This is a genomic window from Odoribacter sp. Z80 (genome assembly GCF_009935865.1).
Taxonomy (GTDB): domain Bacteria; phylum Bacteroidota; class Bacteroidia; order Bacteroidales; family Marinifilaceae; genus Odoribacter.
The window spans coordinates 1-57671 of record NZ_QWEL01000006.1 but is presented as its reverse complement, the minus strand read 5'-3'; the positions used below and the strand labels follow the sequence as shown (position 1 = coordinate 57671).

Here is a 57671-nt window from a genome sequence, read left to right as displayed (position 1 = left end):
AATCGTAGCCTACCTGTTTTAAAATATCCTCTGTCAGCAAACGCCCCAACTCTTTCCGTTCTTTATAAATATCACAATCACTTCCCCTGGAAAAGTAAATCCGCTCAAAAGAACAAGGCATCACGTTTAAAGCCGGATGAATCTGACTGAGTTTCCAGCTTCCGTTTCTTTTTACAACAATGCTCTGCCCCGGCAAAAGTTCACACACATCCTCCACTTTCAAATCAAAAACAGTCTGAATCACAGGACGTTCAGAAGCAACTACAATAACTTCTTCACTGACATAATAAAAAGCAGGCCGAATTCCCTGCGGATCACGAAAAGCAAACATATCACCGCTTCCCGTCAGACCCGTAATCACATATCCGCCATCCCATAAAGCCGAGGCCTCCCGAAGAATATGTTCTATATCAATATTATTTTCTATAGCCTCATTGATGTCCTGCCCATTAAGCCCTTCTTCCTTGAATCGGCGATACAACCGTTCCACCTCATCATCCAACAGATAGCCCAATTGCTCCAATATGATAAATGTATCCGCATTATGCCTCGGATGCTGACCGCGCTCCACAATATAAGACATAATCTCATCCACATTGGTCAGGTTAAAATTTCCCGCCAAAGATAAATTCCGGCTTCTCCAGTTATTCCGGCGCAAAAAAGGATGTAAATAAGAAATTCCGGAACGTCCCGTAGTACTGTAACGCAAATGCCCCATATACATCTCCCCCGCAAAAGGCAAACTTTCCGGCACCGCTTCCGGCTCAACCTTACGGTAGTCTGTTATAGCCCGGCCGATAGTAGAAAATATTTCCTGGATAGCACCCGTTCCTTCAGCTCTTTCCCGGAAAATATACTCTTCACCCGGACAGGCATTCAACTTGACTGTTGCCATACCGGCCCCTTCCTGTCCCCGGTTGTGCTGTTTCTCCATCAAAAGATAAAGCTTATTCAATCCCCACAAAGCATCTCCGTATTTCTGGTGGTAGTACTCCAAAGGCTTCAACAACCGCACCATGGCTATACCACATTCATGTTTTATTGCATCACTCATATTAAAAATTACTTGGAATCAAAGTTACAAAATTTCCCGTTACTTATACGTCATAACCTCTCTCTGTATAATTCAATCAGACGGGATACGGCATATTTCTCCACTTCCTGATGACCCACTTGTAAATAATCCTGCATCCCTACTGAAAAACAACTGACTTCCAATTCATAAAAACGCGCATAGATAATGCGATGGGAAAGTACATGCTTCGGCATTTCAACCATACGCAACACCTGGATTTCCTCCACCCCCTCCATTAAAGTGGTATACGCCGCCGTTCTTTGTAAATCAGCAAAATCCATAGCTTCTACCGTTTCTATCAAAGGATATTCATAAAGATTCTGCCAGATATCTTTCTCATTCCGACGAGCCAGTAAAGTCACTCCCTGGCAATGAATATGAAGATAATTGAAATAACGGACTTTCACAGCAGTTTTCCCGGCTTTCACAGGCAATTCATTTATCCTGCCGGAAGAAAACGCCGCACAACGCTCCCGCAAAGGACAATACAGACATTGAGGTGCTTTCGGCGTACACTGTACTGCGCCAAAATCCATAATAGCCTGATTATAAAGTTCCGGACAAACCTTATCCAGTAACACCTGCGCCAATTCCGCGAACTCTTTCTTTCCTTCACAACTATCTATGGGAGTATCTATGCCAAACACCCGTCCCAATACCCGGTACACATTCCCATCCACCACGGCATAAGGCTGTTTCCAGGCAAATGAACAAATGGCAGCAGCCGTATACTCTCCGATACCCTTCAAAGAAAGTACGTCTTCATACTTCCGGGGAAATTCTCCGCCAAAGCGGGACATAATAGCTTTTGCAGCAGCATGCAAATTACGGGCACGGCTGTAATAGCCCAACCCCTGCCAATATTTCATGACCTCATCCTCTTCCGCCTCTGCCAATGCCCGCACATCCGGAAAACGCTCCATGAAACGATTGAAATATTGCAGTCCCTGGACTACCCGTGTCTGCTGTAAAATAATCTCTGAAATCCAAATCCGGTACGGATCTGTCGTCTCCCGCCAAGGCAACTGCCGCTTATTCTCCGTATACCAACGAATCAAAACCTTTCCGATATCCATCGCTAAACCACAATTTTAGACCGTAAAAACACGGCTTGACAACCAGCTTATAACTACTCCTGAATGAGTACCGTCACCACTGCTCCCACAAAATCCACCAAATCTCCCGGAGCCATCCGCACCTGTAATCCCCGCACTCCTGCACTGATATATATATAATCGAAATCCATACAAGAAGTATGGATAAAAGTAGGTAAAGTTTTTTTCATTCCGATGGGCGAACACCCACCTCGGATATATCCTGTTGCCGGCAGCAATTCCTTCATGTGGAGCAATTCCGCACTTTTATTACCGGAAGCCCTGGCAGCCTTTTTTAAATCAACCTCTGCGTCTCCCGGAACAACACATACGAATAACCCGCTCCTGTCTCCCCGCAGTACCAAGGTCTTAAATACCTGTGCAATATCCTCCCCCAATTGTTCCGCCACATGGGTTGCCGCCAGATTCTCTTCGTCCACTTGATAAGGCACCAGTTCATAGCTGATTTTCGCCTTATCCAGCAAACGCACTGCATTCGTTTTATTGATTTTTAATGCCATCGGTCCTTCGTCCAGTTCCTGCAAAATACATCCCTACTTATGCAGTCCGCACTCCTTGTGGTCCGCATCTTCCCACCACCAACGCCCGGCACGAATATCTTCACCGGATTTTATAGCCCGGGTACAAGGTTGGCACCCAATACTGGGAAATCCTTGGTCATGCAATTTATTATAAGGAACTCCGTGGGTCCGGATATATTCCCAAACCTGCTCTTCACTCCAGGTAATCAAAGGATTCAGTTTCAACAAACCGTTTCCGGCATCCCACTCCACCAAATGATTATCCGTACGGGTAACGGACTGAGCATGACGCAAACCGCATATCCACACCTTTAACCCACAAAATGCCCGCTTCAACGGCTCAAGCTTCCTCACATGGCAACACAGCCTCCTTTTCTCTATACTTTCATAAAACAAATTCACCCCATTCGCATTTACCATCTGCTCCAAATCATGATAATCCGGAAAAAACAACTGTATCTTGATTCCATAAGTCAGGTTTGTACGCTCAATCAAACTATAAGTCTCCGGAAACAAACGGCCTGTATCTAAGGTAAAGATACGGGTTCCCTTGTCAATCCGGCAAATCATATCCGTCAACACCTGATCCTCTACCCCCAGGCTGGAAGCCAAAGCAATATCTCCTTTATACTCATTCAGACAATAAGCCAGCACCTCCTGTGGCTCCCGTCCGGCAAAGCGCTCATTCAAATAATCGGCTATTTTTTGCATCTTAAAAGATTAGATTACCGGGTTCACAACCCTTGTTTAACTAAAAACGCCGGACAGATATTTTTGGGTGAGTTCCTTCTGGGGATTCTTAAATATCTGCTCCGCAGGACCGGCCTCCACAATCTCTCCCATATACATGAAAATCACATAATCAGCAATTCTCAGAGCCTGCCGTAAAGTATGCGTTACCAAAACAATCGCATACTCTTCCTTCAGCTTCAAAAAGAGATCTTCAATGGTCTTGCTGGAAATAGGGTCTAATGCAGAAGTCGCCTCATCAGCCAGAATAAATTGAGGTTCAACCGCTAATCCCCGGGCCAGGCACAAACGTTGTTGTTGCCCGATAGACATCCGTCCTGCCGGAGAATGCAAACGGTCTTTCACCTCCTCCCACAACCCGACAGCCTGTAAATAATGCCGGACCACCATATTCAGCTTCTTCCGGTTCCGTAAACCATGAATGCGGCACCCATACGCAATATTGTCATAAATAGACATAGGCAGCGGACAAGGACGCTGGGACAGTAACCCCATTTTACGCCGGATATGAGTAATCTCCACCCCCGGAGCATACAATTCCTCTCCGTCAACCAATACTTTCCCGCTAATTTTCACATCCTCATTATTGTCCAATAAACGATTCAGGCTTTTCAATAAAGTAGACTTACCACAACCGGAAGGCCCGATAATACAAGTAATCTTTCGGTCAGGAATCTCAGTCGAAACATCTTTCAAAATATGATTATGCTGGATAGTCACATTCAGATTTTCCACAATCATATTCGAACGCCTCGATTCATTAGTACAAAATTTCTGATAAGGACGAAAGAAACCTTTCTTCAACTCAGTTTCGTTCAAATCCTGCATATACCATTTAATCTTCTTACCCAAAAAAGGAATATTCATATCTTTCAGTTACAAAGTTACAACACTTGGCAGGTTAAACCGGATTTATATCTTATTTCTGGAAAAACGATTCGTAATAATCCGTCCCAGTATACTCAAAATCAAAACAATAAAAGTTAAAATCAGGGCTGCCGCATAAGCCCGTTCCTGAACTGCCGGAATAGGGCTGCTCAATTGAAAAAATACCGCCAAAGGCAAAGTCGCCGCCGGTTGCCCCAAAGAAACCGGAATATTATCTGTATATCCGGCCGTAAACAACACCGCAGCCGCATCTCCGATAGCCCGCCCGACAGACAACAAAGTAGCAGTTGCAATACCGGGGGCAATCTGCCGTACCACCACTTTGATCGTTTCATAGCGCGTAGCTCCCAAAGAATAAGAAGCATTCAATATATCCTGCGGCAATTCACGGGCTATTTCATCCATAGAACGGATGAAAATAGGAATGATTAACAAAGTAATCACGATAATACCACCACCCAGAGAAGTCTTTAATCCCAAATAAATCATTATGGTAAAAGCAAAAGCCCCATACACAATGGAAGGTATTCCGAACAAGACATCATAAGCCAAACGGGCAAAAGCCCCCCGCTTTGAATTTTTCTTCAAATAAACATTCAGATAAAAAACAACCGGAATGCTGACAACAAGCCCCAATACGGTAGAAGCCCCCACGATATACAAAGAACCCACTATAGCATTAAGCAAACCACCCTCTTTCCCAATATAAAACCCGCCACCGGGCAAAGAAGAAATCATATCCCAACTCATTGCATTCCAGCCATTCCTGACTATAGTATACAAAATACTCCCGACAAACAGAAATACCAGTAAAGTGGTTATCCACATCACTGCCTTCATGGCTTTTTCCTCTATAAACTTTATCTTCATAGTAGCAATCTCCTAAAATCAAACCAATTTCTGTTCCAGTTTTCTCAGAATCAAACGGGACATAATATTAAACACAAACACAACACAGAAAAGAATCAAAGCCGCCAGCATCAGGGCCGATTCATACAACGGCAAAGACAACATTTCTCCATAGTTATTGGCAATCAAAGCCGGCAACGGATAACAGCCGTCAAACAGCGATGAGGGCAACTGCACAATATTTCCACACACCATCAACACTGCAATGGTCTCCCCCATAGCCCTTGATATTGCCAACGTCACGGAAGCAATTATTCCCGGAAAAGTCTTTTTCAACAACACATACTTCGTCGTTTGCCAGCGGGTAGCCCCCAAAGAAAGCGAAGCTTCCCGGTATTCCCGGGGCACTGACGAAAATAACTCCACAAACAAACTGATCAGCAAAGGCAATACCATAATTCCCAACACAATCCCCGCAGCCAAAGTTGAGTACCCCGTAGAATATTCTACAAAATGAGGTGCCAAAGTATCGGAAATCCAGGGAACTATCACTAAAATCCCCCAAACGCCATAAACCACCGAAGGAAGGCCGGCCAATATATCCAAAGCAGGAAAAACCACTTTCTTCACCCAAGCCTTCGAATTCTCAGTTAAGAAAATAGCTGTAAACAAAGCCACAGGCAAAGTCCAAAGTACAGCAATCGCTGTCACCCAAAGCGTCCCCATCACAAAGGGCAAAAAGCCGAAATCACCCCGCATGGGTTTCCATTTCGACGTACAAAGCAACTCCCACAACGACTTCTCATGCAAAATAGGCATCGATTTTATCAATAAGCCGATACCTATCAGTACCACCAACAAAACCGATACCATGGTAAAAGTAAGCATGACAGAACCTGCCATCTTATCCTTCATAAGCCGGAACTTCGAAGTAAACCGGATGATTTGACCTGCTTGTTCTGAATTCATTTTGACTGCAATTTCAGTAATTCCTCTTCTAAAAGCTCAGTTGAAAGACTGATATACCCTACCTCCGAAGCATATTGTTGTCCGTCTGTCAGAATAAATTCAAGGAAAGCCAGCACTTCCGGTTTTTCTGGAATACCGTTTGCTACCAAAAACAAATTCCGGGCCGGAGGACTGGGATATTTTCCCTCGGCAATCGCTGCATTCAACTGCGTACTTGTTTCATAAAAATCCTCTTCCGGGTCTATCCGTCCGTTTCCATTCAGGTCCAGAGGACAAACCGTTATATGACGATAAGGTTTCTTGGTATTTATGTCATAAGCATAGGCAATATTATTAAAACCGATTCCTATCTTATCCCGCTGGACGACAGAAGTGACTCCGGGATCTCCGAAAACGGCAGTCCCTTCCAAATCTTCCTGCTGAGCCTCCAACCAGGCAGCAAAAGTCTCGGCAGCTCCGCAAGCGTCAGAACGGGTATATACATGCACCGGTATCGTACTCTCCGTTCCCAATACATCTCCCCAGGTCTTTGCTGTCGTATGAAGCCATAAATCCTGCGCAACCTCCCGTTTTAAACCGATGGCCAAAATCTGCTGAATCAAGGGATTCTCAGAATTGATAGTCGGAACTACCGCATCTTTTACCACCGCTATAGGAAAAGCCCCTTTAGCTATCTCCTGAGGATAAATATCCCTGGACACCATCCCCAAATCCACAACTTTAGCCAATGCATCCGTAATCCCCTTTCCGGCACCTCCGGCCGAAATATCAATACGCACTTTAGGATGTATTTTCCGAAACTCCTCAGCCCATTTCACAGCCATCGGATACAATGCAAAAGCTCCGGACAACTGAATCTCCCCCTTCAACTCATGACGCAATTCCTGCCTATATCTCTGCCGTTCTGCCAAAACCTGATTTTTTTCCTGGGCATAACACCTCTTTGCTCCCCCCGTCCATACACCCATACAGAAAAAAAACACACAAACAATACGTATATTATACATGTTCTTTCAATTTCAAGTCAAACTAATCCCCCAACAAATATGCAAAGCTATTCATATTCTGTTAAATAACAATACTTCTTTTCCCTTATTTCCGTAAGTTTTTCTACTTATTTTTACACAAAAAAAGGATTCCTTACAGGAATCCTTACATATCAGTCCACTGTCATGGAGCTAAATAAAAGGGTATTGCCGACCCCAGAATTTTTATTCTATTTGCAAAGTAATGATTTTATTTTTAAATACGCAACAAAAAAGTAAATTTTTTTTATTTACCTTATTCCTGCACCGGTTCAAATTCATCTTTCCCGACTCCGCAAAGTGGGCAAACCCAATCATCCGGCAAATCCTCAAAAGCAGTTCCCGGCTCTATACCACTGTCAGGATCCCCCAGAGCAGGATCATAAACGTAATCACATACCGTGCAAATGTACTTTTTCATAACCAACTTTATTTTATATCCATAATATGAAAAAACATCCGATTATCCGGACCATTTTTCCTTATATACGGTCTCTCCGGATAAAAGTTAGAAATATGACAAAAAAATTCAGATTTTAGTACACAATTCCACAATACGGACAATCATCTGCACCGCCTTTTCCATAGAAAGCACGGGAATATATTCATACCGTCCATGAAAATTATGTCCGCCGGTAAACAAATTAGGAGTAGGTAATCCCATAAATGAAAGCCTTGCCCCGTCTGTACCCCCGCGCACCGGAACAATCTGAGGCTTCACACCCACCTCTTGCATTGCCTGCTTGGCAATGTCAACAATATAATACACGGGCTCTATCTTCTCCCGCATATTGCTATACTGGTCTTTCATTTCCAGGTCAATGATCAGACCGAAACGGCGGGAAAATTCCCTCACTCCGTTTTCTATGGTGTTCTTTCTCCACTCCAGCCTGTCCCGGTCAAAATCCCGAATCAGAATTTCCACCTCGGTTGTCTCCACATCTCCTTTAATAGAATAAACATGAAAAAAACCTTCATACCCGGAAGTATTTTCCGGCACTTCCTTACGAGGCAGACTCAAAAGAAATTCGTTCGCCACAGCAATGGAATTGACCATTTTATTCTTTGCATAACCGGGATGAAAATTCCGTCCTTTAAAAACGACCTTAGCATAAGCAGCATTAAAATTTTCAAATTCCAGTTCCCCGATTTCTCCACCATCCAGCGTATAAGCAAACTTAGCCCCAAACTTTTTCACATCAAAATGATCGGCCCCCTTGCCTATCTCTTCATCCGGCGTAAAGCAAACACAGATTTTTCCATGTTTTATTTCCGGATTTTCAATCAGGTATTCCATCGCTGTCAGTATCTCAGCAATCCCGGCTTTATCATCCGCCCCCAACAAACTATTGCCATCCGTCGTAATCAAAGTCTGCCCGATATAATTTCCCAATTCCGGAAAGTCATCCGTCGTAATGGCAATTCCCTTCTCCTTGTTCAGAACAATATCATTCCCACTATAATTCGTGACAATCTGAGGATTTACAAATTCTCCCTCCATCTCAGGACTCGTATCCAAATGGGCAATAAAACCCACCGCCGGAGTCTCTCTGTCCACATTCGAAGGAAGAAATCCCATCACATAGCCATATTTATCCACACTCACCTCCTGCAACCCCATCGCTTTCATCTCATGGCACAAAACTTCTGCAAATTCCAGTTGCCCCCGCGTGCTGGGAGTCACCCCCGCATGCGGGTCAGATTGGGTGCCAAACTTGACGTAACTTAAAAAACGCTCCGTGACATTCATACCAAACATCATTCATTAATAGGCCTTCGCTATCAGCACCCGCCTATGGGAAGGTTTACCGCTCACCATATCTTTCCCTTCCTCATCCGGACTGTCAAAAGGAATACAACGAATGGTAGCCTTCGTTTCAGCCTTGATCCGTTCTTCCGTTTCAGCCGTGCCGTCCCAATGACACAGGAAAAATCCTCCTTTAGTTTCCAACAACTCTTTAAACTCCTCATAGGAATCCACTTTCGTAATCTTACTATCTCTGAAACAAAGAGCTTTTTGATAAATATTTTCCTGGATCTCCTCCAGCAATTTCTCTACATATTCCTCTATTCCCTCCAAAGGCAGAGTTTCCTTGGTCAAAGTGTCCCGCCGGGCCACCTCAATCGTACCATTCGCCAAATCCCGCTCACCTATTGCCAAACGCACAGGTACTCCCCTCAGTTCATAATCGGCAAATTTCCATCCCGGTTTCTGGGTATCCCGGTCATCATATTTTACAGAAATTCCCTTAGCCTTCAGTTTTTCTATTACCCCCTCTACTTTCGCGCTGATTTTCTGTAATCCCTCAACACCCTTGTAAATAGGTACAATGACAACCTGCAAAGGAGCCAGCTTCGGAGGCAACACCAGACCATTATCGTCCGAATGAGCCATAATCAGTGCTCCCATCAAACGGGTAGACACCCCCCAGGAAGTTGCCCATACATAATCCAGCTTTCCTTCCTGATTGGTAAACTGAACATCAAACGCCTTCGCGAAATTCTGTCCCAGGAAATGGGAAGTTCCCGCCTGCAAAGCCTTGCCGTCCTGCATCAATGCTTCAATAGTAAAAGTCTCCAATGCACCCGCAAACCGCTCACTCTCACTTTTGCTACCCATTATAACAGGCACTGCCATCCATTTATTGGCAAAATCTGCATATACCCGCACCATCTTATTCGCTTCGGCCAAGGCCTCTTCCCTCGTTGCATGAGCCGTATGGCCCTCCTGCCATAAAAATTCCGCCGTACGTAAAAACATACGGGTACGCATTTCCCAGCGCATCACATTCGCCCATTGATTGCACAAAACAGGCAAATCCCGGTAAGACTGTATCCAATTTTTATAAGTATTCCAAATAATCGTTTCAGAAGTAGGACGGATAATGTATTCTTCCTCCAACCTGGCCGCAGGGTCCACAACCACCCCTCCGCCATTCGGGTCATTTTTCAAACGATAATGAGTCACAACGGCACACTCTTTAGCAAAACCTTCTACATGATCAGCTTCTTTGGAAAAAAAAGATTTGGGAATCAATAAAGGAAAATAAGCATTGACATGACCCGTTTCCTTAAACATATCATCCAATTGACGCTGGATTTTTTCCCAGATTGCATAACCATATGGTTTTATCACCATACACCCCCGAACGGCTGACTGTTCCGCCAATCCGGCTTTTACCACTAACTCATTATACCATTGTGAATAATCTTCGCTTCTTGATGTTAAAAACTTACCCATCTTCTTATTTTTTGATAAAACGGGAGCAAATTTAAAGAAAAAAAATAGTAGATGTGACCGAATTTCACTATTTTTATTCCAGAGAAGCATATCTCTTCCCCTTATCCGGAAAAGCGACAAAAACCATCGGAAGGAAGGGTAAATTTGTGAAAATATTAACACCTTGTAAAAAACATTCCATCATCGGATGGTATAGTTTTTGATAGGTTAAATAAAAAATATATATAAACTCATGAAATCTTTATTATACATAGCAGCATCAGCCCTTATGGCCTCATCCTGCTCCACCGGTAAATCCCTCAGTACGACCATAGAAGACGATATTTATTTCGTCCCGGGTAAAAAAGCCCTGGTTGTTCAAGAAGTAGAGAATATAACCGGACAAAATTTTTCAGAAAATCCTCCCACAAACCGGAACATCCCGACGGAAGAACATTCCGCCTATAAAGGAAGCAGCATTCCCCCGGCAAATTTTTCCAGTTCCAAAAACCAAACCAATGTGCGGGAGAATGTGAATACGTCAGCCTATGTAAACCAACAATTCCAGACAATCAGCGACAGCCAGGATGATTCCGCTTATGAAAGTACCGGTTATTGGGTGGGAGGCTACAAGGGTAACCAAGGAGATTTAAATGAAATTCAACACATTATCAACCAATACCCTGAGGGCTTCGGGTACATTGCCAACGGAGAAAATATTGCTTTGAATCTTTCCTTTGATCCGGATTGGAATGTATACACCGCAAATGGCCGTTATTGGTGGTTTCCCAGCTATACAAATATAGACCTTTATTCTTCCCTGCTGTTCGGAACCTATCCCAAATACATCTGGACAGTGATATGGAACAATCCGAGCTACGACAGGTGGGCTTTCAATAGCGGCTGGCATCTGGGACTCAACATCGGATGGTACAATCCCGGATGGAACTTTCATTTCGGCTGGTACTCCCCCTGGTATAACAACTGGTACGGAAGTTGGTATCCTCCGTATTGGCACCGTCCCTATTGGCATTACCCATACTGGTATTATCCACATTGGAACGGAGGACACTGGGGCGGAGGACATCGCCCCAACAAACCGCAACGCCCCAACTCTCCTGTCCGACCAGGGGTTGGCAACCACATTTCAGGAACACGTCCCGGTTCTTCTTTCCGTCCGGGAGTAAGCGGTACACGGCCTTCTACAACACGGCCGAACACAGGAAGCAATGTACGTCCCGGAAACGGCTTTCAACACCCCGGCACTATGCGTCCGCGTCCCAGTGGAGTACAATCCGGGAATAACCCGGTAAGGCCCGGCGGTATTTCGGCACAACCCACCTTACGTCCCGGAAACAACACCCGGCCTACAACACCTGTACGGCCCAATACCTCCAGACCAGGAACTACGGTCCGACCAACAACGCCAAAACCCGGAACAACAGGATCATATACCCGGCCGGGAACAACAACCCGGCCAGGCAGCACCATCACACGACCAGGCAGCACCATCACACGACCAGGCAGCACCATCACACGGCCAACAACACGGCCGGCTGCCCGCCCCGGCACTTTATCCAGACCCAACAGCCAGAATTACAGCCGGCCGGGTAACAGTAACGTAAAAACATACAGCCGGCCACAAAATACCTACCGCCCGACTTACAATAACAACAGTTCAACACGATATTCTACCGGTAGCCGCAGCAACTTTAACAACGGTTCTGCCGCCCGCAGCAGCGGAACAGTACGCCCGACCACGGTACGCAACGGCGGAGGCCCCAGACGATAAGGAAACTAAAAACGATTGATGCATGAAAAAGTTGAATATTCTTTCAATATTGCTCATAATGGGAGTAAATTCATTCTCTCAGACCGTAAATGATATGGTGAGATACGCCATAACAACCAATACAGGTTCAGCCAGGACATCGGCCATGGGAGGTGCCTTTGGCGCATTGGGCGGCGACATGTCCGCATTTCACGCCAACCCGGCAGGAATAGGAGTATTCCGTAAATCAGAAGTAAGCATCACTCCTTATCTGAACATTGCGAATACCTCTTCGGACAGTCGCTCCGTCCGGAAAGCCTCTTTGCAACTGGCTTCGCTGGGAGGTGTTGCCGCTTTCTACAATCAAGCGTTTGATTGGAAAGGATTCAACTTCGGCATCAACTACACAAACCTGAATAATTTCAATCAAAAAACCAATCAATTTGTCTACCACTCTCCAACCAACTATCCCTTGGTATGGGCCAATGAAGCAAACCTGGCCCTCTCCTACAACGAAGAAATTCCAGACCGCTCGCTCATGGCATACAATGTCGGACTTTTAGAATGGAACCAGGAACTGAACCAATATGAACCGACTTTATGGCCGGCGGAAGAAGTAAGTCAACATATGCTGATCAAAGAAGAAGGATATCAGGGGGAATATGATTTTACTTTCGGCACCAATTATAAAGACAAACTATATCTGGGATTAGGTATCGGCATCCAAACCATCCGCTACAAATACCGTTCCGTATATACGGGAAAAGGAGACCAGACAAACTTCTACGGTATAGACCAATACAATTTCAACCAATATTTAAAAACAGAAGGCGTAGGCACCAATTTCAAAGTAGGCCTGATTTACCGACCTTTGCCGGAAATACGTATCGGGGCGGCCATTCATACTCCCACTTACTTTTCTTTGACAGACGACTACGAAGAAAATATGCGCAATATTTTCTTCGAGGCGGATGAGGAAGGCTATGATACCTATGAAAGCTTTGCCGGACCTTACCGCTACAATTATGATATGCAAACGCCCTGGAAAGCCATGTTCAGCCTGGCAACCGTTTTAATGCAAAAAGCCATTATCAGCCTCGACTACGAATTCAATAATTACCACTCGGCCAAATACAGCAACGGAGAAGAAGGATACGACTTTTATGAACCGGACGGCAACGGTGCGAACAACTTGTTACATTCCGAATTGAAAAATACGCACAATCTGAGGTTCGGTGCGGAATACCGCACCAACAGCGTATTAAGCCTCAGAGCCGGTTATGCATATTGGGCGTCTCCTTACCGCCATACATCCACCGGTAAAATACAAGCAGTGTCCGGTGGATTCGGACTCAACTTCGGGCAATTTTATTGCGATGCCGCCTACATTTACAAATTTGCCGAAAATACGACTTATTTCTACAATTATAAAGACCCGGAAGACCCTTTATATGATGTGATAGCAGAACCGGTCAAAAACAAATACGCCAATCACGAAGGTAAAATCACCCTGGGAGTACGATTTTAACCAACAGATTCAAAAATGAATGAAAAGCTCCGGCCAAAAGTAATAAGAGATTAAAGCGAAAATATTACTTTTGCAACAAATTCCCGGCCCCGACTGTAAACACTGAAACCGGGAATAATAAAGAAGCATGACAAAAAAATTTTACATTGAAACCTACGGATGTCAGATGAACGTAGCCGACAGTGAAGTAGTAGCAGCTATTCTGACAGACAAAGGCTATATACACACAAAAGAGAAAGAAGAAGCTGACATCATTCTGGTAAATACCTGCTCTGTCAGGGAAAATGCCGAGCAGAGAGTGAGAGGGAGAGTACAGGGCTTCTCTGAAATCCGCAAACGCAATCCCCGGTTATTGGTCGGCATCATGGGATGTATGGCCGAACGGCTTGGAGAAAAATTATTTGAAGAAGAAAAAAACGTAAACCTGATTGTCGGTCCTGATGCTTATATGGACCTTCCCCTACTGATAGAAAAAGCTGACCGGGGAGAAAAAGCCATCAACATAGAATTATCCACGACCGAAACCTACAAAGACATCTGTCCGTCCCGGATAGATGAGACCAGCATCTCCGGTTTCGTTTCCATCATGAGAGGGTGTAACAATTTCTGCACCTACTGCATAGTTCCTTATACCCGGGGCCGCGAAAGAAGCCGCAGCCCCCACAGCATCGTCAGCGAAGTCATGGATTTGCAACGCAGAGGGTACAAAGAAGTCACCCTGCTCGGACAAAATGTCAATTCCTATTGCTACAAAGATGACCAAACGGAAATTAAATTCCCTGCTCTGTTGGAAATGGTGGCACAAACCGTACCGCAAATGCGGATCAGATTTGCCACTTCACACCCGAAAGACATGAGTGACGAAACCTTGGAAACCATAGCCCGCTGGTCCAATATCTGCAAAGCAATCCATCTACCCGTACAATCCGGCAGCAATAGCGTACTAAAAGACATGAACCGGAAATATACCCGGGAATGGTACCTGGACCGTATTTCGGCCATCCGCAGGATTATTCCCGACTGCGGTATTTCCACCGATGTTTTTGTAGGCTTCCACAACGAAACAGAAGAAGACTTCCGGGAAACTCTCGAACTGATGGAAGAAGTAGGATTTGACCTGGCCTACATGTTCAAATACTCCGAACGGCCCGGCACAAAAGCTTCCAGGAGTTTGCCGGACAATGTCGACGAAACTACAAAAAGCCGGCGTTTACAGCAACTCATCGATTTGCAAACGGGATGGTCTCTGCAAAGCAACCGCCGGGACATCGGCAAAACCTTTGAAGTACTGGTAGAAGGTGTGTCCAAAAAAAATCCCCACGAAATGTTCGGGCGCAGCAGCCAGAACAAAGTCATCGTATTTCCCGCTCCCGGAATTCAGATAGGTGATTTCGTCCGGGTAAAAGTTAAAGATTGTACCTCTGCCACATTAATAGGAGAAATTGCATAATCATGTATCGTAAGCTACAAAACCAGGAATTAAACCGCCTCAGTCCCGAAGAATATAAACAAGCCCCGAAATTACCGGTAGTCATCATATTGGACAACATCCGGAGTCAGAACAATGTAGGCTCAGTATTCCGAACCTCGGACGCTTTCCGGGTGGAAAAAATCTATCTTTGCGGAATCACCTCCACACCTGAAAACCGGGAGGTACACAAAACGGCCCTCGGAGCAGAAGACGCAGTCGCCTGGGAATACGCACAGGATGCCTTGGCCACTGTGGAAAAACTCAAAGCACAGGGATATAAAATCTACGCCATTGAACAAGCAGAAAATACGACTTCTTTAGAAAATTTCCGGATCACACCGGACGAAAAATATGCCTTGGTTTTCGGAAATGAGGTAAAAGGCGTTCAACAGGAAATCATTAACGCTTCAGACGGTTGTATCGAAATTCCCCAGTTCGGAACCAAACATTCTTTCAATATCTCAGTGACCGTAGGCATGGTACTATGGCAAATCATCCATCCTTTCCTGGATAAGATGAAAAAGGGATATGATTAACCGGGTATACTGTAAAAATGTATACAGCCGCCATTATTCCTGTCCATTCAATTTCCGGACGATACGCACGGCTTCTTTTGCCTCCTTCACATCATGTACCCGCAAGATTTTAGCTCCTTTCAGCAAAGCGTAAGTATTCAACACCGTCGTACCGTTTAAAGCCTCGGACGGAGTGCACTCCAGCAACCGGCATATCATAGACTTACGGGAAATACCCACCAACAAGGGATAACCCAATTCCTGCAAAACCTCCATCCGGTTCATTAACTCATAATTATGGTCCAGCGTTTTGCCGAATCCAAACCCCGGGTCAAGAATCAGATTATCGAATCCCAATGCATTTAAACGCCCGATCCGTTCTACAAAAAAATCCTGTATATCCGCTACTACATCCGTATACACCGGATTTTGCTGCATCGTCTGAGGGGTCCCCTGGATATGCATCAAAATATAGGGCAATCCCGACTTTGCCATAAAATCAAACATCCCCTCATCCATAGTTCCCCCGGAAATATCATTCACAATGACCGGCCCCAGACAAGAAGCAATTTCTTCTGCTACCCGGGCCCTGAAAGTATCTACAGAAACCACAGCATGAGGATAATACTTACGGACCAACTCCACACCCCAGCTCAAACGGGCCAGCTCCTCCTTTTCATCAACAAAAGCAGCCCCCGGACGAGTCGAACAGGCTCCCACGTCTATGATATCAGCTCCCTCTTCCATCAGCCGATGAATCCGCTCAATCGCCTTCACCTCACTCATATACTTCCCACCGTCGTAAAAAGAATCCGGCGTTACATTCAAAATTCCCATTACTAAAGGAACGGACAAATTAATAACCGTATCTCCCAATTTTATTTCCTTCTCCATTACTTTTTGTCTTTTGCCTTTTACCTTTCATTTCTATTTGCTAAATTTACACGTTCAAAATAACAATTAGTTTTTTACATTTCATAGTGTAAAAGGAACGACTTTTAATTATATTCCCGAACTTGTTAAAAATAAACCAAACAACAAGTCAGATTAATAATCAATTAAATGGAAAAAATTACGCCTGACACCACAAAAGAATATGATATTGTGATCGAGACTTGCAGGGATATTTTTTTGAAAAAAATGCATGATTACGGAATGGCCTGGAGGATATTACGCCCCACTTCCCTGACCGACCAGATTTTTATCAAGGCCAATCGAATCCGAAGTATTGAAGAAAAAGGGATTTGTAAGGTCAACGAAGGAATAGTCCCCGAATTCATCGGCATCATCAATTATTCCCTGATGGGACTGATTCAACTGGAACTGGGACCGGGTGAAGATATCAAAGAAGAGCAGGAAAAGATTTCCCGGCTTTATGAAACTTACTTCCAAAAAGCCAAGGAATTAATGCTCAATAAAAACCACGATTACGGAGAAGCCTGGCGCAGCATGCGCACCAGTTCCTATACCGATCTGATTCTCATGAAAATTTACCGCACCAAACAAATCGAGGATAACGAAGGCAACACCCTGATTTCCGAAGGGATAGATGCCAACTATTACGACATGGTCAACTATGCCGTTTTTGCGCTTATCCGCCTGACCTTAGAAGAAAACAAACAGTAACCCTAAACCTGAACGTACTATGAAATTATTGAGGAATATTTGCAGAATCTTAATTGGATTGACTTTTATCTATTCAGGCTTTGTCAAAGGTGTTGATCCATTAGGGTCAAATTACAAATTCATCGACTATTTCAATGCCTTCGGCATGCCCTGGATGAATTTCTCCGCCCTCTTCTTTTCTTTTTTGCTTTCCTTGGCCGAATTTATGATCGGTATCGGCCTGCTCCTGAATATAAAAACCAAATGGGCCAGTTGGGGAGCTTTACTCTTTATGGGAGTCTTTACCCCACTGACTTTGATACTGGCCATCAAAAATCCGGTAACCGACTGCGGGTGCTTCGGCGATGCCCTCGTCCTGACAAACTGGGAAACCTTCTGGAAAAACATTATATTATTGGCACTCACGCTGGTTGTTTTTTATAACCGAACCAAATTCAAGTCCATTTTCAATGTACTGGAAGAAAGTCTGCTCCTGGCAATCACGGCCCTTTTCATGTTGGGTATTGAATGCTATTCCTACCGTCATCTTCCGCTCTTGGATTTTCGTCCTTACGCTATCGGTAAAAACATCACGGAAGGTATGACTATTCCGGAAGGAGCTCCCCATGACCAGTACGAAATTACCCTAAAATACAAAAATAAGAATACCGGTGAAATTAAAGAATTTACCGAGCAAAACTATCCTTGGCAAGATACCCTGAACTGGGAATATGACAGTTCTTCTGAAAAATTAGTGAAAGAAGGCTACAAAGCCCCGATTCACGATTTTGTCATAGAACATCCGGCAATGGGAGACATTACACAGGAAGTCTTAACCGACCCGGGCTACACTTTTTTAGCAATTGCCTATAACATCCAGAAAACCGATCCGGAGAATCAGGAAAAACTAAACCGTCTGGCAGCATACGCCAAAGACAAAGGCTACCGGTTCTATGGCTTGTCCGCTTCCGTAGGGGAAGAAATTCAGCAATACGCCAAAGACCATGACGTCAATTACGACTTCTGTTCTACGGATGAAATTCAACTGAAAACCATAGTACGTTCCAACCCCGGCTTGATTCTGCTGAAGGAAGGTACCATACTCGACAAATGGGGCCACCGGGATTTGCCGGAAGTAGAAGAACTCGAACATACCGATCCGGCAGCCTATTGTCTGATCCGACAACAGCAAATAAAGGATAAATATCTGGTCTATACTTTAATTTTGCTTTATTTAACCTGCTTAACTTTCTATCTCAGCAGAAAATACAAAAAAACAGTCAAATAATTCAACATAACATAGTCTAAACAAAACCATTATGAGAAAAAAAATCGTTGCAGGAAACTGGAAGATGAATAAAACCCTGCAAGAAGGAATTGAATTGGCAAAAGAAGTAAACAACAAAGTGAAGGAAGCCGACATCAAAAACGTAACGGTTGTTATCGGAACCCCTTTTATACATCTGGCAGAAATCAATAAAATAGTTGACCCCAACTTCATTGCTGTATCTGCACAGAACTGCGCAACAGAAGCGTCCGGAGCTTACACAGGTGAGGTCTCAGCAGCAATGGTCGCCTCCACCGGAAGCAAATATGTAATTCTGGGCCACTCGGAAAGAAGAAGTTACTATGGAGAAAACGATGCTATTTTAGTAAAGAAAGTAGAACGCGCCCTGGAAAATCAACTGGAGGTTATCTTCTGCGTCGGAGAAGTCCTGGCAGAAAGAGAAGCCAACAAACATTTTGAAGTGGTGAAATCCCAGCTGGTAAACGGCTTATTCAGCCTCCCGGCAGAACAATTCGCCCACATCGTGATTGCCTATGAACCGGTTTGGGCTATCGGCACCGGAAAAACTGCGACCTCCACTCAGGCAGAAGAAATGCATAATTTTATCCGGAAAACCGTAGCAGAAAAATATGGTCAGGCCGTAGCTGACAATACTTCTATCTTATACGGAGGAAGTTGTAACGCAAAAAATGCAGACGAATTATTCTCCCAACCAAATGTTGACGGCGGTTTAATCGGAGGTGCCTCTTTGAAAGCCGATGATTTTATGGCCATCATAAATGCCCGACAAAATCATTAATTTCTCTTTATGGCAAAAAAACGGCAGCATTCTCAAAAAGAATGCTGCCGTTTTCATCCCTACTTACCGTAGTCCAGCATCTGAGTCAGGAAATCTTCCGGATAAGAAATTCTCACATCAACAATCTCTCCGTTCTCTTCCACCGGAGCATATTCCGGATTGATGAAACCGGCATAAGGCGCCACACCCAACCGCTCGTACCGCTCTAATATTTCGGCATGCAATTCTGGATCCACTTTTACTCCGTAAGTTTCAATCAACTGACGGGCCGCCTCATAATCCCCCTCCGATTTAATACGTTGTACTTCGGCAAGCAATTGCCCGAACAAAAGTCGTAAAGCCGTAAAATCCCGGATCACAAAAAAAGTCTTCCCCTCTTTTCTCACCCGTTCAATCACCCCATTGCTCCGTCCCCGGTCATATACCCATGCTGCAATAGTCTGACGGTTACGCATATGAGATTCTTCCAGTTGGGCCCCTGGCTTAATCCGCGTCAACTGCACCATCAGACCATTGCGGATATAACTGCAATATTCGGCTTTGGCTACTTCCTGAGACGGAATAATTCCCAACTCTATCAATTTCGGGTCCATCATATAATACAAAGCAAACAAATCAGCCCGGGCTTCTTCAATAGTGGAATAGTAATTACGCAAAGCCTCCGTTGTGATTCCCAGAAGCATTTTCCCCGAACCGTGTCCCAGACATTCGTGCAAATCCGTATGCACACTGCTCCCCAACGCCCCGAATTGGCGAGTCCATTCCTTCTCCTCTTCCGTAGCGGCAAACTCATCCAACACGCCAGAAAAACGGGCAGCCATATCATAGGCATAAGTGATATTATCCAAAGTCACCGATTTACTTCCATACCGCTCCCGAATCCACTCCGCATTCGGTAAATTAATACCTATCGGCGTAGAAGGATGGCAATCCCCCCCCAACATAGCAACCTGCATCACCCGGGCCATAATCCCTTTTACCTCTGTCTTTTTAAAACGTTCGTCAACCGGGGCATGCTGCTCAAACCAAAGTGCATTCTCCGCCAGTTTACCGGTACGCTCGCAAGCTTCACGGTCAACGATTTCAACAACCGATTCCCAACTGGCTTTATAAGCCAACGGGTCTCCGTAAACTTCAATAAAACCATTGATAAAATCAACCGAAGCCTCATCTTCTTTCAGCCACTCAATGGAATAGTCGTCAAAAAGTTTTAAGTCACCGGTTTTATAATAATCTATTAACAAATGCATCGCCTTCTGTTGCTGTTCATTACAGGCATAAGACAAAGCCTGCTCCAACCAAAAAACGATCTGTTCCAGATATTTTCCGTACTTTCCTCCGACTTTCCAAACCTGTTCAACTATTTTTCCGTCTTCTTTTACTAAAGTCGAATTCAATCCCCTCGACACCGGGCAATCCTGCAACTCTCCATCTGTCCGGTAAAATTCTTCTACTTCCTTCTGGGTCACACCGACATAATAATGATTTGCCGAAGAGGCTATCAAATCCCGGCCTTTATCCAAAACAACCCGTTTAGCCATATAAGAAGGCTCAAAAATAATCTTTTCCACCTCTTCAAAAGCCTCTGTTTCTCCGACAGCTTCCGCTAACTGCCGGCAATATTCCTGCGAAAAGCCCGGAACAAACTTATCCATAGAATAATGATGATGCACGCCATTGGCAAAAAACACCTGCCTGGCATAAAGCATAAACTGGCGAAAACCATCGGTTTCACGATCTCCGGCATATTCCCGGATAATCTTTTCCAAAAGCCGGCGTACCCGCAGATTGTACTGGTTGTTCTGATCCCAGAGAATATCCCTCCCAGCCAAAGCAGCCCGGCTCAGATAATAGATAAAAATCTTTTCCTTTAACGTTAACGACTCAAATGCCGGAACCTGATAACGTAATATTTTTATATCTGCAAATTGTTCGGTTTGCCAAATAAAATCTTTCATTGTTTTCGTTTTTTCTTCCGATTCAACCCGGTTTTACGGTTTTACATTCTCCTGGTACAGCCATTTTCCTCCTTTCAATACGAATGCATCATAAGAGCCGTCAGGACCGTAAAACATAAAATACCCCTTGTATTTCGGATTCTTAGGAGCCAAATGATCAAAAATTATACGTTTTCCCTTCTTGTCCTGTTTCAGCATCATACTGCCATCACCGGCATACTCAAAAGCCAGGGTACCGCTCCGACTCGTTCCTCTTTGCAATAACGGTCGGTCGAACCGAACTGTTCCATTGCGGTTGAAGCGAGCTATTCTGACAATTTTCTGATTGGTAGCCGGAGTTTTTCTCCATCCCAACAAAGCATAATAAATCTGCTCCCCGGACTCAAAAGCCACCAGGTCATAAAAAAGCCAACCCTCCGTTTCACTTTCCTCATCGGGTACATATTTCAGCAAATAGCCTTGCTGATGTCCGCCTTTCAATGAAAACCAATTATAATAAGCCATTCCATCCTGCAATGGCACAGTCCAGGAAAACAATTCAGCTTCGCTGTTTACACACTTTCTGTAACCCAAGAACTTCACCTGGCGCAATGCAGGATATTGGCCAAACTCCAGTGTCTTCAAATAGGAGGGAATTTTATCTGCCCATTTCAAACGTATACTATCCGTCTCCGCCTCTTTCATTCTCTCAAAAGAGACCGCAATACTATCTGCCTGGGCCCAACCCGGCAACACCCAAATCCACAAAAACAAAAAGATTCCTACTCTCATTTCTCTACCCCATTAAAACGCTCTAAAATTTCCGCAGAGGCCTTCACCGTATGCTTATACCATTGTAAAAATACCTCATCCTTCCGCTTGCCGGACAAATGCCAATCCAGACTGCTTTGCCGCAATCTTTGGGTAACACTGTACATAATCAATGCGGCGCACACACTGACATTCAAACTCTCAGTAAAACCATACATGGGCACCTTTACAAATTCATCAGCCTGGTCTATCACCGTTGAAGACAATCCTGTCAGCTCGGTACCGAAGAAAAAAGCCATCTTACCCTTTTCCAGATCCAGTTCGTCCAACAATACATCATTTGTATGCGGAGTTGTAGCGATAATTCTGTAACCAGCCCTCCTCAATTCATCAATAGTCGACAGAGTATTATCCTCCAGCTCTTTATGCCTGTGCAAAGAAAGCCATGCCCGGGCACCCTGTGAAACTGTCGAACTGATATCATAAGAATTCCGGTTCTCTATTAAGTGTACATCCTGAACTCCATAACAATCAGCAGAACGCATAACGGCACTCTGATTATGGGACTGGTACAAATCTTCCAACACCACTGTCACATAATCCGTTCTTTCCTCAATCATCCGGGTCAACAACGCATTCTTCTCATCCACTACAAAATTTCTCAAATATTCAACCTGCTCTCTGACAGTTTTCATGACATCTTTCTTTTATTTGTCCATAGCAAAATATTTCCACAAAGGTGCTGCATGCAAAGCCTGAAGAATCTGATCCCGCAACAATAAATCCTTTACCTTCTCTGGATTCAACAACTCTACTGCAATATCTTCCGTCGGTTCCAGATTCCTCTCTCCGACCTTTTCCACCCCTATAGCCAAAAAACAATAAGTCAGGTTAGTATGTGTCCCGGGATTGACATTCAATACCATCCACTGCTGCCACTCTCCGTTTCCATATCCGGTTTCTTCCAACAACTCCCGTTTTGCAGCCTCCATCGGATTAGCATCGGAAGGATCAACCACCCCGGCGCAAAGTTCATAACCAACCATCCCCAATCCATGCCGGTACTGCCGCTCCATAACCATTTTCCCCTCCTTAGTGACTGCAATAACATTAACCCAGGCAGGATACTCCAATACATAATAAGAAGGTATTATACTTCCATTAGGCAATTGTACTTTCTCTCTGCGCACCGTAAACCAGGGTTCATGGGAAATGTATTCAGAAGAAAGGACTTTCCAGTTTTCTATTTGTTGCTCTTTCATTGGAATAAGACATAGAAAAAGAAGGGGTGTTTGAATAAACACCCCTTCTTCCGTAAAAAAATCTTGATCAGAATTGATCTGCCAATTCAGCTCCTGCTTTAAATTTAACAACTTTCTTAGCCGGAATGGTAATGGTTTTACCAGTTTGAGGATTTCTTCCGCTTCTTGCACTTCTTTCAGATACAGAGAAAGATCCGAATCCGATTAAAGCAACTTTATCCCCACCTTTCAATGCTTCACCAACTGTAGCAACGAAAGCTTCCAGGGCTTTTTTAGAATCTGCTTTTGTTAAACCTGCTTTTTCAGCAATAGCGTCGATTAATTGAGCTTTATTCATACTATTAATTTTTAGGGTTAGAGTTTTAAACCTTTTATTAGAGGCAAATGTAGCGATTTTATTGACGCTGTCAACACTTTAAAGAAAAAAATTTAAAAAAAACAAGATCTTTATACATTAATCTATACTTTCTGCACATTTTTCCCCGTCCAAAGCAGCAGAAATAATTCCTCCGGCATAGCCAGCACCTTCCCCGCAAGGGTATAAACCCTTTATCTCAGGATGCATCCTCCCTTCCGTCCGGGGAATCCGTAACGGAGAGGAAGTACGGGTTTCCACTCCCAGCAACAAAGCTCTGTCCGAAACAAATCCTCCCGCCCGCCGGCCAAAATGCGACAAACCTGCAACAAGACGTTTATACAACAACTCCGGAAACCATACATCCATCCTGGAACTCCTTATTCCCGGCTTATAAGAAGCGGAAGGCAACAGACGGCTTTCTCTTCCCGTTAAAAAATCAGGCAATACCTGAGCCGGAGCAATCAGCCCTCCACCACCCTCCTCCCAGGCTTTGTGCTCCAGGTATTCCTGAAAATCCACACCCCCGAAAAGGCCTCCAAACTGCAGACGTTCCAGTTCTCCTTTTCCCACTGCCGTTACGATGGCAGAATTAGCCCACGGCGTATTCCGGCCAGAAGAAGACATTCCGTTTACAACCTGCTGTCCTGGGGCTGTGGCAGCAGGAACAACCACTCCTCCCGGACACATACAAAATGAATAAACACCCCTGCCCTCCACATTCGTTACAAAATTATATTCTGCAGCAGGAAGCCAGGGACCCCGTCCCGAAGCTGTATGATACTGCATACAATCTATATCCTGCTGAGGATGTTCCAAACGCAATCCCACCGCAAAATCCTTGGGCTCCAGCAACACGGATTTTTGCCACAACATCCGGTATACATCCCGGGCAGAGTGTCCGGTAGCCAGAATCACATGACGGGCTAAAAACTCCTTTCCTCCAGCTACCACCCCACACACCTGATTCCCACTCAACAACAAATCCGTCATCCGGGTATTAAAATGCACTTCCCCTCCGTATTTTTCTATCGTTTTGCGCATATTCACAATTACTCCCGGCAGTTTATCAGTGCCCACATGAGGATGGGCATCCACCAGAATATGTTCATGAGCGCCGTGAAATACCAGAATTTCCAAAGCCCGCCTGACATCTCCTCTTTTTTTAGACCGGGTATACAATTTCCCGTCAGAAAAAGTACCGGCCCCTCCTTCCCCGAAACCAAAATTTGAATCTTCGTTCACCACTCCGGTCTTATACAAGCTATTCAGATCCTTTTTTCGCAAATCAACAGCCTTACCACGTTCCAATATAATCGGACAAAAACCTTTTTCTATCAACCGTAAAGCTGCAAACAAACCTCCCGGACCAGCCCCTACGACAATGACCGGCTCCGCACCACTCACATCCCGGTAAGCCGGCAGGAACACCTTTTCCCGTTTTTCCACGCAATCAATATGGATGCCCACAGTTAAATTAAATAAAACCTCTTTCTGACGGGCATCTACAGAACGCCGAACCACTTCAATATGTTTAATCCGTTCAGGCAGAATCCCCTCACTCCGGGCAACAAACTTTTTCAAAACCTCCGCAACCCCTGCCACCTCTGGTTTTACCCTGAGTTGTATTTCCTTATACATGATACGAGAATTTATTCAAAATTAAAACAAACCGTAAACACACGCGCCCTCAATCTTTTCAAAGCATAGGTATAATTCTCAAAACCGGGAATGGAAGGGTCAGGACGATGCACCAAAACATCCGTCAACCCTATTGAAAAACGTAGTTCGATACCCAATTTAAAGTAAGGAAGATAGAAATCACAACCGCCGGCTGTTTCCAGAAATACATCCCCCTGATTGGTCCGGAAATAAACAGACTTATCCGGATTTATCCGGTCATGTTTCTGGAAATCATACTTATAACTGGCCCCTGCCGCAATGAAAGGCCTGAAATTATTGATGCGTTTCGCCTTATACTTCAACATCAAAGGCAAAGATGCATAAACCGATTCATTGTAAGCATACTGTTTATTATTCTCGGTTTCAGGAATATGAGTATAAACCAATGAACGGGATGAAAATTCCAGTGCAGGTAAAAAACGCAATCCCAGATCATCACAAATCCGAAGCTCAGAAATGATTCCTACCAGAAAACCAACATCTAACTTCCCGGTTTCAGCCCTCCAATCATTGACTCCGGACAAAACAGCCCTATAATCCATGTAATTGATTCCCAAAGAAAAACCGAAATGCATCCAGGTCCTGTCTCCCCGCTGATAATTCAGAATACTGGTATTTCTCATTATTTTCTGTGCATCACAACACCAAAAATAAAACACCAACAAGCCGATACAGAAAAGCTTTCTTATCATAATTCTGCTTTCACTCTTCCTCATATGGAATGGGGACGAAAGTAGTTAATTTCATTGTTTTCCCCAAATCTCTGCTGCTTTTAAAGTGAAAAAGTATAATTTTGAAGATATTTATATACATGTTCACACTGCATATAAATACCACTTTTGAATAATCTTTAAACTCTTTTTTATGAAAAAGATAGCATTCATCACCGGAGCAACATCCGGAATAGGAAAAGCCACTGCCTTAAAAGCTGCCGCAGCAGGATTCGATATAATTATCAGCGGACGGCGGAAAGAACGCCTGCTTCAACTGGCGGATGACATTCGCAGGATGGGAGCCGAAGTGCTACCTCTGGCATTCGATGTCAGAGATCCAGAAGCCGTCAAAACAGCTATCGGGCAATTGGAAGATAAATGGCAAAACATTGCAGTATTGGTAAATAATGCCGGTTTAGCTGTCGGCACTAATCCCATCCAGGAGGGACTTTTAGAAGACTGGGAACGGATGATAGACACCAATATCAAAGGACTGCTTTATATCACCCGGGAAGTCGCTCCCCTGATGGTAGCCCGGCAAAACGGACATATTGTCAACCTGGCCTCTATCGCCGGAAAAGAAGTATATCCCGGAGGAAATGTCTACTGCGCCACCAAGCACGCTGTCGATGCATTGTCTAAAGCCATGCGCGTCGATATGCTGAAACATCACATCAAAGTAACCAACATTGCTCCCGGAATGGTGGAAACCGAATTCTCCATCGTACGCTACAAAGGAGATGAAGAAGCAGCTAAAAATGTGTATAAAGGCATGACACCCCTGACCAACGAAGATATTGCCGACACCATCCTCTTCGCCATTACCAGACCGGCACACGTTTGCCTGAATGACATCGTAATCATGCCTACGGCACAGGCAAACTCCAGAGATGTAAACAGGGAATAACAAACCACTCATAAATAACGATTTTAGATTTACGGGCCGGATTCACGCACAAACAGGTCTCCCCTGTCAAAGCAAAAACCGCCAATCGTAAATCTAAAATCAAAATAAAATCCTAAAGTTATTCCAGCTCCAGTCCGAAAATTTTTTTCAAATCACCGACCACCGGATTGAGATCCAGAAAATGGTCAAATTTCTCACTGGCAGTAAAAAGCTTCTTTTCTTCATTGGTGGTCTGTACATCAAACAATTTAAAGACTACGGAAAGAAAACCATTATTCAGGTCTTTCATAAAAGCATTCTGCATATGAGACTTTAAGGCTTCTAACTTTTCCAACTGAAGCTGATTATCTGCAAAAATAGTAATCTGCTCCTGTTCAATCACCGGACGATGACTTCGCAAAGCACTCGTAATACTTACTTCCGGATGATGTACGGCAATAAAATTTTCGATGGCATCCAATACTCCTTTTTCCTGAATCACTTCCTTGGCAGAAATTGGCCCTTTTTTTTCCTCCGCCACTATCCGAACCTTTGCAACAGGTTGATTCTGGCTGACTTCACGGAACGAATCCTTGATCTTGAAAGAAGCATCAGGGCGTCCTTTGACAGATTCTGCCGCCCGATGAACAGACGAAGAAGAAGTAACCTGATTTTTTATTTCCCGGGTGGCTGATTCATATTTTCCGTTAAACCCCGGAATTTTCAACAGGCCGGAAAACTCCGAAGCCCTCAGATTTTTTTTTTTAATTCATTGATCTGACAAAGACGGATAAAAGCAATCTCAACACATAACCTCTTTTCCATCCGTACTTTATATTGCATTTCACATTGCTCCACCACTTTTAAAGCCTCATAGAGGAAATCAATAGAACACTCCTCTGCCTGCTTGGCATACCGCGCCTTTACGCCGGCACTCACTTCCAGCAGCTGAACTGTAGACGGTTCCCTGGCAACCAGTACATCCCGGAAATGTTTCCCCAATCCGGCCAACAGATTACCTCCGTCAAAACCTTTTCCGAGAATTTCATCAAAAAGCAACAAAGCCTCTGCGACTTTCCCGTTATAAAACAAATCCGTCAGCCGGAAATAATAATCGAAATCCAGTACATTCAGATTCTTGATGACCTGGTCATAAGTCAGGTTTTTTCCGCAAAAACTGACCACCTGGTCATAAATCGAAAGAGCATCCCGCATCGCCCCGTCCGCCTTTTGGGCAATCACATCCAGAGCCGCTTCTTCAGCTGTAACGCCTTCTTTAGCAGAAATGTATTTCAAATGCTCCACAGTATCGCCGACCTTCATCCGGTTAAAATCATAAATTTGACAACGGGACAGGATGGTAGGTAATATCTTATGTTTTTCGGTAGTGGCCAGAATAAACACAGCATGTGCTGGCGGTTCCTCCAATGTTTTCAAAAAAGCATTAAAAGCCGACGTACTCAGCATGTGCACCTCATCAATGATATAGACGCTGTATTTCCCCACCTGGGGCAATATCCTTACCTGCTCCACCAAACCCCGGATATCGTCCACGCTGTTGTTTGACGCAGCATCCAATTCGTGAATATTCAACGAACGCCCGGCATTGAACGCCTTACAGGATTCGCATTCGTTGCAAGGCTCTGCATTGGGCTGCAGATTCATGCAGTTAATGGTCTTTGCAAAAATACGGGCACATGTCGTTTTGCCCACTCCCCGCGGACCGGTAAACAAATAAGCCTGCGCCAATTGGTGATTCACAATGGCATTCCTCAAAGTAGAGGTAATAGCCAACTGCCCCACCACCGTATCAAAACTCGCAGGTCTGTATTTTCGGGCTGAAACGATAAAATTTTCCATAAATCAAATTCTAAACCGGAGGTTACGGACCATAGCCCATGACCATTGCGGGCATAAAGTTAGTAAGGTTTTCCTGTATTCCCAAATCTCTGCCCACTTTTCGATTTTCTCTGCAATCATCAGATTTTCTCCAGATCGGCTTTAGCTATCCAGCCTTCATTGCCATCTGCCAAGCGAATATTATACCAGTCACCTAACTCTCCGACGACTTTTACCTTTAAACCTTCATGAATCAGGAACAAACTGGTACCGCTCTTATCAGGAGCTCCTTTGACGGTAACACTGGGAGTAGTAATAATCGCATATTCTCTCTCTGTAACCCGCTCATTCTGCCTCATGGCAAAATACACTGTTCCCAGTGTCAGTAAAAAAGACAGAATACCAATCGAAAATCCCACTTTTTTCACCCCTATGGAACGGGAGTAAAAAAACAAAGCAGCCATACCGAGAAACAAAATAAATAAAGCCACAGAAATATATCCCCACTGGTCAGCAGAAAAATGATTTTCCAAAGCCCTATACCATCTGACCAAAAACAATTCCGGTAAAACCTCAATTTTATCCACAATAGCCTGTTGAGCCATCTTTAAATTGTAACGGGCCATTTCATCGCCCGGCTTCAACAGCAAGGCCCTCTCATAATTCAGTATGGCTTTCGTATTCTCGCCCATTTTATAATAACAGTTTCCCAGATTATAATACAATCCGGCAGATTCCTGCCCCTCAGCCAATAAGCTTTCATACAGGCCAGCGGCTTCACTGTATTTTCCCTCAGCATAATATTGTCCGGCCTGTTCCGGAACCTGAGAGGATGCCGTAATCCTCCCCAGGCCCAACCACAGTATAAATCCTATGCATAATATCTTTTTCATCTCTTTTGACAATTTAGCCTTTTATGCTTTTATCCAATTTAGTAATCACGTCAATACTGGAAGTATAGACTTTATCCATCTCCTGGTCAGAATTACTCCCCGGAGCATACCGGGCATACTCACAGGTATCCAATACCCCGATAAACTCTTTCAAAGCACTCTCTTGAACCCCCTTCTTCTGCAAAATATCACTGATGTTATCACGATTCAGTTCGGCCCGGTCTATATTCAATTTATAGCTCATATACCCCCATAAAGCTTTCAATACTTCTTCATAAAACCGCTCCGCATTGTGAGACTTCATAGCCAATGCAGCCGCTTTCAACCGCTTCCGGGCCATTTTGGTTGCCGCCTTATTTTTTACCCGGGCCATATCGCTATTCGCTTTGATTCTTCTCCGGTTCAATATAGCCCCCGCAATAAACAGGAACAACGGAATAAACAAAGACAGCCAATAAGCAGGCGTCCCCAAAAAACGTACCCCTGTCGGCCTCAGGTGCAGCTCACCTGTTTTGATGTAACGAATATCTTCCCCCACCTGACGGATATCCTCCTTTTTAAAAGAATGGACAGTACTACCGTTATTTCCGCCAGCAAGCCCTTTCTCAGTCCCCTTTCGCACAAAAACCTTATATTCTTTCCCGGAAAGTATCTTATAACTACCGCTTTGAGAGTCAAAATAAGAGTATTGTACAGCCGGAATCTTATATTCTCCGGAATAACGGGGAATAACAAGATATTCAAAAGAAACTGTCCCGCTCATGCCATTTTCCGTCACCCGGATATCCCGCGATTCTTTGGGGTCATAAGTTTCAAAATCAAGAGGAAAATTAATAGCAGGAGCCTGCAATAATTTTAAGTTTCCGGTTCCCCGGAAAACAACCTTATAAGTGACCGCATCATTGGCATCTACAGTATCGGCAGAAATAGAGGTAGACATGCTGATATTCCCCACAGTACCGCTAAAACCAACCGGTTTACCGGCCAAAGGCAATTCCTTCACCTGAACGACTACCGGCTTACTGCGACGCATGGCCCGGACTTCCCGGTAATTTCCGAAGAAATCATCAAAGAAACTGCGTCCGCCCCCCGTCAGACGCTGACGGACAATACATTCCAATTCAAAAGGCTCTATGGTAATCTCACCCGTATGTTGAGGATACAATAACATTTTCCGGATGACCCCTACATTATAAATCTGCCCGTTATAATTCTCCCGCACCAATTCAATCCGTTGGGGTGTCGGCACCTCTTCTGCCAGGAAACCGTCAAAAGAAGGAAATTTACTGCGTCCGAAATTAGTCAGGTCCACTTTCGAGTACACCTTTATGGTTGCTACCAGACTTTCCCCTATATACAGATTACGCCGGGAAACCTCTACCTTTACAAACAAATTATTCTCATTCAAAGAAGCAGAAGCATCAGGCTGTACGGCCTGATGCTCCCTGCGGTTTCCCGTACCGCCGTTTCCGCTTCCCTTGACAACTTCAATCTTTACTCCATTCGATTGATACGACCGACCGTCCACCATTACCGTAGCCGGACGTATTTCATAAGTCCCCTCCTTTACTCCCTCCAATACAAAAGTATAAGTATAAGACACACTTTGGGTCGTTCGTCCGTTTACGGTAGAAGACATAAAAGACTGGCTGGTCGAGGGCCCCATCAACAAATCAAATCCTTCCAGAGACGGCAATTGCAGATTAGAACCTTCCTTATTCAAAGTATAAGACAGTCTGAACTCTTCTCCCACAGCCACCACAGAAGGCGCCGATGCCTTAAATTCCACATTCTGGGAAAAAGCCAACGAACAAACAAACAATAATATGACTAATCCGAGTTGTTTCATCTGTATACGTTTAAAATCCTGCAAAATTACCAATCTTTTTCAATTTTCATTTTCTTTGCTTTCTGCTCCTGCACTTTTTGTTTCTGCACCTTCTCCTGCACTTTCTTCTCATCATTCTGCAAAGCTTCTAACAACCGCTCAGCATCCTCTTTGGAAATTTTCGAAGGCTGTTCCTGCTGCTGACCTTGCTGGTCTTTTTTATCCTGATTTTGCTGATCTTTATTTTGCTCCTGCTGGTCCTTCTTATCCTGGTCCTTTCCCTGATCCTGGTTCTGATCCTGGTTCTGATTCTCTTTGTCCTGATCCTGTTCCTCTTTATCCTGGTTTTGGTCCTGGTCTTGGTTTTTGTCCTGATTCTGCTGGTCTTTATTTTGCTCCTGCTGTTGTTTCTGCCGGGCAAATTCCAGATTATATTTAGTCGGTTCTGAAGCAGGACGATTCCTCAACGATTCTTTATACGCTTCTATACTCTCATCCGTCTTTTGCATAGCCAATAAAGTATTCCCGATATTATGGTAAATCTCACCCAATCGTTCTTTATCAGTCTCTTTCTTAGCCAAGGCAGTAAATTGTGACAAAGCCTCCTCATATTTTTTTTGCTTATACAAGGCATCCGCCATGTTAAAGGCAGCTTCAAACGACTCGGCTCTTTTATCCGAAGCCTTGCGGTATTCCACTTCCGCTTTCTCAAAATCCTGCTTTTCAAAAAAATCATTCCCTTCCCGAATGAATTTCCTTTCCGTTTGAGCCATGCCGGACATAGCCATCCCCCACAACATCACTCCCGCCACAAAACTGATTATCGCTTTCATCATTCACCGATATTATTAATACGTCTTATCTTCTGAAAATATTGATCTTCATAAAATACTTGTTCTTCCTTCCCAAAATCATAAATTCAACCAAAATGAAGAACAAACCCACCAACAGAAAATATTGATATTTTTCTGCATAATCACTATATACCCTCTCTTCCAGTAAGGTCTTTTCCATCTGATTCACTTCATCCAGCAATTGGTTCAACCCCACATCCGTATTGCTGGCCCGAACATACACTCCCTCTCCAGCCTTAGCCACTTCCTGCAAGGTATTCTCATCCAGTTTGGAGATCACCACATTTCCCTGTCCGTCCTTCATAAATTGGCCGGAAGCACCCTTTTGAGGGATAGGAGCGCCCTGTTCCAGCCCCATTCCGATGGTATGAACCACAATCCCTTTTTCATGGGCTCGCTTGGCGGCAATGATAGCATCATCCTGATGATTTTCACCGTCTGTAATGACAATGATAGCTTTCGAAGTCTCTGCCTCCGGCGTAAAAGAACGGGCAGCAAGGTCTATCGCCGAACCGATTGCCGTTCCCTGCACAGGCACAATGTCCGTATTGATACCCGATAAAAAAAGCTTGGCAGAAGAATAATCCGTAGTAATAGGCAACTGAACATAGGCATCTCCGGCAAATACCACCAACCCCACTTTATCATCAGACAACTTTTCCACCATACGGGAAATAGCCATTTTAGCCTTTTCCAAACGACTGGGCTTGATATCCTGAGCCATCATCGAATTGGATACATCCAAAACAATCATCAGCTCCACTCCCTTCTTTTTCACTTGCTGCAACTTAGAGCCGAACTGCGGACCTGCAACCCCCAATATCACAAAAGCCAAAGCCAGCATCAGCATTACAAACTTCCATGTACCCCGCTTAAAAGAAAGCAAAGGCATCAAAGGTTTCAACAGTTCCGGATTTCCAAACTCCGCAATCGCTTTCCTTTTCTTCCCGACCATTACTACATAAAAAACAACCAGTAGTAAAATAACAATCAAAAGGTATAATAATCCAGGATGGGCAAATCTAAACATAACCAAATTATTTTATGATGTCGTAATGAGTTACTACGGAATTTTTCTCAGTAAAGTATAACGCAACAAGGCCTGTGTAATCAACAAAAACAGACCGACCAATCCAAAAATAAAATACTGTTCCTCCTTTTTGCTGAAATGCTTCACTTCTATTTTACTCTTTTCCAACTGGTCTATCTCCTGATAAATTTGTTTCAATTTATTGTTATCCGTTGCCCGAAAATATTTTCCATCCGTTAAATGAGCAATCTGCTGCAATACCTCCTCATCAATTTCCACCGGAACATTACGCAACTCCACACCAAACGGCGTTTGTACCGGATAAGGAGCTTCCCCGTAAGTCCCCACTCCAATCGTATACACCCGAATGCCATATGCTTTCGCCAACTCCGCTGCGGTCAGGGGAGCAATAGCCCCCCGGTTGTTTACTCCGTCGGTCAATAAAATCACAACCTTCGATTTCGCCGGACTGTCTTTCAGACGATTTACCGCATTCGCCAAACCCAAACCAATAGCCGTACCATCCTCTATCATCCCGCTTTGTACCTCCCTCATTAAATTCACCAATACAGCCTGGTCTGTGGTCAAAGGACACTGGGTAAAACTCTCCCCGGCAAAAATCACCAGTCCTATCTTATCCTGAGGACGTTCCAGAATAAATTTAGTAGCCACCTCCTTAGCCGCTTCCAGACGGTCCGGGGTAAAATCACGGGCCAGCATACTGCCGGAAATATCCAAAGCCAGTACAATATCTATTCCTTCACTGGTATAAGTCTGCCAGTTATTACTCGACTGAGGACGGGCCAAAGCCACCACCAGAAAAAAAATGGCCAACACCTGCAACACAAACAACAAATGCCGCATCCAGATTTTTCCGGTATGCCTCATTCCTTTAAATGCCCGCAAAGAAGAAAACTGCAAATCGGCATAGGATTTTTTTTCCCGCAAAACATACCACAATATCATCGGCACCAGAAGTACCAACAACCAAAAATATTCCGGGTTTGCAAATTCGAATCCAAACATATTCTTTAAATTTTACCCTGCATGACACTAATTATTACTTTCCCCTATAGCGGTTCCGGAATCCAATGTACCCTTCTTTTCCTCCTCATGGCGTCTGTTTTCCTCTTCCTCTGCTTTCTGTTGCTCAAGTTTTTCAGCCTGCTTCCTCTGGTGAGTACTATTCACAAAACCATAAGCCATCTCCAAATGGCGGGCATTCTCATCCTGCAAAGGGGTGTATTTGGCAAATTTCACAAAATCAGCCGTAGAAAGCAATTCCTCCATCCTTTCCCGCTCCTTCGTTTCAACTTCCGGTTTCTCTTTCAAAGCCGTCATAATCTCTCCCGAAGTCTGTTCCATGGCAGCAATCCCGAACTCCTCATCCAAATATAACCGGACCGTATCTGTCAAACGGGTATAATACTCTTTTTCCCGGCCTGCCTGCCATAACTTCTCTTCCTTGATTTCGTCCAAAGAACGGATAGCCTTTACATACGGGGGTATCTCTTCTTTTTTCACCACAAACAAAGGCTTATTCTTTTTACGCCTCCGCCAGAACCATATTCCCACCAGCAGAAGGCCTACCCCCAACAAACTCCAGAGCAAATAAGGCAGAATCTCCCGGAAAGTCCAGGGAGCATCATAAGGATATACAATGTCATAATTCCCTTTCTGAGGGTCTACCTGATAGGTATTCACCACAAAAGAAACCGGTTCTGTCCGCAAGACATTGTTATAATCCTGATTTATAATCTTTACCGGCATTGAAGGCACAACATACACCCCTGTATCGAATGCCGTAATCAAATACTTTTCCTCTATCAGCCATTTTCCGTTTTTTTCTCTGACAGAATCCCGCAGAGGACCCGAAAGAATTTCCACCCCTTGCACCACCGTATCTCTCAACAAAGGAAACTCCACCTTCACTTGTCCGTCACTGCGTACCTGAAAGGTCAAATGTTGCTGATCTCCGATAAGCATGTAATTGGTGTCCAACGCAACCCCATATTCCACATTTTGCGCCCTCCCCGCTCCAATTCCTGCCAACAGCAACAGACAAACCCATATTTGTTTTAAACCCATCATAACTTACGTTTTCCTAAGCTCTTTTCTTAAATAAAGCAATCAAAGCCCTGACATAATCTTCATCCGAACGGATGTGAGCCACATCCACTCCCGAACGCTTGAAAGTAGACTCCAGTTCCTTCTCCCGTACAAAAGCATATTTTTCATAGGCATCCCGCAATTTCCGGTCGGAGGTATCTACCCACATCCGCTCGCCGGTCTCAGCATCCCGCAAATACATCATCCCCACCGGAGGAAGCACATTCTCACGGGGGTCGTATATCCGCAAAGCAACTACATCATGTTTCCGGTTCGCAATAGACAAAGCATGCGAAAAATCATGCTCATCTATAAAATCCGAAATCACAAAACAAGTGCAACGCTTCTTTATTGAACTGGTCACATACTCCAAAGCCTGTTCGATATTGGTCTGTTTGTCATCCGGTACAAAATCTATCAACTCCCTGATAATATGCAATATATGAGTCCGGCCCTTCTTCGGCGGAATAAACTTTTCTATCTTATCGGAAAAGAAAATTACTCCGATTTTATCGTTATTCTGAATCGCTGAAAAAGCAATCACAGCAGCAATCTCCGTAATCTGGTTCTTCTTCAGCTTTGAAACGGTACCAAAATTACGGGAAGCACTGACGTCTATCATCAGCATCACTGTCAATTCACGTTCCTCCTCAAAAACCTTTACATAAGGATGATTATGACGAGCCGTCACATTCCAGTCGATATTCCGGATATCATCTCCGTATTGATACTCCCTGACCTCACTGAAAGTCATACCCCTGCCCTTGAAAGCAGAGTGATACTCTCCGGCAAAGATATTGCTGGACAATCCCCGGGTTTTGATTTCAATCTTCCGGACTCTTTGTAATAATTCAGAAGTCTCCATAAATAAAGATTAAAAGTATACAGGACACGACCTACCGCTTATCAGGGCACTTCAACCTGGTTCAGGATTTCATTAATAATATCCTCACTGGTAATGTTATTCGCTTCAGCTTCATAAGTCAGGCCGATACGGTGGCGGAGCACATCATGACATACAGCACGGACATCCTCCGGAATAACATATCCTCTACGTTTAATAAAAGCATACGCCTTGGCTGCTTTCGCCAGGCTGATGCTGGCACGAGGGGAACCTCCGTAGGAAATCATATTCACAAACTTCTCCAACCCGGCATCCTGGGGAAAACGCGTGGCAAAAACAATATCAATGATATATTTTTCGATTTTCTCATCCATATAGACATCCTTTACGACCTCCCTGGCCCTCACAATATCGGCAGGTTTTAAAATGGTATTCGCCTGGGGAAAGGATTTTTCCATATTTTGGCGGACAATCAGTTTTTCCTCTTCCTTCTTAGGATAATCAATCACCACCTTCAGCATAAAACGGTCGACCTGTGCTTCCGGTAACGGATAAGTACCTTCCTGCTCAATGGGGTTCTGGGTGGCCATCACCAAAAAAGGTTCCTGCAACCGGTAGGTCGTATCCCCGATAGTAACCTGACGTTCCTGCATGGCTTCCAACAGAGCCGACTGCACCTTGGCCGGAGCACGGTTGATTTCATCAGCCAGAATGAAATTAGCAAATATAGGCCCGTGTTTTACGACAAACTCTTCCCGCTTTTGAGAATAAATCATGGTACCAAGCACATCGGCCGGCAAAAGGTCAGGCGTAAACTGTATACGACTGAACTTAGCATCAATAGTTGTAGCTAATGTATTAATAGCCAAAGTTTTTGCCAAACCAGGAACTCCTTCCAGCAAAATATGTCCATTGGAAAGCATACCAATCAAAAGTCCTTCTACCAAATGCTTCTGTCCCACAATCACCTTGTTCATTTCAATGTTTATCATATCGACAAACGAACTCTCCTGCTGTATGCGTTCATTCAATGCTTTGATATCAACAGTATCCATACTTTATAATTTTAAAGTTGTTATATCTTAATAAAATCTCTTACGAAACTTCCCTAAATCTGTTTGAAAAGATTCTCTTTTTTAGCAGATTTTAATGATAGCAAAATACTTGATTTTAGATACACCAAAATTAGAAAATCCCCTTCCAAATGTTAAATTTTAGAACTTAAAAAACGTTAAGCCTTCGTTTAAGGTTTTGCAAAAAAATCAGGAGAACGTAAGCCCTCCTGTCTGCTGCTAATCCATATTTTCCTTATCTCTCCGTTTAACCACCTTAAAATAACCCAGAAGAAAAATATAAATAGTGAATACAAATATCAAACAACGTAAAAAAAGATGAGAAGCACTCACCCGGCCGGAAACTGCAAAATCCTGCACTAAAGCCGGGAGCATATAGACCATCAACCCGCCCAAAACAAATAACTGGGCGATAGTGAAAAAACGCTCCCGTTGTTCCCGCCTCAGACGACGGGCCCTGACTTCAGGAGGTTCCTCCGCACGCGCCATCTTAGGACGCTGATTTTTATAAATGGGATGGGGTACATTTCTGTTTCTCCACGCCCGGAAACGTTGTTTTATCCGCATGCCCGCTAACAAGGCAAATACACAAAAAGCCAACAATATCAATGTATCCCTGCTCATATTATCTTTTTTATTGTTTCCGCAAAAGAAGAAACAAAGATAAAAAATTTACTATACAATAGACGGGTCAATACGGATCAACGTCACAAAAAATCCTCACCGTATGGAAATCCTTCTCCCGCCGCAATTCAACCAATTCTTTGCGTATAAAAGACTTCACTCCGGAATAAGACATCCCGGTCTCTATTTTCAGCATCACCACCAGCCGATACAATCCGCCGATACGGCCTACTTCCGGCACTGCCGGTCCGCAAACCCTTTTCCCCAGCTTCTCCCTTAATCGCATAGCCACACGATTTGCAGCATGCCGCAAAACAACCGCATCCCTGGCCCGGAATTCCATCTGAATCAACCGGGCACAGGGAGGATACAGGAAAAAGCCCCGCTCAGCAACAAGCTGGGAAAAAAAGGTTTCATAATCTCCTTCCGTCAACATCCGGTAAACCCGATTTTTCAAATCTGCAGCCTGAATAACCACTTTCCCCCTCTCCCCCTTCCGGCCACTTCGCCCGCTCACCTGAGTCAGCATGCAATAAGCCCGTTCTTCGGCTCTGAAATCCGGAAAATTCACCATGCTGTCAGCATCCATCACCCCTACTAATTTTACATTCTCAAAATCCAGCCCTTTCGTAACCATCTGGGTGCCGATTAAAATATGTGTTTTTCCTGCAGCAAAATCGTCTATAACCGCTTTATACCTGGACCTACTGCTCATCACATCCAAATCCATCCGCGCAACCCTCTTATCCGGAAACAAACGCCCGACCTCTTCCTCTATTTTTTCCGTTCCCGGAGTCATCTCCTTATAGTGGCCACTGCCACATTCCAAACACACGTCCTCCATTGGTAACATAGCTCCGCAATAACGGCACACCAACACATTCCGCTGCTTATAATAAGTCAGACTCACATCACAATACTTACATTTCGGTATGGTACCGCATTGCCCGCATTGCACATAAGTGGAATACCCCCGGCGATTCTGAAACAAAATCACCTGTTTCCCGGCAGACAATACCTTTTCCATCTCATGAACCAACAAAGGGGAAAAACTCCCCTTCATCAATTTTTTCCGGCGATATTCCCCGACATCTGCCAACACAACCTCAGGCATTTGTATTCCCCCATACCGGCCGTTAAGTCTTACTAATCCGTATTTTCCGCTCACTGCATTTTGCCAGGATTCAAACGAAGGCGTTGCCGACCCTAACAAAACACGGGCCCCATGAATTTTTCCCAGCATAATGGCGGCATCCCTGCCCTGATAACGGGGTGAAGGTTCTTTTTGTTTATAGGAAGGATCATGCTCTTCATCCACAATAATCAAACCGAGCCCGGAAAAAGGCAGAAATACAGAAGAGCGTACCCCCAGAATCAAAGGATAAGGATAAGGTCCGCACTGCTTTTTCCATAATTCAGCCCGGGCTGCATCCGACATGCCGGAATGGTAAATCCCCACCTTTTCCCCAAACACACTCTGCAACCGCTTCACAATCTGAACCGTCAAAGCAATTTCCGGCAACATATACAATACCTGCTCTCCCCGCTCTATGTATTCTTTTATCAAATGAATATATACTTCCGTCTTACCGGAAGAAGTAACTCCTTGCAACAAAACGCAATCTTTTCCGGCAAAACCATTCTTAATATCATGCAACGCTCCGGATTGTTCCGCAGTTAACGGATGCCATCCGTGATCACAAGCTCTCCCTTCCTCCAAACGACTCACAGAACGCTCTACGACCCGTAAAATTCCTTTATCACACAAAGTTTTCAAGGCCACCGCATTTTGCCCGGTCTGTTGCAGAAAATCCCCCCGCAACATCTCATCCTTCCCCCATTCTATCCACCGGCATACCATCCTATACTGCACCGGAGCTTTTTTCAAACCATCCAGAATCCTGTTCAATTGCTCGTCGGAATACTTCCGGCCCCAGACAACATAACGCTCCGTCTTTTCCCGATACGTTTCTCCAACCGTCTCCTTCACCTGAATATACCCTTTATCCAGTAAAGAACGGACCACTACCAAACCGTGTCTTAACTTCAGATACTTTTCCGCCTCCCTCAGCGCAACACTCTCCCCGGGCCGTAAAAAACCCAACAACATCTTCTCCTGTTCCGTCAGCACAACATCATCCCCCTCCCTGCAAGTCCGGATAAGCGCAGTAAAACTCTCCAAACGGAAAGCCACCGGGAAAACCGCTTTCATCACCTCACCCAAAGTAGCCATGTAATATTCACTCACCCAAAATAAAAACTTCAGATGTTCATCACCCAAACAAATCCGCTCCTCCACGATTTCTTCCAGCCATTTCACCTCATAGCCCTCCGGTTTACAGTCATGTACACGCCCAACCAGAGCCGTATACTTCTTATGACCGGCAAAAGAAACCAATACTAACATACCCGGACGAACACGCTCCTCCCATTCTTCTCTGATCCCGTAAGTATACATTCCCTCCACAGCAAGAGGCACTATAACATCTGCATATTTCATTCCTATTACATCGGCTTTAATCACTCAAAAATACAAATTATTATACTCTCCACCGTATATAAAACAAAAAAAGACAGTTGAAAAACAACTGCCTTTCCCAAATCCTTTTCCAAAGCTCATACCGAAAGTACCCGTACCAAAGCCAATAATTCGGAATTCAGATTCTTGGTATGTTTAATGGTTTTATTAAACGGAACATGAACAATCTCTCGATTCATTATACCAACCATAATACTCTTCTGGTCATCCAACAAAGCATCTACGGCAGCCGCACCCAGCTGACTGGCCAGTACCCTGTCAAACTGAGAAGGCGACCCTCCTCTCTGCATATGTCCCAAAACAGACACGCGAATGTCATATTCCGGATGTTTCTGTGCTACTTTTTCAGCAATACTATAAGCTCCTCCGGATTTTTCCCCCTCAGCCACAATGACTATGCCACTGGAATTTTTGGGATTGTAATCCTTCTCGATAAAATGCTCCAAAGTTGTAAGGTCCGTCTCTACCTCCGGAACCAACACAGCCTCGGCACCAGCAGCAATAGCCGTACGCAATGCAATAAAACCAGCATCCCGTCCCATCACTTCCACAAAGAAAAGACGGTTATGCGCACTGGCCGTATCTTTAATTTTATCCACAGCTTCCACTGCCGTATTCACTGCCGTATCATACCCAATAGTCGAATCCGTACCATACAAATCATTATCAATGGTTCCCGGCAGTCCGACCACCGGAATATCATGTTCCTGAATCAGCAATTTGGCCCCCGTAAAAGAACCATCACCTCCGATCACAACCAAAGCGTCGATCTTATATTCAGCCAACTTCTGGGCAGCCTTCGTCCGTCCTTCCGGCGTACGGAATTCCGTACTTCGTGCCGATTTTAAAATAGTACCACCCCGTTGAATAATATTGCTTACATCACTGGATTTCATTTTTTTTATATCCCCCTCAATCAATCCCTGATATCCTCCATAGATACCATAAGCTTCGCACCCATTAAAAATGGCCGCGCGGACCACAGCCCGGATGGCTGCGTTCATTCCCGGAGCATCCCCTCCCGAAGTCAGGACTCCGATTCTTTTAATTTTTCCCATAATTCATGTAATTAATTTATTGTTGTTCTATCATACTCTTCATCTCTTCCATAATCCAACGGGGTGTGGAAGTAGCACCGCTTATCCCTATACTTGCCGAATGTTCCCACATTTCCGGCTTTACATCTGCCACCCCCTGAACAAAATAAGTACGCGGATTCACTTCCTTACACACAGAAAACAACTGCTTTCCATTCGAACTCTTTTCTCCGCTGACAAACAAAATGACATCATGCAAAGCAGCAAATTTCCTCAATTGAGGTATACGGTTTGCCACCTTCCGGCATATCGTATCATATACTGTCACCCCCGCCCTGCCTTTCTCTTGCAAAAGAGCGGCAACCTTTTTAAACCCCGCCAGGCTCTTTGTAGTCTGGGAAAAAAGGATAACGGGACGGGAAAAATCTATCTGCTGCAAATCTTCTTCTTTCTCCACAACGACAGCCGTTCCGTTTGTTTGACCTACCAAACCCACAACCTCAGCGTGTCCCTGCTTCCCATAAATGACAATCTGAGCCCCTTTCTCTTTCGTCTTTTCATAAGCTGCCCGGATCTTCTTCTGCAAATTCAACACCACCGGACAGGAAGCATCAATGATTTCCACTCCATTACGTATAGCCAACTCATAAGAAAGCGGAGGCTCTCCATGAGCCCGGAACAACACCCTGCAATCACGTAAACCGGTAAATTCAGCATGTCCGATGGTACGAAGCCCTTTCCGCTGCAAACGCTCCACCTCCAAATCATTATGCACAATATCCCCGACACAATAAAGAACTCCCTTCTCTAACTCCTCCTCAGCTTTCCGGATGGCATTGACTACACCAAAGCAAAAACCCGAATGCTCATCAATCTCAACAATCATCTCTAAAATACCTGTTACATTCCAACCTCTTGAATTTTACTTATCATAAAACTCAATTCTTCCTCTATACTCATACAACTGTTATCCACAACAATGGCATCCTCCGTCTGCTTCAACGGGCTCACTTCCCGATGGGTATCTATATAATCCCGTGTACGTACGTTAGCCTCAACTTCCTCATAACTTACATTCTCCCCTTTTTCTCTCAGTTCTTTATACCGGCGTTCCGCCCGCACTTCAGGCGAAGCCGTCATAAAAAACTTCACCTCAGCATCCGGAAAAACAACACTACCGATATCCCTTCCATCCATAATCACATTTTCCCGCTTCCCCAGTTCCCGTTGCTGAGCAACCAAAAATTCCCGCACAAAATCCACTGCAGCAACCATACTTACCTGATTAGATACCTCCATACTCCGGATTTCCCCTTCCACATACTCTCCGTTCAAATAAGTCTCATAAACCTGTGTAGCAGTATTATACCGGAAACCGATATGAATATTCTTCAGACACTCCCGCAAAGCTTCCAAATCCACTTTGCCCCCGTCAATCACCCCACTGCGTAAGGCGGCCAGAGTCACTGCCCGATACATCGCTCCCGTATCTATATAAGTGATTCTCAAACGGGAAGCAATCATCTTGGCTATGGTACTTTTCCCCGTAGAAGAATAGCCATCTACAGCTACTACAATCGTTTTTTGGTCCTTTTCCATAACGCGCACAAAGATAAAATATTTTTTGGTATTTATATACCTGTTTACACACCTATCCTTCAGAGCAAAATTGCTGCAATCGATAGAAATCAAAACTCCCCAAGGCTGTCATTTTATAAATAAAGCATTACTTTTGCAAAAACGCCGTTTTAACTATAATTTTCCAGACATGAAAATTCTTAAACCGCTTACTATCACCTTAAGTGCAATATTAGTTCTGTTGATTATCCTTACTTTTGTAACCCCTCCGATAGCCAAAAACTATATCGTAAAACACAGCAAAGAATTCATTGGCCGCCAAATTCAGATACAAGGCCTGTATCTGAATATTTTCACGGGTTATGCCCGCATCACAGGCTTCGAAATCTGGGAAAAGGACGAACAGGGTACTTTTGTCTCATTTGACACCTTATCCGTAGACATGAGTATACACCGGCTGTTAGCCAACGAAATCCGGATCAATCGCATTCATCTGGTCAACCCTCGCCTGAAAATATGGCAACAAGGTTCTGTCTTCAACTTCGATGACCTGATGGCTCTGGGGACTGACAACAGCATGTCCCAACCGACAGATTCCCTGCTTTCTCCCGAAGCATCCACAAACACCACCGGCCCAACGGCTCCTGTTGAAGGAATAATCATAGACACTACCAGTTCAGTATCATCTGCCGAAGGAATGACCATAGCCCTGTATGACATCAGCATACAGGAAGGACAAATCCAATACCAGGACCTCATCCGGAATTCCATCTGGGGAATGGATAATTTCAGCCTGCAAATCCCCGGTGTATATTTCAACGGCAAAAATACGGATGTGGGAATAGGTTTGAATTTTAATGATGGAGGCCACCTGCAAACTCAAATCCAGTACAATCTGGAAGCAAACACCTATCTGCTCGATATTGACCTAAGCAATTTTTCCATAGCTCCGGTGAAACCCTACCTGACCGATTTCCTGAAAATTAACGACATAAACGGACTGTTAACCACCCACCTGAACATTGAAGGAAACACCCGGCACGTAACAGATCTGAACATACGGGGATCCGTAAATCTGCGGCAACTATCCCTGACAGACCTCAGCAACAAACCTGTATTGGCTACCGATAGCCTTTCCATAGAAATGACAAGCATAAATCCGGAAAAAGCCGTTTTCCACTTCAACCGAATTGCAATCGACGGCCTCCGGAGCAGTTTCGAAATGCGCCCCGAAGGAAATACAATAACCGATTTATTGAACACTGAAACAACAGACTCTTCCTACTGCGAGGAACAGAATATTCCTCAAACGGCTTCCTCTGAAACAACAAAACAACCCCATTTTAAAATTGACACCTTCCGGATAAATCGTTCTCTCTTTGTTTTTGAGGATAAAACCCTCCACTCACCTTTTACATTCAATTTAGAAAACATCAACCTAAAAGCCGACGGTTTTTCGTTAGACCAGCAAAACAAAGTCAAAATAACCAGTAGCCTCAAAAACGGAGGAAAAATATCTTTCGTTTATGAAGGAAAAACAGATGATATCAGTAACACCAATTTAGTGCTCAACATCAAAAACCTTGACTTAAAAACTTTTACACCTTATAGTTTACAATATTTCGGATATCCGTTAAAAAAAGGCATACTGTCATTCAACAGTGTCAATGCCATCCAAAATAACATTCTGGACGGACGCAATAACCTCAACATAGCCAAATGTGAAGTAGACAACAAACAAAAAAAGCCCGAACCGGAATACAATATCCCTTTAAAAACAGCACTATACCTGATTAAAGATAAAGACGAACAGATTAAAACAAATCTGCCTGTGAAAGGCAACATCAACTCTCCGGAATTTTCTTATAAAAAAATCATATTTAAAACCCTCACCAACCTTCTGGTGAAAGTGGCAGTATCTCCCATTCAATTCCTGGCCGGCTCGCTCGGTCTTTCTTCTGATAAATTAGAAAACCTTCCGTTCGAAGCCACCCAAAACGACTTTACGCCGGAACAATTGACAAAAATCAACCTACTGGCAGAAATGCTTAAAGCAAAACCCGAAATGACTCTGGTAATGGAGCAATACGTAAACCTCCGGCAAAGCAAGGCCACCCTATCCCAATTCTATGTTAAGAGGAATTTCTATCTCCGGCAACATCCGGAAAAAACAAAAGAAACTCTACAACCCATAGATTATACCAAAATATTTGAAATGGATACAAAAGACCTCAGCTTCCTCACCTATGTCCGGGAGCAGGTAAATGAGGAATTGAAAAATGCCTCTCTGGAAGACCAGATTCTCTCTTTAGCCGATGCGGAACAACTGGAACAGTTAACCGGATTACTCAGCCAGAAACGCAATCAAACTTTAACGGAATATTTACTTCGTCAAGGAATTTCAGACCAAAACTTCCGGATAACCACAGCCCCGAAGGAAAAATTAACCCAATACACAGGCAAAAATTTATACACACTCAAACTGATTTTCGAAGGAGATGAACCGGCAACAGATTCCCCGGTAACGGCCGAACAAACAAAAAATCAAGGTATTTAAATACCCGAATCAATTCACTGTCTGAAGCAAACGGGAAGCCTGTATTTTCATCTGTTCATCCCCTTTCTCAGCTAAATTTCGGGCAATCATGGCATATTTCCGGGCGACCTGGCTAAAACCGCATCGCTGAGAAATGGTCACATAATTACAGATGGCTTCAAAATCAGACTTCGATTCCACCGTTTTCCCTGCCCACAATTGGATAACTTTCAACCTGGACACATCATGGATAAGTTCCAGGGCTCCGTTTGTAATTTCTTTAATCATTTGCCGATCCTCCGGAAAATAACGGAATAATTTCCGGGCCTTATAAAAATAATCCTCCGCATTTCGGGCAGCCTTTATCTCTCTGATATAAAAATAATCGTAAACAACATCATAATGTTCGTACCCGCACTCCCGGATTTTTTTCAACTCCAAATGAAAATTCGTCTGGTCTTTCTGATAAAAGGTCCCCAAATAAGACACCAAAGCATAATCCAATTTCTGAAAGACATCATCCATAGAAAAATGCTGCATAAATTTCGTCCGGTTCCTAAACACATACTGCAATTGAGGAGTGCGAATATCATTTACAAAATCCCGGACAATAACCCAATTGTACTCCTTATAATAGTCCGCCTCTGTCTGAGTCTGAAAATACCGGTCCAAAACTTCCTTTGCCGGCTTCCCTTCCCGCTTTAACTCCCTCAGCAACTGAATCGTAATCTGAGGATTGGCAGGATTTTCCTTAAAGGTACGCACTAAATTATCCAACTCTGAAGTAGCCTTTTCCATCCCCCAACCATAACCACAAAAAGCAACAAGAAAAAAAATTATACCTGTTATCCGATGCATCATCATTTAATCATCAATTTATACATCTATAAAACGCCTAAACAGGACAAAAGGGTGAAGTGAAAATGAATTTTAACTCACATTTTAACAGATTTTGAGCATAACAGTAACATATTGCAACTTTATACGATAAAAAAGTATAAATATGCAATTTAAAACGTTTCCATTCGTCGGGGACTTTTTTTAAAAATCTTAAAAACCGACCGGAATATCCAAAAATTTTAACAAAACTTGCTTAAAATGTCACAAATCCAACATCAAAAAGAAGATACATTCCCGTTTTCCTTTCAATCTCTCGCGCAGCTCCTTTATCCCCTGTCTCAATAAAGTTTTAATTGTATTCACTGAAACACCCAACTCTTCAGCAGCTTTTTTATATTGCTTCTCCTGTAATACCACACACTCCACCACCAAACGGGTTCTTTCCGGCAACTGTTGCAAAGCTTCCCGAAGAAGCTGTATTCCGGCTTCATCCATCCGTACAGCCTCTTCCCACGCAAGCTGTACGGAACACAATTCCTCCAAAGCAGTCACAGGCAACCTTTTTTTCTTTCTCCAATTAATACAGGCATTCCGGATAACAGTAAACAAGAAAGTTCCTAAAGCCCCGGCAACAACCCCGTCAAAAACTTTTGCTGACCATAACTTTATCATTTGCTCCTGAACCAAATCCTCAGCTTCCTGCAAATCATGCAAATAAGAATCAGCAAACACAACCATAGGCCTGTACCACCTTTCAAACAAGGCATCCATACCTTCCTCTTTCCCAGCCTTTAAAGCAATTAAAATTTCTCTTTCCTGCAACATGCTGATACAATTAAGCCAGAACAAATATAATAATTACTCTCTAAGAATACTTTTTTAAAGTTCATTTAACTTTCTCCAATAAACCTCCGGACAGAATTGTAAATGAAAATAATTAACTTTGCCAAAGTATCCAATCAATAACGAAAATATGAACCCCACCTTTTATATACTCCTGTTTTCAGCATACGAAGATAAAAACCGTAAAAATCCTTTGTCGGAACCTTTTGACACCCCCCACGAGGTTCCTCCATTTGACCGCATTCAGCTGAAAGATTATCTGCCGGCTTTCGAACAAGCCATTACTGAAGCCCGCAAGGATATCCGGAGAATTACAGAAAATACGGAACAAGCCAGTTTCGAAAACACAATAGCCACATTAGACCAGGCCGGCGAACAATTGAATATCATTTCTTCTGTTTTTTTCAACCTCAACTCAGCCTGTACAAATGAAGAAATGCAAAAAATTGCACAGCAAATCTCGCCCCGGTTAACTGAATACAGCAATAGCATTTACATGAATCCCCAACTCTTCCAAAGGGTGAAACAGGTTCATGATACCCCCCATTCATCGCTGACAGCAGAACAACAGACCCTTCTGGAAGATACCTGGAAAGCCTTTATCAAAGGAGGCGCCAACCTCCAGGGAAAAGACCGGCAGCGATTCCGGGAAATCAGCCAGGAACTGTCGCGCTTAAGCCTCCAGTTTGAAGAAAATACCTTGGCCGAAACAAACGGATTTACCCTTCATCTGACCGAAGAAAAAGACTTGTCCGGTCTTCCCGAAGACACAATAGAAGCTGCTGCCATGGCAGCAGAAGAAAAAAAACTGCCAGGCTGGCTGTTTACCTTACATGCGCCGAGCTACCTTCCTTTTCTGAAATATGCTGACAACCGGAAACTCCGGGAGAAGATGTTTCGTGCCTATACCTCCAGGGCAAATCAAAACAATGCCTACGACAACAAGGAGATTATCAAAAAAATGGTCTCCCTGCGTCTTGAGAAAGCACAGTTGTTAGGCTATAATACATATGCCGAGTATGTCTTAACTGACCGGATGGCAGAAAATACGGAAAACGTATTCGCTTTCCTGGGAGAATTGTTATCGGCTTCACTTCCTTTTGCGCAGGCAGAAAAAAAAGAAGTGGAAGAATTTGCCCGTAATCAAGGATTCTGCGAAGAACTTCAACGGTGGGACTGGAGTTACTATTCCAACAAACTAAAACAAGAAAAATATGCCCTCGACGATGAACTTCTAAAACCTTATTTCCAATTGGAGAATGTACAGAAAGGCGTATTTGATTTGGCCCATAAACTCTATGGCCTCACTTTCCGGGAAATGAATCATTTACCCAAATATCATGAAGACATCAAAACCTTTGAGGTATACGATTCCAATCAACAATTCCTGGCTATCCTATACACTGATTTCTTCCCCAGAGAAAGCAAAAGCGGCGGAGCATGGATGACTGAATTCCGGGGCCAAAGCAAACATCAAGGCAAGGACATTCGACCCCATGTTTCAATCGTCATGAATTTTAGTAAACCAACTAACAGTAAGCCCTCCCTCCTCACTTTTGACGAAGTGACAACCTTCCTCCATGAATTCGGACACGCCTTACACGGCATGTTATCCCAATGTACCTACAACTCCACTGCCGGAACGAATGTATATCGTGATTTTGTCGAACTTCCTTCTCAAATAATGGAAAACTGGGCACTTGAAAAAGAATGGCTGGACACTTGGGCCGTTCATTATCAAACCGGAGAAAAGATTCCTCAGGAGTACATCACTAAAATCCGGAATGCTGCCAACTTTCAAAGCGGATATCAAAGTGTACGCCAGTTAAGTTTCGGACTGGTAGACATGGCATGGCATACCCTGACCTCCCCCTTTAGCGGTTCCGTTGCCGACTTTGAAAACCAAGCCATGGCTTCCACCGAATTGTTCCCTGCCATAGAAGGAAATTGTTTTTCCACAGCCTTCGGACATATTTTCGGAGGAGGCTATGCAGCAGGCTACTACAGCTATAAATGGGCCGAAGTTTTGGATGCTGATGCCTTCTCCCTATTCAGACAGGAAGGTATTTTTGATTCCCACACCGCCACATCTTTCCGTAAAAACATATTGGAAAAAGGCGGATCCGAGCATCCTATGGTGTTATACAAACGCTTCCGGGGGCAGGAACCAACTATCCGGGCCCTTCTCGAAAGAAGCGGCATCATAACCGGCAAACACACCTGATAAAATCCGTATTCTACATCATTTTACCATACCCATTTTTCCGGCACATCACAACCAGATACTCCTCCCTGAAAATCCGTTTTCCCCAGAAAGTCATCATAACTCCCCTCAAAAAAAGATAAACTAAAAAAGCCAACCATAAAATATGATTGTTCGTACTTCCGGAACAGACATAATAAATTCCGAAGAAAGCCCCTGAGGCAACCAGTATAGCCCATAACATCTGGCGTGTTGCCGTAGCTCCGATCAGAATTCCATCCCATAAAAAAGCACCGAAACCGGCTAAAGGCACTGCCAACACCCAATAAAAATATTGACCGGCACCGAGAACCACTTCACGGTCATCGGTCAAAATCCCCAGGAAATGTCTTCCTCCTATCCCATACAACAAAGTAAACAGCAGGGCCAATGCACCTCCCCAACCAAACAAATTACGCACAGCATGCCGCAATTGCTTTAAATTACAGGCACCGATATATCGTCCGGCCAATGCTTCCGCCGCATAAGCAAATCCATCCATAATATAGGAGAAAAGCGTAAACAACTGCATCAAAAGGGTATTCACGGCCAAAATAACATCACCCTGACGGGCACCCGACGAAGTAAAAAAGGCAGTCACGGCAATCAGACACAGAGTTCGCAAAAAAATATCCCGGTTGACCGAAAAAAAACGCCGCATTGCAGCCAAATGTAAGCTCTCCCGAAAATCTATCCGACTCCACAAATATCCATATCGCCTCCACCAAAGCACTATCGCCATCGCAAGCCCGGACCATTCAGCCACCACTGTCCCCAATGCCACTCCTTCCACCTTCATCCCCAATCCAAAAACAAAAAAAAGACTGCAAACAATATTGATTAAATTTACTCCGATGGCAATATACATTGGGAAACGGGAGTTCTGCATGCCAATAAACCACCCCTTAAAACCGTACATCATCAGCACTGCCGGAGCTCCCCAGATACAAACCCTGAAATAGTCCACCGCAAACCGCTCCACTTCAGCTCCCGCATCCAGCAAATAAAAAGCAAGCCGCTCCACCGGATATTGAAGACACAAAACAGCCACCGCAGCCAACAGTCCCACTCCAAGAGCCTGAACAAGAACCCGCACTTCCGCTTCCGCATCCTTACGCCCGTATGCCTGGGAAGTCAAACCACTGGTCCCCATGCGGAGAAAGCCGAAATTCCAATACAGGATATTAAATAACAACCCGCCGACAGCTATCGCCCCGATATAAGCCGTAGCCCCCAGATGTCCGACAATAGTCACATCTATCAACCCCAGCAAAGGCACGGTAATATTGGAAACAATAGCCGGAACAGCTAAACTCAGAATTCGCCGGTTCATCACTACTCACTATATACATATCCGGGCCAACCCAACGAATAATAATAAGTATTCATCTGTGCCCACTTCGAATAAGGAATATAAGTCGACAATCCACTAAAATGTTCAGGAGATACGGAAACACCGAAAAACTTCCCGGTAGTGGCCTTATAGACCACCGTCCGGTCCAACACGGCCTGAAAAGCGGCATATTCTTCCGCAGAAGCCATATGGCGCATATAATCTCCCAAATCAAAAAAAACATCAGGCAAAAAAGAACTGCTCAAAGGATAACTCCAGGCATCGGCAAAATCAGTCCGTCCCTTTAAAATATCCCTCGCCTTCACCGCCAAAGCCTCCAATTCAGGCATTCTCACCAAAGAAACCATCGCAGAACGCCAGTACCCTCCATGAGCATGATAATTATAATAATCATAAAACTCCCGGCATACCTGTTTTAAATCCTCTTCTCCTCCCCAAAGGTAAGGTATCATTTTATCATAAGGGAAACCGTCAGCTATCACTTCAGCCGGAGCTGCAATCACATATTCCGTTTTATTTCTCAATTCATACAAAGATTCCACTGAAGCCATAAAACAGGCGTCGAACAGAATGAAATGGAAACCGCCGGGTAATCCTTGCCCTAACTCCCAAATATCCATATATTCCTTCCCAATCCCCTCAGACGGATGAAGGTCCTCTCCGAAATATTTCGTCCGGGGCATCTCTCCCCTCCGCTCATAAGAATGGTAATTACGGGGAAAGTTATACCCTTCGGGAAGCCAGGCCATGCCGTGCGACCACAATATCAAACCGTAAGAATCTGCCGGGTAAAGCCTCTTTACCTGCTCTACAACCCGACTCAATACTTTGACGGAAGCGGAATTTTCCTCCGCATAAACAGCAATGGTATCTAAACGGGGAACACCCGAACTGTTTTTCTCCACTGTCATCAACCGGGGAACATCATCATCAGAATCAAAATAAATCACCAACCTTCCCGATACCTTTTTCATACCCTCAAGCATCAGTTCTATATTGGCATAACCGTCGGAACTCAACGAATTATCCGCCGCCATATATACCAACACCGTACGGTCATAACTTACCGGATGGTCCTTATGACAGGCCGTCAAACCTGCACAACAGAGAATGATTACTTTTATCTTCTTCAAAAGCTGCATAATGCTCTTATTTTAATGCCTAAAATTAACAAAAAGTATGGGGAACACAAAATCAAATCCTCCTTATAATTTTTACATTTTCCCCGGTAACCTTTTAAATTCAAATCATTATATTTGCACCTTAAAAAATCTATAAAATACGTAAGGATAAACCAACTTCTATGCAACCTGTCATATATCCTGTTGAAAAAGAAAAACTTATTGCCGAGCTAACAGAAGAAAGATTCGTACGGAAAACAAACAAAGCCGGAAATGAGATTTATACCTTCAATTTTAAAAATTCTCCCAACCTGATGAAAGAAGTGGGACGAATCCGGGAACTGACTTTCAGAAGTGCAGGCGGAGGTACAGGAAAAGACACCGACATTGATGAATTCGACATTCATGAAACCTCTCCCTACGAACAACTGATCGTATGGGATCCCCAGGAGAAGGAGATTATAGGAGGTTATCGCTATATCCTGTGCAATCACTTAGACCGGAATGCCGAAGGAGAACCCAATCTGGCAACATCGGAACTATTCCGCTTTTCCGAACCTTTTAAAGAAAATTACCTCCCCCGTATGATTGAGCTGGGACGGTCTTTCGTTCACCCGCTCTACCAATCAACAAAGATGGGCAGAAAATCCGTGTTTGCACTGGATAACCTATGGGACGGACTGGGTGCCCTGACGGTAGACCACCCCGAAATAGAATATTTTTTCGGGAAAGTTACCATGTACACCAGTTTCAATATCCAAGCCCGGAATATGATTTTGTTCTTTATGAAAAAATATTTCAATGACGTGGAAAATCTGGTCTCACCAATCCATCCCCTGGAAATTCATATTGACGAAAAACAAATGCAGCAAATCTTTACCGGAACGGACTACAACGAAGACTATAAAATCCTATCCCGCTATGTCAGAGAATTGGGTGAAAATATCCCCCCTTTGGTAAACGCATACATGAGTCTCTCCCCCTCTATGAAAATGTTCGGGACAGCTGTTAACCCTGGCTTCGGAGGAGTGGAAGAAACTGCTATCCTAATCAAAATAGCCGATGTATACGAAGCCAAAAAAAAGCGGCATATCGCTACCTATATTCCTAACTTATTGAATAAACTAAAAAGCAGGAAATAAGGAATAAAAAATCCTGCCTGTCGGAAAAAGCAAGCAAAGTTTTTTTTAACGTAAAAAAAAGTTACCTGGGTATCAGGTAACTTTTTTACAATAACTTATTTCCTAAAGATATTTATTCTTCCGTATCGTTCTTAACACCCGCTATTTGTTCTACATTCAAATCACTTTCATTGCTATTGGAAGCAATATCGTAATGTTTCAACTGATTTCGGGTCAATTCCTCATTCATGGTACGATTCTGATAAACATCCATCGCCAGATAAACAGCATTTCGCATAGCAGATTCATCTCCGATTCCCTGCCCTACAATATCATAAGCAGTTCCATGTACCGTAGAAGTATAAACAACAGGTAAACCAGCCAACAATACGGCTCCTGTATTTCCCTCTATCGTCTTAAACGGAATCATCCCCTGGTCATGATACATCGCCAGAATCACATCAAATTTTTCAAACTCAATCCCGCAAAACAGACTATCGGGAGCATACGGACCCAATGCCATAATGCCATTATCACGGGCTTTCTCTATTGCCGGCATAATGATATTTCTTTCCTCTTCACCATACATACACCCCTCACCAACATGCGGATTCAATCCCAAAACAGCAATTCGGGGCTTACGGATTGTAAAATCCCTTTGCAGACAGCTATTCAATAATTTCAACTTGTAAAATATATTATTTACAGAAATCTGCTCACTCACCTCCCGGAAAGGCAAATGATGGGTAACAAATCCCATCTTCATCTTTTCACCCACCAGCAAGGGCATCACATTACGTGCATCATAACGGGCTGCTAAAAAAGCCGGACAACTCTCCGCCGGCTGAAAAGAACGGCATCCCTGCGGAGCCCCTACCAACACCTGTATATCTTCCCGGTCCAAGGCATCCAAAGCCACTTTTAAAGCCGTCATAGCAGCCTCGTCCGACTCTGCTGTCTCCTGACCCAGGTCTACCTTGATCGCATCGTCTACACAATTAACAATATTACAGCGTTTGGCATTAGCCTCCTGGGCCTTTTGTATGCTATTTAAATTAAAATTTTCGATATTCAGGACTTTCCGATGATAAGCGGCTACTTTCGAAGAACCGAAAAGCACAGGCGTACAAACCTCACACATCTTATTTTCCGCCATCATTTTTATAATCAACTCATAGCCTATACCATTCACATCCCCATGAGTGATTCCAACAAGTAATCTGTTATCCATAAATGAAACTATTTTATGAATTGCAAATATATAAAATTATAAACAAAGTCAGAATAACAATTGAAACAGCATTATTACAAAAAAATAAAACTGCCATACTGGTAGATCCCAGCATGGCAGTTCTCTTGTATTCATTCCGAAAATCAATCTGCACTTTCCTGATTGTCATCTTCCGGTTTCTCAGGCCGGGATTCACCATGTTCCCGTCTTTCACCACGGTCGTGACGCATCGGACGTTCCCGTCTTTCTCCCCGCTCCGGACGCTCTCCGCGCGAACGTTCCGGACGTTCAGTCCATCCTTCCGGTTTCGGCAACAAAGCCTTATGCGACAAACGAAGTTTTCCGGTTTTAGGGTCCACCTCCAATAACTTCACCTGAATACGGTCCCCTTCCTTCAACACGTCCTCCACTTTCTCAATCCGTTTGTAATCAATCTCAGAAACATGCAGCAAACCGTCTTTTCCCGGCAATATCTCAACAAAGGCTCCGAAAGGCATAATGGATTTCACCACCCCGTCATACACTTCTCCGACTTCCGGTTTCGCCACAATAGCACGAATCCGCGCCAAAGCCAAATCAATGGACTCCTTATTGGTTGCAGCCACATCCACAATACCCTTATTACCTACCTCTTCAATATTGATCGTAGCACCAGACTTTTCCTGAATATCCTGAATGATTTTTCCACCAGGACCAATCAACGCACCAATCTGATCTTTATCAATGGTAACGGTCACAATACGCGGAGCATGCGGCTTCAGGTCTTCACGAGGAGCCGGCATCGTTTCAGTAATGATATCCATAATATGCATCCGTCCCCGTTTTGCCTGTTCCAATGCCTGTTCCATAATCTCATAAGACAAACCATCCACCTTGATGTCCATCTGAGTAGCCGTAATACCGTCACGGGTTCCGGTCACCTTGAAGTCCATATCACCGAGGTGGTCTTCATCTCCCAGAATATCAGACAGAACGGCATATTTAGCACATCCTTTATCAGTAATCAATCCCATAGCTATGCCGGTTACCGGTTTTTTCATAGGCACACCGGCATCCATCAACGCCAAAGTTCCGGCACATACCGTCGCCATAGAAGACGAACCGTTAGATTCCAGAATATCGGATACGACACGTATAGTATAAGGAAAATCTTGCGGTATCATCGGTTTCAGAGCCCGGAAAGCCAGGTTTCCATGACCGATCTCACGACGGCCTACCCCACGCGAAGCTTTTGCCTCACCCGTTGAAAACGGAGGGAAATTATAGTGCAATAAAAATCTTTCCTTTCCTTGAATAGTAGCCTCATCAATGAGCTTCTCATCCAATTTGGTACCCAAAGTCACAGTAGACAAAGACTGAGTTTCACCCCGGGTAAAGATAGAAGAACCGTGAGGACCAGGAAGATACCCTACTTCACACCAGATCGGACGAATCTGTTCCGTAGTACGCCCATCCAAACGGACTCCTTCATCCAAAATCATCCGACGCATGGCCTCCTTCTCTACATCATGATAATAACGGGCTACTAAATTTTTCTTAGTCTCCTGCTCTTCTTCCGACAACGAAGCCAAATATTCAGCCCGTACACCATCCAGCAACTCCCCGCGCAAATGCTTGTTGGCATTACATTGACGAGCTACATCGTAAGCCTTCTGATAGCACTTGTCCCAAATATCTTTACGTAATTCTTCATCATTCACCTCATGGCAATAAGTGCGCTTTTCCTTACCGACAGCAGCAGCCAATTCCTTCTGTACAAGACATTGTTCCTTAATTGCAGCATGGGCGAATTTGATGGCATCCAGCATCTCTTTTTCAGATACCTCGTTCATTTCTCCTTCCACCATCATGATATTTTCATAGGTAGCTCCCACCATAATATCCAAATCAGCATTTTTCAATGCAGAAGCGGTAGGATTAATGACAAACTCCCCGTTGATACGAGCCACACGCACTTCAGAAATCGGACCATGGAAAGGAACATCACTAACAGCAATAGCAGCTGATGCAGCCAAACCAGCCAAAGCATCCGGCATTGATTCCTCGTCAGCAGAATACAGAGTCACCTGGACAAAAGTCTCTGCATGATAATCGTCCGGAAACAAAGGACGTAAAGCACGATCCACCAACCGAGACACCAAAATCTCATAATCAGAAGATTTTCCTTCTCTCCGTGTAAAACCTCCGGGGAAACGACCGACAGATGCAAATTTCTCTTTATAATCCACGGACAAAGGCATAAAATCCACATCAGGACCTGCATCCTGAGCAGAAACTACCGTGGCAAGCAACATCGTGTTGCCCATTTTCACCATAACGGCTCCATCGGCCTGCTTAGCCAATTTTCCGGTTTCCAGTGTAATTACTCTTCCGTCAGCCAGAGTAATAGTCTTTTCAATAACGTTCATAACAACTTAACGGTTAAAATTTTTACGGAATTCTTTTCAAGGGAGGGAGGAGGGAGGATAAAAACAAGCCCGGTCGAAGCCGGGCTTGCGGAAAACGTATTTTTTATTTACGTATATTCAATGCTTTGATAATCGCACGATATCTTTCAATGTCGCGGTCTTTCAGATAGTCCAGCAATGAGCGGCGTTTTCCAACTAATTTAATCAGAGCTTTCTGAGTTCCGAAGTCTTTGTGATTTTTCTTCAGATGCTCTGTCAAATGACTGATACGGTAGGAAAATAAAGCAATCTGAGATTCCGCAGAACCAGTGTCTTTATTAGACTTTCCGTACTGAGAAAAAAGGTCTTGTTTTTTTTCTGCTGATAAATACATGATTTCTAATTCTTTAAATTGAATAATATCGTTTAAACGCCGCAAAGATACTGATTTCTCTCGAATTTGCAAAAGAAGCTCCAATTAATATTTCAGAAACCACATATTTAAATAAAATCAGAGGACACACCACTTCTGCCCCCGAAGGGGCCTCCTAAAATCTCCCATAAAACTTCAAGACTTATTTTCATTCATTCATCATTTCCCGCAATATGGTTTCCGCTTCCACCACTTTCTCTTCCTCCATTCCCTTTTCCTTCAGTTCTTCTACCATCTTCCAAGTGGAAAAAACGGAAAAACCGACCCCTTAAAAACGGATGAAGGTGACCCTTGGAAAACGGTCCAAACCGTCCCCAGA

At 44.0% G+C, this 57671-nt stretch carries 51 protein-coding genes and 1 pseudogene (1 of these 52 running past the window's edge); 11 read left to right on the top strand and 41 right to left on the bottom strand.

Features of this window, described 5'->3' with window-relative positions; translation table 11 throughout:
* The 11 genes from D1136_RS07105 to proS form a co-directional block, all read right to left on the bottom strand.
* Nucleotides 1-1054, bottom strand: partial view of an amidophosphoribosyltransferase gene (locus tag D1136_RS07105; protein ID WP_161876936.1) — the 5' portion only. The gene continues 824 nt to the left of window position 1, outside the view; the window shows 1054 of its 1878 coding nt (coding positions 1-1054); it begins with the start codon at nt 1052-1054; its stop codon lies beyond the left edge, outside the window.
* Nucleotides 1055-1104: 50 nt separating this feature from the next.
* Entirely contained in the window at nt 1105-2151 is a 1047-nt protein-coding gene (gene mutY, locus D1136_RS07100) for an A/G-specific adenine glycosylase (RefSeq protein WP_161876935.1), read from the bottom strand.
* A 53-nt stretch (nt 2152-2204) separates the two neighbouring features.
* On the bottom strand, nt 2205-2690 hold the full coding sequence (gene ybaK, locus D1136_RS07095; protein WP_161876993.1) for a Cys-tRNA(Pro) deacylase: 486 nt from the start codon (nt 2688-2690) through the stop codon (nt 2205-2207).
* Nucleotides 2691-2723: 33 nt separating this feature from the next.
* Nucleotides 2724-3422: a phosphoadenylyl-sulfate reductase gene (locus D1136_RS07090; protein WP_161876934.1), complete on the bottom strand. Its 699-nt coding sequence runs from the start codon at nt 3420-3422 to the stop codon at nt 2724-2726.
* A 36-nt stretch (nt 3423-3458) separates the two neighbouring features.
* Entirely contained in the window at nt 3459-4328 is an 870-nt protein-coding gene (locus D1136_RS07085; protein ID WP_202623091.1) for a phosphate ABC transporter ATP-binding protein, read from the bottom strand.
* A 45-nt stretch (nt 4329-4373) separates the two neighbouring features.
* Nucleotides 4374-5219, bottom strand: coding sequence for a PstA family ABC transporter permease (locus D1136_RS07080; protein ID WP_161876933.1), 846 nt, complete (start codon nt 5217-5219; stop codon nt 4374-4376).
* Nucleotides 5220-5237: 18 nt separating this feature from the next.
* Nucleotides 5238-6167, bottom strand: coding sequence for a phosphate ABC transporter permease subunit PstC (gene pstC, locus D1136_RS07075; protein ID WP_161876932.1), 930 nt, complete (start codon nt 6165-6167; stop codon nt 5238-5240).
* Nucleotides 6164-7174 (bottom strand): PstS family phosphate ABC transporter substrate-binding protein, encoded by a 1011-nt coding sequence (locus D1136_RS07070; protein WP_161876931.1) that lies wholly within the window; start codon nt 7172-7174, stop codon nt 6164-6166. The genes pstC and D1136_RS07070 overlap by 4 nt, the downstream gene beginning before the upstream one ends.
* Nucleotides 7175-7448: 274 nt before the next feature.
* The gene (gene rd, locus D1136_RS07065; protein ID WP_161876930.1) at nt 7449-7613 is read right to left on the bottom strand and encodes a rubredoxin; all 165 of its coding nucleotides are present in this window, start codon (nt 7611-7613) and stop codon (nt 7449-7451) included.
* A 108-nt stretch (nt 7614-7721) separates the two neighbouring features.
* Nucleotides 7722-8942: a peptidase T gene (gene pepT / locus D1136_RS07060; protein ID WP_161876929.1), complete on the bottom strand. Its 1221-nt coding sequence runs from the start codon at nt 8940-8942 to the stop codon at nt 7722-7724.
* Between the two features lie 15 nt (nt 8943-8957).
* Nucleotides 8958-10433 carry a proline--tRNA ligase gene (gene proS / locus D1136_RS07055; RefSeq protein WP_161876928.1) on the bottom strand — a complete coding sequence of 492 codons (1476 nt, stop codon included), beginning with the start codon at nt 10431-10433 and terminating at the stop codon, nt 8958-8960.
* 232 nt (nt 10434-10665) lie between these two features.
* Here proS and D1136_RS07050 point away from each other — a divergent pair, with 232 nt between their 5' ends.
* The 4 genes from D1136_RS07050 to D1136_RS07035 all read left to right on the top strand — a co-directional run bounded on the left by D1136_RS07050 (nt 10666) and on the right by D1136_RS07035 (nt 15718).
* Nucleotides 10666-12204 carry a hypothetical protein gene (locus D1136_RS07050; RefSeq protein ID WP_161876927.1) on the top strand — a complete coding sequence of 513 codons (1539 nt, stop codon included), beginning with the start codon at nt 10666-10668 and terminating at the stop codon, nt 12202-12204.
* Between the two features lie 22 nt (nt 12205-12226).
* Complete coding sequence (locus tag D1136_RS07045) at nt 12227-13711, top strand: OmpP1/FadL family transporter (protein ID WP_161876926.1); 1485 nt, start codon at nt 12227-12229, stop codon at nt 13709-13711.
* A 127-nt stretch (nt 13712-13838) separates the two neighbouring features.
* A complete protein-coding gene (miaB, locus tag D1136_RS07040) occupies nt 13839-15161 on the top strand; it encodes a tRNA (N6-isopentenyl adenosine(37)-C2)-methylthiotransferase MiaB (RefSeq protein ID WP_161876925.1) in 1323 nt (440 codons plus the stop codon).
* A 2-nt stretch (nt 15162-15163) separates the two neighbouring features.
* Nucleotides 15164-15718, top strand: coding sequence for an RNA methyltransferase (locus tag D1136_RS07035; protein WP_161876924.1), 555 nt, complete (start codon nt 15164-15166; stop codon nt 15716-15718).
* Between the two features lie 33 nt (nt 15719-15751).
* On the opposite strand, the gene folP is transcribed toward D1136_RS07035, so the two are convergent.
* Entirely contained in the window at nt 15752-16591 is an 840-nt protein-coding gene (folP, locus tag D1136_RS07030) for a dihydropteroate synthase (protein ID WP_161876923.1), read from the bottom strand.
* 168 nt (nt 16592-16759) lie between these two features.
* Here folP and D1136_RS07025 point away from each other — a divergent pair, with 168 nt between their 5' ends.
* Genes D1136_RS07025 through tpiA form a run of 3 tightly spaced genes read left to right on the top strand, consistent with a single transcriptional unit; the run spans nt 16760 to nt 19389 of the window.
* The gene (locus D1136_RS07025) at nt 16760-17323 is read left to right on the top strand and encodes a DUF1599 domain-containing protein (RefSeq protein ID WP_161876922.1); all 564 of its coding nucleotides are present in this window, start codon (nt 16760-16762) and stop codon (nt 17321-17323) included.
* Nucleotides 17324-17342: 19 nt separating this feature from the next.
* Entirely contained in the window at nt 17343-18590 is a 1248-nt protein-coding gene (locus D1136_RS07020; RefSeq protein WP_161876921.1) for a BT_3928 family protein, read from the top strand.
* A 31-nt stretch (nt 18591-18621) separates the two neighbouring features.
* Nucleotides 18622-19389 (top strand): triose-phosphate isomerase, encoded by a 768-nt coding sequence (gene tpiA, locus D1136_RS07015; RefSeq protein WP_161876920.1) that lies wholly within the window; start codon nt 18622-18624, stop codon nt 19387-19389.
* Nucleotides 19390-19448: 59 nt separating this feature from the next.
* Here the strand turns inward: tpiA and D1136_RS07010 are convergent, their stop codons facing one another.
* The 7 genes from D1136_RS07010 to D1136_RS06980 form a co-directional block, all read right to left on the bottom strand.
* The gene (locus tag D1136_RS07010; protein WP_161876919.1) at nt 19449-21347 is read right to left on the bottom strand and encodes a dihydrofolate reductase; all 1899 of its coding nucleotides are present in this window, start codon (nt 21345-21347) and stop codon (nt 19449-19451) included.
* Between the two features lie 33 nt (nt 21348-21380).
* A complete protein-coding gene (locus D1136_RS07005) occupies nt 21381-22118 on the bottom strand; it encodes a hypothetical protein (protein ID WP_161876918.1) in 738 nt (245 codons plus the stop codon).
* Nucleotides 22115-22792, bottom strand: a complete 678-nt coding sequence (locus tag D1136_RS07000) for an RNA methyltransferase (protein WP_161876917.1) — start codon at nt 22790-22792, stop codon at nt 22115-22117. Before D1136_RS07000 ends, D1136_RS07005 begins: the two co-directional genes overlap by 4 nt.
* Nucleotides 22793-22804: 12 nt before the next feature.
* Nucleotides 22805-23359: an NUDIX hydrolase gene (locus D1136_RS06995; protein WP_161876916.1), complete on the bottom strand. Its 555-nt coding sequence runs from the start codon at nt 23357-23359 to the stop codon at nt 22805-22807.
* 67 nt (nt 23360-23426) lie between these two features.
* On the bottom strand, nt 23427-23696 hold the full coding sequence (locus D1136_RS06990) for an HU family DNA-binding protein (protein WP_161876915.1): 270 nt from the start codon (nt 23694-23696) through the stop codon (nt 23427-23429).
* Between the two features lie 117 nt (nt 23697-23813).
* Nucleotides 23814-25355, bottom strand: coding sequence for an NAD(P)/FAD-dependent oxidoreductase (locus D1136_RS06985; protein WP_161876914.1), 1542 nt, complete (start codon nt 25353-25355; stop codon nt 23814-23816).
* Nucleotides 25356-25366: 11 nt separating this feature from the next.
* Nucleotides 25367-26089 (bottom strand): porin family protein, encoded by a 723-nt coding sequence (locus D1136_RS06980; protein ID WP_161876913.1) that lies wholly within the window; start codon nt 26087-26089, stop codon nt 25367-25369.
* Nucleotides 26090-26261: 172 nt separating this feature from the next.
* Here D1136_RS06980 and D1136_RS06975 point away from each other — a divergent pair, with 172 nt between their 5' ends.
* Nucleotides 26262-27017, top strand: coding sequence for an SDR family NAD(P)-dependent oxidoreductase (locus tag D1136_RS06975; protein WP_161876912.1), 756 nt, complete (start codon nt 26262-26264; stop codon nt 27015-27017).
* Nucleotides 27018-27135: 118 nt separating this feature from the next.
* Here D1136_RS06975 and D1136_RS06970 read toward each other — a convergent pair whose 3' ends face one another.
* The 15 genes and pseudogenes from D1136_RS06970 to cmk form a co-directional block, all read right to left on the bottom strand.
* Nucleotides 27136-27723, bottom strand: coding sequence for a hypothetical protein (locus tag D1136_RS06970; protein WP_161876911.1), 588 nt, complete (start codon nt 27721-27723; stop codon nt 27136-27138).
* A gap of 47 nt (nt 27724-27770) precedes the next feature.
* Nucleotides 27771-28856, bottom strand: a pseudogene (locus tag D1136_RS06965) (DNA polymerase III subunit gamma/tau); the annotation flags it as partial.
* A gap of 119 nt (nt 28857-28975) precedes the next feature.
* Nucleotides 28976-29728: a tetratricopeptide repeat protein gene (locus D1136_RS06960; protein WP_161876909.1), complete on the bottom strand. Its 753-nt coding sequence runs from the start codon at nt 29726-29728 to the stop codon at nt 28976-28978.
* A 13-nt stretch (nt 29729-29741) separates the two neighbouring features.
* Nucleotides 29742-31577, bottom strand: a complete 1836-nt coding sequence (locus D1136_RS06955) for a BatD family protein (RefSeq protein WP_161876908.1) — start codon at nt 31575-31577, stop codon at nt 29742-29744.
* Nucleotides 31578-31603: 26 nt separating this feature from the next.
* Entirely contained in the window at nt 31604-32392 is a 789-nt protein-coding gene (locus D1136_RS06950) for a tetratricopeptide repeat protein (RefSeq protein ID WP_161876907.1), read from the bottom strand.
* Nucleotides 32393-32414: 22 nt separating this feature from the next.
* Nucleotides 32415-33440, bottom strand: coding sequence for a VWA domain-containing protein (locus tag D1136_RS06945; protein ID WP_161876906.1), 1026 nt, complete (start codon nt 33438-33440; stop codon nt 32415-32417).
* A 33-nt stretch (nt 33441-33473) separates the two neighbouring features.
* On the bottom strand, nt 33474-34466 hold the full coding sequence (locus D1136_RS06940) for a VWA domain-containing protein (protein ID WP_161876905.1): 993 nt from the start codon (nt 34464-34466) through the stop codon (nt 33474-33476).
* A gap of 27 nt (nt 34467-34493) precedes the next feature.
* Nucleotides 34494-35531: a hypothetical protein gene (locus D1136_RS06935; protein WP_237567012.1), complete on the bottom strand. Its 1038-nt coding sequence runs from the start codon at nt 35529-35531 to the stop codon at nt 34494-34496.
* 13 nt (nt 35532-35544) lie between these two features.
* A complete protein-coding gene (locus D1136_RS06930) occupies nt 35545-36414 on the bottom strand; it encodes a DUF58 domain-containing protein (protein ID WP_161876904.1) in 870 nt (289 codons plus the stop codon).
* A 41-nt stretch (nt 36415-36455) separates the two neighbouring features.
* Nucleotides 36456-37448, bottom strand: a complete 993-nt coding sequence (locus D1136_RS06925; RefSeq protein ID WP_161876903.1) for a MoxR family ATPase — start codon at nt 37446-37448, stop codon at nt 36456-36458.
* Nucleotides 37449-37685: 237 nt separating this feature from the next.
* Nucleotides 37686-38090: a hypothetical protein gene (locus tag D1136_RS06920; RefSeq protein WP_161876902.1), complete on the bottom strand. Its 405-nt coding sequence runs from the start codon at nt 38088-38090 to the stop codon at nt 37686-37688.
* 67 nt (nt 38091-38157) lie between these two features.
* Complete coding sequence (gene priA, locus D1136_RS06915) at nt 38158-40590, bottom strand: primosomal protein N' (RefSeq protein ID WP_161876901.1); 2433 nt, start codon at nt 40588-40590, stop codon at nt 38158-38160.
* A gap of 116 nt (nt 40591-40706) precedes the next feature.
* The gene (gene pfkA / locus D1136_RS06910) at nt 40707-41687 is read right to left on the bottom strand and encodes a 6-phosphofructokinase (RefSeq protein ID WP_161876900.1); all 981 of its coding nucleotides are present in this window, start codon (nt 41685-41687) and stop codon (nt 40707-40709) included.
* Between the two features lie 16 nt (nt 41688-41703).
* Nucleotides 41704-42552, bottom strand: a complete 849-nt coding sequence (locus D1136_RS06905) for a 4-hydroxy-3-methylbut-2-enyl diphosphate reductase (protein WP_161876899.1) — start codon at nt 42550-42552, stop codon at nt 41704-41706.
* Between the two features lie 14 nt (nt 42553-42566).
* Nucleotides 42567-43265: a (d)CMP kinase gene (gene cmk, locus D1136_RS06900; protein ID WP_161876898.1), complete on the bottom strand. Its 699-nt coding sequence runs from the start codon at nt 43263-43265 to the stop codon at nt 42567-42569.
* A 169-nt stretch (nt 43266-43434) separates the two neighbouring features.
* Here cmk and D1136_RS06895 point away from each other — a divergent pair, with 169 nt between their 5' ends.
* Nucleotides 43435-45801 (top strand): DUF748 domain-containing protein, encoded by a 2367-nt coding sequence (locus D1136_RS06895; RefSeq protein ID WP_161876897.1) that lies wholly within the window; start codon nt 43435-43437, stop codon nt 45799-45801.
* A 9-nt stretch (nt 45802-45810) separates the two neighbouring features.
* Here the strand turns inward: D1136_RS06895 and D1136_RS06890 are convergent, their stop codons facing one another.
* Complete coding sequence (locus tag D1136_RS06890) at nt 45811-46644, bottom strand: hypothetical protein (protein ID WP_237567011.1); 834 nt, start codon at nt 46642-46644, stop codon at nt 45811-45813.
* A 237-nt stretch (nt 46645-46881) separates the two neighbouring features.
* Complete coding sequence (locus tag D1136_RS06885; RefSeq protein WP_161876896.1) at nt 46882-47445, bottom strand: RNA polymerase sigma factor; 564 nt, start codon at nt 47443-47445, stop codon at nt 46882-46884.
* 148 nt (nt 47446-47593) lie between these two features.
* Between D1136_RS06885 and D1136_RS06880 the strand changes: the two genes are divergently transcribed.
* A complete protein-coding gene (locus tag D1136_RS06880; RefSeq protein WP_161876895.1) occupies nt 47594-49687 on the top strand; it encodes a M3 family metallopeptidase in 2094 nt (697 codons plus the stop codon).
* 13 nt (nt 49688-49700) lie between these two features.
* Here D1136_RS06880 and D1136_RS06875 read toward each other — a convergent pair whose 3' ends face one another.
* Entirely contained in the window at nt 49701-51038 is a 1338-nt protein-coding gene (locus D1136_RS06875) for an MATE family efflux transporter (protein WP_161876894.1), read from the bottom strand.
* Nucleotides 51039-51040: 2 nt separating this feature from the next.
* Nucleotides 51041-52201, bottom strand: a complete 1161-nt coding sequence (locus D1136_RS06870) for a clostripain-related cysteine peptidase (RefSeq protein ID WP_161876893.1) — start codon at nt 52199-52201, stop codon at nt 51041-51043.
* A 161-nt stretch (nt 52202-52362) separates the two neighbouring features.
* Between D1136_RS06870 and D1136_RS06865 the strand changes: the two genes are divergently transcribed.
* On the top strand, nt 52363-53322 hold the full coding sequence (locus D1136_RS06865) for a GNAT family N-acetyltransferase (RefSeq protein ID WP_161876892.1): 960 nt from the start codon (nt 52363-52365) through the stop codon (nt 53320-53322).
* Nucleotides 53323-53434: 112 nt separating this feature from the next.
* Here D1136_RS06865 and D1136_RS06860 read toward each other — a convergent pair whose 3' ends face one another.
* From D1136_RS06860 to rpsO, 3 genes are all read right to left on the bottom strand, one after another.
* Nucleotides 53435-54532: a PdxA family protein gene (locus D1136_RS06860; RefSeq protein WP_161876891.1), complete on the bottom strand. Its 1098-nt coding sequence runs from the start codon at nt 54530-54532 to the stop codon at nt 53435-53437.
* Between the two features lie 143 nt (nt 54533-54675).
* Nucleotides 54676-56940, bottom strand: coding sequence for a polyribonucleotide nucleotidyltransferase (pnp, locus tag D1136_RS06855; RefSeq protein WP_161876890.1), 2265 nt, complete (start codon nt 56938-56940; stop codon nt 54676-54678).
* A gap of 103 nt (nt 56941-57043) precedes the next feature.
* Nucleotides 57044-57313: a 30S ribosomal protein S15 gene (gene rpsO, locus D1136_RS06850; protein WP_202623090.1), complete on the bottom strand. Its 270-nt coding sequence runs from the start codon at nt 57311-57313 to the stop codon at nt 57044-57046.
* Nucleotides 57314-57671: the final 358 nt, after the last annotated feature.

Coding starts and splice junctions, on each gene's coding strand:
- mutY (WP_161876935.1), bottom strand. CDS start 2,151: ATGGATATCGGAAAGGTTTTGATTCGTTGGTATACGGAGAATAAGCGG.
- ybaK (WP_161876993.1), bottom strand. CDS start 2,690: ATGGCATTAAAAATCAATAAAACGAATGCAGTGCGTTTGCTGGATAAG.
- D1136_RS07090 (WP_161876934.1), bottom strand. CDS start 3,422: ATGCAAAAAATAGCCGATTATTTGAATGAGCGCTTTGCCGGACGGGAG.
- D1136_RS07085 (WP_202623091.1), bottom strand. CDS start 4,328: ATGAATATTCCTTTTTTGGGTAAGAAGATTAAATGGTATATGCAGGAT.
- D1136_RS07080 (WP_161876933.1), bottom strand. CDS start 5,219: ATGAAGATAAAGTTTATAGAGGAAAAAGCCATGAAGGCAGTGATGTGG.
- pstC (WP_161876932.1), bottom strand. CDS start 6,167: ATGAATTCAGAACAAGCAGGTCAAATCATCCGGTTTACTTCGAAGTTC.
- D1136_RS07070 (WP_161876931.1), bottom strand. CDS start 7,174: ATGTATAATATACGTATTGTTTGTGTGTTTTTTTTCTGTATGGGTGTA.
- rd (WP_161876930.1), bottom strand. CDS start 7,613: ATGAAAAAGTACATTTGCACGGTATGTGATTACGTTTATGATCCTGCT.
- pepT (WP_161876929.1), bottom strand. CDS start 8,942: ATGAATGTCACGGAGCGTTTTTTAAGTTACGTCAAGTTTGGCACCCAA.
- proS (WP_161876928.1), bottom strand. CDS start 10,433: ATGGGTAAGTTTTTAACATCAAGAAGCGAAGATTATTCACAATGGTAT.
- D1136_RS07050 (WP_161876927.1), top strand. CDS start 10,666: ATGAAATCTTTATTATACATAGCAGCATCAGCCCTTATGGCCTCATCC.
- D1136_RS07045 (WP_161876926.1), top strand. CDS start 12,227: ATGAAAAAGTTGAATATTCTTTCAATATTGCTCATAATGGGAGTAAAT.
- miaB (WP_161876925.1), top strand. CDS start 13,839: ATGACAAAAAAATTTTACATTGAAACCTACGGATGTCAGATGAACGTA.
- D1136_RS07035 (WP_161876924.1), top strand. CDS start 15,164: ATGTATCGTAAGCTACAAAACCAGGAATTAAACCGCCTCAGTCCCGAA.
- folP (WP_161876923.1), bottom strand. CDS start 16,591: ATGGAGAAGGAAATAAAATTGGGAGATACGGTTATTAATTTGTCCGTT.
- D1136_RS07025 (WP_161876922.1), top strand. CDS start 16,760: ATGGAAAAAATTACGCCTGACACCACAAAAGAATATGATATTGTGATC.
- D1136_RS07020 (WP_161876921.1), top strand. CDS start 17,343: ATGAAATTATTGAGGAATATTTGCAGAATCTTAATTGGATTGACTTTT.
- tpiA (WP_161876920.1), top strand. CDS start 18,622: ATGAGAAAAAAAATCGTTGCAGGAAACTGGAAGATGAATAAAACCCTG.
- D1136_RS07010 (WP_161876919.1), bottom strand. CDS start 21,347: ATGAAAGATTTTATTTGGCAAACCGAACAATTTGCAGATATAAAAATA.
- D1136_RS07005 (WP_161876918.1), bottom strand. CDS start 22,118: ATGAGAGTAGGAATCTTTTTGTTTTTGTGGATTTGGGTGTTGCCGGGT.
- D1136_RS07000 (WP_161876917.1), bottom strand. CDS start 22,792: ATGAAAACTGTCAGAGAGCAGGTTGAATATTTGAGAAATTTTGTAGTG.
- D1136_RS06995 (WP_161876916.1), bottom strand. CDS start 23,359: ATGAAAGAGCAACAAATAGAAAACTGGAAAGTCCTTTCTTCTGAATAC.
- D1136_RS06990 (WP_161876915.1), bottom strand. CDS start 23,696: ATGAATAAAGCTCAATTAATCGACGCTATTGCTGAAAAAGCAGGTTTA.
- D1136_RS06985 (WP_161876914.1), bottom strand. CDS start 25,355: ATGTATAAGGAAATACAACTCAGGGTAAAACCAGAGGTGGCAGGGGTT.
- D1136_RS06980 (WP_161876913.1), bottom strand. CDS start 26,089: ATGATAAGAAAGCTTTTCTGTATCGGCTTGTTGGTGTTTTATTTTTGG.
- D1136_RS06975 (WP_161876912.1), top strand. CDS start 26,262: ATGAAAAAGATAGCATTCATCACCGGAGCAACATCCGGAATAGGAAAA.
- D1136_RS06960 (WP_161876909.1), bottom strand. CDS start 29,728: ATGAAAAAGATATTATGCATAGGATTTATACTGTGGTTGGGCCTGGGG.
- D1136_RS06955 (WP_161876908.1), bottom strand. CDS start 31,577: ATGAAACAACTCGGATTAGTCATATTATTGTTTGTTTGTTCGTTGGCT.
- D1136_RS06950 (WP_161876907.1), bottom strand. CDS start 32,392: ATGATGAAAGCGATAATCAGTTTTGTGGCGGGAGTGATGTTGTGGGGG.
- D1136_RS06945 (WP_161876906.1), bottom strand. CDS start 33,440: ATGTTTAGATTTGCCCATCCTGGATTATTATACCTTTTGATTGTTATT.
- D1136_RS06940 (WP_161876905.1), bottom strand. CDS start 34,466: ATGTTTGGATTCGAATTTGCAAACCCGGAATATTTTTGGTTGTTGGTA.
- D1136_RS06935 (WP_237567012.1), bottom strand. CDS start 35,531: ATGATGGGTTTAAAACAAATATGGGTTTGTCTGTTGCTGTTGGCAGGA.
- D1136_RS06930 (WP_161876904.1), bottom strand. CDS start 36,414: ATGGAGACTTCTGAATTATTACAAAGAGTCCGGAAGATTGAAATCAAA.
- D1136_RS06925 (WP_161876903.1), bottom strand. CDS start 37,448: ATGGATACTGTTGATATCAAAGCATTGAATGAACGCATACAGCAGGAG.
- D1136_RS06920 (WP_161876902.1), bottom strand. CDS start 38,090: ATGAGCAGGGATACATTGATATTGTTGGCTTTTTGTGTATTTGCCTTG.
- priA (WP_161876901.1), bottom strand. CDS start 40,590: ATGAAATATGCAGATGTTATAGTGCCTCTTGCTGTGGAGGGAATGTAT.
- pfkA (WP_161876900.1), bottom strand. CDS start 41,687: ATGGGAAAAATTAAAAGAATCGGAGTCCTGACTTCGGGAGGGGATGCT.
- D1136_RS06905 (WP_161876899.1), bottom strand. CDS start 42,552: ATGATTGTTGAGATTGATGAGCATTCGGGTTTTTGCTTTGGTGTAGTC.
- cmk (WP_161876898.1), bottom strand. CDS start 43,265: ATGGAAAAGGACCAAAAAACGATTGTAGTAGCTGTAGATGGCTATTCT.
- D1136_RS06895 (WP_161876897.1), top strand. CDS start 43,435: ATGAAAATTCTTAAACCGCTTACTATCACCTTAAGTGCAATATTAGTT.
- D1136_RS06890 (WP_237567011.1), bottom strand. CDS start 46,644: ATGATGATGCATCGGATAACAGGTATAATTTTTTTTCTTGTTGCTTTT.
- D1136_RS06885 (WP_161876896.1), bottom strand. CDS start 47,445: ATGTTGCAGGAAAGAGAAATTTTAATTGCTTTAAAGGCTGGGAAAGAG.
- D1136_RS06880 (WP_161876895.1), top strand. CDS start 47,594: ATGAACCCCACCTTTTATATACTCCTGTTTTCAGCATACGAAGATAAA.
- D1136_RS06875 (WP_161876894.1), bottom strand. CDS start 51,038: ATGAACCGGCGAATTCTGAGTTTAGCTGTTCCGGCTATTGTTTCCAAT.
- D1136_RS06870 (WP_161876893.1), bottom strand. CDS start 52,201: ATGCAGCTTTTGAAGAAGATAAAAGTAATCATTCTCTGTTGTGCAGGT.
- D1136_RS06865 (WP_161876892.1), top strand. CDS start 52,363: ATGCAACCTGTCATATATCCTGTTGAAAAAGAAAAACTTATTGCCGAG.
- D1136_RS06860 (WP_161876891.1), bottom strand. CDS start 54,532: ATGGATAACAGATTACTTGTTGGAATCACTCATGGGGATGTGAATGGT.
- pnp (WP_161876890.1), bottom strand. CDS start 56,940: ATGAACGTTATTGAAAAGACTATTACTCTGGCTGACGGAAGAGTAATT.
- rpsO (WP_202623090.1), bottom strand. CDS start 57,313: ATGTATTTATCAGCAGAAAAAAAACAAGACCTTTTTTCTCAGTACGGA.